This is a genomic window from Pseudomonas sp. JL2, assembly GCF_031570495.1.
In the GTDB taxonomy this organism is placed as follows: Bacteria; Pseudomonadota; Gammaproteobacteria; order Pseudomonadales; family Pseudomonadaceae; genus Aquipseudomonas; species Aquipseudomonas rhizophila.
In genome coordinates this window covers 1-57,671 of the sequence record NZ_JAKUDH010000020.1, presented here as the reverse complement: position 1 = coordinate 57,671, position 57,671 = coordinate 1, and the positions used below count along the sequence as shown (strand labels likewise).

Genomic DNA, 57,671 nt, shown 5'->3' with positions numbered 1-57,671 from the left:
ATTCTTTTCCTGACGTTTGGCTTCGCCCCATAAGGCGTCCAACTCTTCGAGGGTGCAATCTTCCATGGGACGGTGGGTGTCGCGCAATGCCTGTTCGATAAATCGGAAACGTCGCTCGAATTTCCCATTGGCGTCACGCAGGGCCGTTTCCGGGTCGATTTTCAGGTGCCGGGCCAGGTTCACTACGCTGAACAGCAGGTCGCCGATCTCATCGCTGATGGCCACCGAATCGTTGTCAGCCATCGCTTCGAGGACTTCGTCCAGCTCCTCCCGGACCTTGTCGAGCACCGGCAACGGGCCTGGCCAGTCGAAACCGACCTGAGCCGCACGTTTTTGCAACTTCGCCGAGCGGGACAACGCCGGCAAGGCAACGGGTACATCGTCAAGCAACGACAGTTGCTCCGGTGCCGAGGCCTTCTCGGCCCGCTCCTCGGCCTTGATTTCTTCCCAGCGCTGCTTGACCTGTTCTTCGCTCAGGCGCGGGATGTCCACGGGCGCGTAGAGGTCACCGGTAGGAAATACATGGGGATGGCGGCGGATCAGCTTGCGGGTGATGCTATCGACCACGCCGGCGAATTCGAAGCGGTTTTCCTCCCGCGCCAACTGGCTGTAATACACCACCTGAAACAACAGGTCGCCCAGCTCACCCTGCAAGTGATCGAAGTCGCCACGCTCAATGGCATCGGCCACTTCGTAGGCTTCTTCCAGGGTATGGGGGACGATGGTCGCGTAGGTCTGCTTGATGTCCCACGGGCACCCGTACTGCGGGTCGCGCAGACGGTTCATCAGATGGAGCAGGTCTTCAAGGCTGTACATCAATCCAACTCATCACAAATCACCCTGTGGGAAATAATCCAATGGGAGTATGCCTGTGGGAGCAAAGCTTGCTCGCGATTGAGGTGGTGGCCCCAACGTATGTCGGAACTGATCCACCGCTATCGCGAGCAAGCTTGCTCCCACAGGCTCGCTCCCACATTTGGACCGCGCTTAACCCGGCGTGCGATTACGCCGGGTCTCGATGATGTTCGGCAGTTGGGAAATCCGCCCCAGCAACCGCCCCAGCGCATCCAATCCCGGAATCTCGATGGTCAGGGACATCAGCGCCGTGTTGTCTTCCTTGTTCGAACGGGTGTTGACTGCCAACACGTTGATCCGCTCGTTCAGCAACACCTGGGACACGTCACGCAGCAGGCCGGAACGGTCGTAGGCGCGAATGATGATGTCCACCGGGTAGGTGAGCACCGGCACCGGGCCCCAACTGACCTGGATGATCCGCTCCGGCTCACGGCCGGCCAGTTGCAGCACCGAAGCACAGTCCTGGCGGTGAATGCTCACCCCACGGCCCTGGGTGATGTAGCCGACGATCGCATCCCCAGGCAACGGCTGGCAGCAGCCGGCCATCTGGGTCATCAGGTTGCCCACGCCCTGGATCTGGATGTCGCCGCGCTTGCCGGGCTTGTAGCCGGTGGCCTTGCGCGGGATCAGTTCCAACTGCTCGTTGCCGCGTTCCGGCTCCACCAGTTGCTGGGCCAGGTTGACCAGTTGCGCCAGGCGCAAGTCGCCGGCACCGAGGGCGGCGAACATGTCTTCGGCGGTCTTCATGTTGGCCTTTTCGGCCAGCTTGTCGAAATCCACCTGCGGCAGGCCCAGGCGACTGAGTTCGCGCTCGAGCAAAGTCTTGCCGGCGGCGACGTTCTGGTCGCGGGCCTGCAATTTGAACCAGTGAACGATTTTCGCCCGCGCTCGCGATGTGGTGATGTAGCCCAGGTTCGGGTTCAGCCAGTCGCGGCTCGGCGTGCCGTGTTTACTGGTGATGATCTCGACCTGCTCACCGGTTTGCAGGCTGTAGTTGAGCGGCACGATCCGCCCGTTGATCTTGGCGCCACGGCAGTTGTGGCCGATCTCGGTGTGGACGCGATAGGCAAAGTCCAGCGGCGTGGCGCCCTTGGGCAGGTCGATGGCGTGGCCGTCGGGGGTGAAGATGTAGACCCGATCCGGCTCGATATCGACCCGCAATTGTTCGGCCAGACCGCCGATATCACCGAGCTCTTCATGCCACTCGAGCACCTGACGCAGCCAGGAGATTTTCTCTTCGTAGTGGTTGGAGCCCGACTTGACGTCGGTGCCCTTGTATTTCCAATGGGCGCAAACACCCAGCTCGGCTTCCTCGTGCATGGCGTGGGTGCGAATCTGCACCTCCAGCACCTTGCCCTCCGGGCCGATCACCGCCGTGTGCAGCGAGCGGTAGCCGTTTTCCTTCGGGTTGGCGATGTAGTCGTCGAACTCCTTGGGAATGTGCCGCCACAAGGTGTGCACGATACCCAGCGCGGTGTAGCAGTCGCGCATTTCCGGGACCAGTACGCGAACGGCGCGAACGTCGTAGATCTGGCTGAATTCCAGGCCTTTGCGCTGCATTTTGCGCCAGATCGAATAGATGTGCTTGGCTCGGCCGCTGATATCGGCCTCCACGCCCGTGGCCTGCAATTCTTCCCTCAGCTGGGTCATCACATCCGTGATGAAGCGCTCGCGATCCAGGCGCCGCTCATGTAGCAACTTGGCGATCTGCTTGTACTGGTCGGGCTCCAGGTAGCGGAAGGACAGGTCCTCCAGCTCCCACTTGATATGGCCGATGCCAAGGCGATGGGCCAGGGGGGCGTAGATGTCGAACACTTCCCGGGCGACGCGGTTGCGCTTTTCGTCGTCGGCGGATTTCACCGCGCGGATCGCGCAGGTGCGTTCGGCCAGTTTGATCAGTGCGACGCGCACGTCGTCGACCATGGCCACCAGCATCTTGCGCAGGTTCTCCACCTGGCCCTGAGTGCCCAGGACCATGGACTGGCGCGGACTGAGACTGGCACTGATCGCCGCCATGCGCAGCACGCCGTCAATCAGCTTGGCGACCACCGTGCCAAAACGCTGGCTGACCACCGGCAATTGGATCTGCCCTTCGCGCACACCGCGGTATAGCACCGCAGCCACCAGGGAGTCCTGGTCGAGCTTGAGGTCGGCAAGGATTTCGGCGATCTCAAGGCCCGTCTGAAAACTCGAGGTGCCTTCGGACCAGAGGTTCTTCGCCGCGTTGTGCTGCTGTTCCGCTTCACGCGCGAACTCGCAGGCTTCTTTCAAGGCTTCGCGATCCAGTGCCGTGTCGATACTGACCGCGTGATCGAGCCAAGCCTCGAGATTGATACTGCCGTCAGTGTTGATCGGCTGGTGTGCTCTCACCTGTACCATCTTTACATACCTTCCCTATGACGCAGATTCAATGCGTCAATAACGCTGACCTTCGTTGCCCGTGTCCCCGCCCAGGGCTGTGGCGGTTGGCACGAACGGGTCAGTCGGACAAGCCATCCTGGCTCGCTTCAAATAACGCCATGGCCTCGACATGTGCCGTCTGAGGAAACATATCGAGAATCCCGGCACGTTTTAACCGGTAGCCCTGCTTGATCAATTCGACCGTGTCCCGGGCCAAAGTTGCCGGGTTGCACGATACATATACCAACCGCCTGGCGCCCAGGGATGCCAGTTTGCGCACCACCTCGAAAGCACCGTCGCGGGGTGGGTCCAAGAGTACCGCAGAAAAGCCTTCGCCGACCCACTCGGCACCCGACAACGGCTGGGATAAATCGGCCTGAAAAAAGGCAGTGTTATTCAAATTGTTGCTGACGGCATTGGCCGCCGCGCGGTCAACCATGGCCTGTACACCTTCCACCGCCACCACTTGGCGCACCGCCTTGGCCAGGGGCAAGGCAAAGTTGCCCAGGCCGCAAAACAAGTCCAGCACCCGCTCCTCGGCTCGGGGCGCGAGCCACTCCAGGGCTTGGGCCACCATCGCCTCGTTGACCCCGGCATTGACCTGGATGAAATCCCCCGGCCGGTAAGCCAGCTCCAGGTCCCAGGCCTCAAGGCGATAACCCAGCGTCTGTCCCGGTTCGACCGGTTGCGGCTCGCCCTCACCCTGCAGCCACAACTGGGCTTGGTGGGCGGCGCAGAAATCCTTGAGAATCGTCAGGTCAGGCGCCGACAGTGGCGACACGTGCCGCAGCAACACCGCCAGGGACGAGCCAGCGAACAATTCCACATGTCCCAGCGCCTGGGGCTTGCTCAGGCGACGGAGCATGTCCGGCAAGCGACTCATGATCGGCTGCAAGGGCTGTACCAGTACCGGGCAATCGCCGATGGCCACGATGTCCTGGCTGCCGACGGCACGAAAACCCACTTCGAGTTTTTTTGCCTTCTGATCCCAGCGCACCGCCACGCGGGCACGACGCCGATAACCCAGTTCCGGCCCGCTCAATGGCGCAGCCCATTCATCCGGCTGCACGCCGGCGACCCGCGACAACTGCTCGGCGAGCATGCGCTGTTTCAGGGCGAGCTGTTCGTTGTGGGGCAAATGCTGGACGCTGCAACCGCCGCAGCGACCGGCATGCACGCACGGCGCCGCACGGCGCAGTTCACTGGACAGGAACACTCGCTCAGTGCGGGCATCGACCACTTTGCCATGGGCCCCCAGCACCCGCGCCTCGACCTCTTCGCCGGCCAGGGCGCCGATCACGAACCAGGTGCGCCCGTCCAGAAAGGCAATGCCCCGGCCATCGTTGGCCAAGCGTTCGATGGTCAAGCGCTGCTTCTTTCCGGTGGGCACCTGCGGGGCCCGGCTTCCGCCGCTGGGCTGGAAGCGCAGACCTCTTTCTTGCTTGGCCATCAGTTGGGCGCGTCGAAAATGCCGGTCGACAAGTAGCGGTCGCCGCGGTCGCAGATGATCGCGACAATGACCGCGTTTTCGACTTCCTGGGACAAGCGCAGCATGCCCGCCACGGCACCGCCCGAAGACACGCCGCAAAAGATGCCTTCTTCACGGGCCAGACGACGGGTAATGTCCTCCGCCTCGCTCTGGGCCATGTCGATAATGCGGTCCACGCGGTCGGCCTGGTAGATTTTCGGCAGATACTCCTCGGGCCAGCGACGGATGCCGGGGATGGCCGAGCCTTCCATCGGTTGCAGGCCGATGATCTGCACGTTCGGGTTCTGTTCTTTCAAATAGCGCGAGGTGCCCATGATGGTGCCGGTGGTGCCCATCGAGCTGACGAAATGGGTGATGGTGCCATCGGTCTGGCGCCAGATCTCAGGGCCAGTGGTGGTGTAGTGGGCTTCGGGATTGTCACCGTTGGCGAACTGGTCGAGCACCTTGCCGCGACCCTCGGCCTGCATCCGCTCGGCCAGGTCCCGGGCGCCCTCCATGCCTTCGTCTTTGCTCACCAGGATCAATTCGGCGCCATAGGCGGTCATTGCGGCCTTGCGCTCGGCACTGGAGTTGTCGGGCATGATCAGGATCATCTTGTAGCCCTTGATCGCCGCCGCCATGGCCAAGGCAATACCGGTGTTGCCAGAGGTCGCCTCGATCAGCGTATCGCCGGGGCGGATCTGCCCACGCAATTCGCCACGGATGAGCATCGACAGCGCCGGCCGGTCCTTGACCGAACCCGCCGGGTTATTCCCTTCGAGCTTGAGCAAAAGCGTATTGCTGGTCACGCCGGGCAGGCGCTGCAAACGAACCAGCGGAGTGTTGCCGACGCAATCGGCGATAGTGGGGTACTGCACGGTCATGGCGTATTCGCAATCCGGACTGCGGGGGCGCCTATCATACCGGCAAACCTTGCCCGGCCATATCACGCAAAGTGTGGTGGTTATGGCTTATGGGAATAAGCAACGAAAGTGGGCTGCAAGCTGCCACTCAGAAATCCTGATTGAAGGGATCGCCGAGGCACGGCAACCGGCGAGACCGATGCACGGCGACATCAATTTTACGAAGATTGCCTGCCCGCAAGTCGCTACACTGCGCAGGTATTGCGTGCCGGATGCGCGCAAAGCTCAAACAGACCGCTGGATGCAGGAGAAAAGTGTGCTCAAGAAACTGGGAATCAAAGGCCGCGTGCTGTTGCTGACCCTGTTGCCGACCAGCCTGATGGCGCTGGTCCTGGGCGGCTACTTCACCTGGATGCAGCAATCGGACTTGCATGCCCAGTTGCTGCAGCGTGGCGAGATGATCGCCGAACAGCTGGCGCCGCTGGTCGCCCCGGCCATGAGCCACCAGGACACCGATCTGCTGGAGCGGATCGCCACCCAGTCCCTCGAGCAAGCGGATGTGCGCGCCGTGACCTTCCTGGCTCCCGATCGCACATCGCTGGCCCACGCCGGCCCGACCATGCTCAACCGAGCCCCGGAGGGCAACAGTGCCCAATTGCTGCAACGCACCGGCAACGATGCCACGCGTTACCTGCTGCCAGTATTCGGCAAGCACCGCAACCTGGCCGGCGAGCTGATTCCCGAAGAAGCCGATCGGCTGCTGGGTTGGGTCGAACTGGAGTTGTCCCACAGTGGCATGTTGCTGCGCGGCTATCGCAGCCTGTTCGCCAGCCTGCTGTTGATCAGCGCCGGCCTGTGCCTGACCGCACTGCTGGCGTTGCGCATGGGTCGCACGATCAACCGGCCCCTGAGCCAGATCAAGCAAGCCGTGGCGCAACTCAAGGACGGTCACCTGGAAACCCGTCTGCCGCCTCTGGGCAGCCAGGAACTGGATGAGCTGGCGTCGGGCATCAATCGCATGGCCAGCACCTTGCAGAATGCCCAGGAAGAGTTGCAGCACAGCATCGACCAGGCCACTGAAGACGTGCGCCAGAATCTGGAAACCATCGAGATCCAGAACATCGAGCTGGACCTGGCCCGTAAGGAAGCCCTGGAAGCGAGCCGGATCAAGTCCGAATTCCTGGCGAACATGAGCCATGAAATCCGTACGCCGCTCAACGGCATCCTCGGCTTCACCCATCTGCTGCAGAAAAGCGAATTGACCCCGCGTCAGCTCGATTACCTGGGCACCATTGAAAAATCCGCCGACAGCCTGCTGGGCATCATCAACGAGATCCTCGACTTCTCGAAGATCGAGGCCGGCAAACTGGTGCTGGACAACATTCCGTTCAACCTGCGGGACTTGTTGCAGGACACCCTGACCATCCTCGCCCCCGCCGCCCACGCCAAACAACTGGAGCTGGTGAGCCTGGTCTACAGGGACACGCCCCTGTCGTTGGTGGGCGATCCGCTGCGCCTCAAGCAGATCCTGACCAACCTGGTGAGCAATGCCATCAAGTTCACCCGCGAAGGCACCATCATCGCCCGCGCCATGATGGAAGACGAACACGAAGACAGCGTGCAACTGCGCATCAGCATTCAGGACACCGGTATCGGCCTGTCGAACCAGGACGTACGGGCCCTGTTCCAGGCGTTCAGCCAGGCCGACAATTCCTTGTCCCGGCAACCGGGTGGCACCGGCTTGGGCCTGGTGATTTCCAAGCGCCTGGTGGAGCAGATGGGTGGCGAAATCGGCGTGGACAGCACGCCGGGCGAAGGCTCGGAGTTCTGGATCAGCCTGCGCCTGCCCAAGACCCGTGACGACGCCGAAGATTTGCCTGGCCCGCCGCTACTGGGTCGGCGCGTAGCGGTGCTGGAAAACCATGAACTGGCCCGTCAGGCCCTGCAACACCAGCTCGAGGACTGCGGTCTGGTGGTGACACCGTTCAACACCCTGGAAAACCTGACCAACGGTGTGACCGTCGCCCACCAGACCGATCAGGCGATCGACCTGGCGGTGCTGGGCATCACCAGCAACGACATGCCGCCGGAACGCCTCAGCCAACACATCTGGGATCTTGAGCATCTGGGCTGCAAGGTACTGGTGCTGTGCCCCACCACTGAACAGACGCTGTACCACCTCTCCGTGCCCAACCCCCACAGCCAATTGCAGGCCAAGCCGGCCTGCACGCGCAAGTTGCGCCGCTCGCTTTCCGACCTGGTCAACCCGCGCCCGCCCCGCAACGAACCCAACGAACCGGTGGGCAGCCGCGCACCCAAAGTGCTGTGCGTGGACGACAACCCGGCCAACCTGCTGTTGGTGCAAACGCTGCTCGAAGACATGGGCGCCAAGGTGCTGGCGGTGGAAAGCGGTTATGCGGCGGTCAAGGCCGTGCAAAAGGAAACCTTCGACCTGGTGCTGATGGATGTCCAGATGCCCGGCATGGACGGTCGCCAGAGCACCGAGGCGATCCGCCAATGGGAAAGCGAGCGTCATTGCACGCCGCTGCCAATCGTCGCCCTCACCGCCCACGCCATGGCCAACGAAAAACGCGCCCTGCTGCAAAGTGGCATGGATGACTACCTGACCAAGCCCATCAGCGAACGGCAACTGGCCCAGGTGGTGCTTAAATGGACCGGCCTGGCCCTGCGTAACCAGGCGCCGGACCGGAGCACCGACGCTCAGGGCGGCAGCGAACTGCTGGTGCTCGATCATGAAGAAGGCCTGCGCCTGGCCGCCGGCAAGGCCGATCTGGCGGCGGACATGCTGGCAATGCTGCTGGCGTCCCTGGAAGCCGACCGCGAAGCGATTCGCCAGGCCAGCGAGGCCAATGATCACAACGCCCTGATCGAACGGGTCCACCGCCTGCATGGCGCCACTCGCTACTGCGGCGTACCGCAATTGCGCGCCGCCTGCCAGCGCAGCGAGACCCTGCTCAAACAACAGGACCCCAAGGCCGAGGCCGCTCTGCAGGAACTGGAACGTGCCATCGACCGCTTGGCCAACGAGGCACGCATCAGCGCCTGATCCAGGGCAATAGCCCAAAACCCGGGATCAAGGAAAATCTAAACGCCTAGAGGCTTATCTTTTGTGCCAGGAGGCCGCCATGCGCGCGATTCTTTTCAGCAGCCAGACCTACGACCGCGACAGTTTCAGCAAAACCCCGGCGCCCGCTGGCCTTGAACTGCAGTATCAGCCGGCACGCCTGAACCTCGACACCGTGGCCCTGGCCGAACACCATGAAGTGGTGTGCGCCTTCATCAACGACGACCTGAGCGCCCCGGTGCTGGAGCGGCTGGCACAGGGCGGCACGCGGCTGATCGCCCTGCGCTCGGCCGGCTATAACCATGTCGACCTGAACGCTGCCAAACGGCTGGGGTTGAGCATCGTCCGGGTGCCGGCGTATTCGCCCCATGCCGTGGCCGAGCATGCCGTGGCGCTGATCATGGCCCTCAATCGCTGCTTGCATCGCGCTTACAACCGCACCCGGGACGGCAATTTCAGCCTCCATGGGCTGACCGGTTTCGATCTGGTGGGCAAGACGGTCGGCGTGATCGGCACCGGGCAGATCGGCGCGACGTTCGCGCGGATCATGGCCGGCTTCGGCTGCCGGTTATTGGCCTACGATCCGTCCCCCAACCCGCAGGTCCAAGCCCTGGGCGCTCGTTACCTGCCCTTGGCCGATCTGCTGGCGCAAGCACAGATCATCAGCCTGCATTGCCCGCTCAACGAGCAGAGCCGACATTTGATCAACGCCGATTCATTGGCTGCCATGCAACGTGGCGCGATGCTGATCAACACCGGACGCGGCGGCCTGGTGGACACACCCGCCTTGATCGAGGCGTTGAAAAGCGGTCAGTTGGGCTATTTGGGGCTGGATGTCTATGAGGAAGAAGCGCAACTGTTCTTCGAGGACCGCTCCGACCTGCCCTTGCAGGATGATGTGCTGGCTCGGTTGCTGACGTTCCCCAACGTGGTGGTCACCGCGCATCAGGCCTTCCTGACCCATGAAGCGTTGGCCGCCATCGCCGCGACGACCCTGGACAACATCGGCGCCTGGGCCGCCGGCACCCCACAAAACCTGGTGGACAGCTGAGCATTACCCTTGTGGGAGCGAGCCTGCTCGCGATTACGATGGGCCTGTCAGCATGGCGTCGACTGACGCCCCGCTATCGCGAGCAGGCTCGCTCCCACAGGGGATTTCGTCGCCTGGATCATCCCAACCCATGGCCCGTGCTAGCATATCGCGCCTATCTGGAGGACCCATGGCCGAACACGATTTCCGCTACACCCTGATGAACCCGCAACACACCCTGACCGAGGTCCGCGCCCTGGCGCCGGGCCGTTATCAGGTCACCGGCAACGGCGGTTCGATTCAGGCCAACGATGTGCTGCTCGTCACCCTCAAAGGCAGCAAGGATTTGTCCATGCGCCTGACCGTGGACACCGTTCGGCACTTGCTCAAGCCCATGGGTCAATGGACCGCCATGACCACCGGCCCGGTGTTCGGGGAGCTGGCGATCCACACCTGGCAGGTCAACTGCGACCGCTGCGCCAAGCAACTGAGCTTTGAATTTGCCGTCGACGCCAAGCTCGGCGTCAAGGCGCAGAAGCCGGCCGCCACCGCGCGCATTGCCGAGCTGGGCTGGACCACCGTCGGTGAAAAACACCTGTGCCCGACCTGCCAGGAAGCCGCCTGATGAAACGCCTGGCCCTGACCGCGCTGATCGGCGCCGGCCTGATGGGTTGCGCCGCCGAGCCGGTGCAATTGCAGCAAAACCGCAGCTACATCCTGGAATGGATTGGCGAACGGCCCTTGATGGACTACAGCAACCTGACCATCACCCTCGGGGACGACGGTCGGGCCTACGGCAACGGCGGCTGTAACCACTGGTTCGCGCCCTACACCCTGGAAGGCCACCGATTGAGCTTCGGCAAGATCGGCAGCACCCGCAAACTCTGCGCCCCGGCGCTGATGGAGCAGGAGACGCGCTTTTTGCAGGCCCTGGAAAAGGTCGAACGCTGGGACATCTCGCCCATCGAGCAAATGCGCTTCTGGCCGGCCCAGGGCAAGCCCCTGCGGTGGTGGCTGGAGGAAGGTTGAGACCCGTTAAAACACGGACATAGGTTGCACCCGTGGCGAGGGAGCTTGCTCCCGCTGGGCTGCGCAGCGGCCCCCTCTGTTCTATCTGAGATTGCGCGGGTGGCAGGTCACTTTTGGGGCTGCTTCGCAGCCCAGCGGGAGCAAGCTCCCTCGCCACAAAAGCCTCCTTGCCTCCTTGCTCATTGCCACAAAGAGGGGTTATTTGAACGCCTGCAACGCCTCAAGCTTGGCCATCACCGCCGCCGCCGTCTGTTCCCCCAGCATCTGCTCGCGCACCTTGCCCTGGTTGTCGATGATGTAAGTCACCGGTAACCCTTCGCTGCGCGGGATATCAAAAAAGTCGGCCGGGTCCCGGGCCAGCACGGTGAAGCCGATGCCCATTTTCTCGCTGGCGCTCTTGAGCTCCTCACCTTGCACCTGATCAAAATTGACCCCGAAAACCCCCACGTTACGGCCCTTGAGCTGTTCGGCCAGGGCATTGAACTCGGGGATTTCGGTACGGCACGGTGCGCACCACTCGGCCCAGTAGTTGAGCACCACCCACTGTTTATCCAGCCGTTTTGAGGCGATAGCCTGACCGTTCTGGTCAACTCCATAGTCATTCCCGCAGCCGGCGAGCAACAAAATCCCCATGAATGCCAGTGCCTTCGTCAATCGCCTTGCCATGTGCCAATCCTTGTATTGAATGTGAACGTCGGCGCGGCCCACCGTTTTCGAACGCGCCCGTCTCAGGTGCCTGGTACCTCGCGACACAGTAGAATAGCCGCCACCTTACGCAAGATGCGACCCGCTCATGACCGATCTGACGCTATATCACAACCCGCGCTGCTCCAAATCCCGCGGTGCGCTGGAACTGTTGGAGGCCCGTGGCCTGACGCCCACCGTGGTCCGCTACCTGGAAACCCCGCTCGACGAAGCGCAGTTGGAACGCCTGTTGGCCAAGCTCGGCATCACTGCCCGGCAACTGCTGCGCACCGGTGAGGACGAATACAAGACCCTGAACCTGGCCGATGAAAACCTGAGCCAGTCCCAACTGATCGCCGCCATCGCCGCTCACCCCAAACTCATGGAACGACCGATTCTGGAAACCGCTGACAAGGCCGTGATCGGCCGCCCGCCAGAGAAGATCCTGGAGATCCTGCCGTGAGCACACCGTACATTCTGGTGTTGTATTACAGCCGCAGTGGCTCGACCAACGAAATGGCCCGGCAGATCGCCCGGGGCATCGAGCAGGCCGGGCTGGAAGCGCGGTTGCGCACGGTGCCGGCGATTTCCGCCGAGTGCGAAGCGGTATCGCCGGACATTCCCGAACAAGGCCCGCTGTATGCCAGCCTCGATGACCTGAAAAACTGCGCCGGCCTGGCCCTGGGCAGTCCGACCCGTTTCGGCAACATGGCCGCGCCGCTAAAATACTTTCTCGATGGCACCAGCAACCTGTGGCTGACCGGCGCCCTCGTGGGCAAGCCGGCCGGTGTGTTCACTTCCACCGCGAGCCTGCATGGCGGCCAGGAAACCACTTTGCTGTCGATGATGCTGCCGCTGTTGCACCACGGCATGCTGATCACCGGCCTGCCCTACAGCGAGTCAGCCTTGATCGAAACCGAGGGCGGAGGCACGCCGTACGGCCCGAGCCATCATGCCGGGGCCGACGGTAAAAGCGGCTTGAACGAACATGAAGTGGCGCTGTGCCGGGCACTGGGCTTGCGCCTGGCAAAAACCGCCCTACTGCTGGAGAACGGCCGTGGCTAAGAAGCCGAAAATCCTGCCGCCCATTCAGTGGCTGGAACCGCGGGTACGCATCGCCCGGGTCCTGAGCCTGCTGTGCTTTTTCGGGCTGGTGGGGTTGCTCTGTGTGTATTACCTGCTGATCGCCGACCTGCACGGCGCGCGCCCCTGGGTGATTCTGCTGATCGAGCTGGTGCCGCTGCTGATACTGGCGCCAGGCATGATCAGCGGCAGCCCCCGCGGGCATTCGTGGATGTGCTTTGTGGTAAACCTGTACTTCATCAAAGGCGCGCTGGCGGCCTATGACCCGAACCGACAGGTGTTCGGCTTGCTGGAAATGACGGCGAGCGTGGCGGTGTTCTGCTCGGCGCTGCTGTATGTGCGTTGGCGGTTTCAGTTGAACCGGCGGTTGGCTGGAGAAGGCGAGATTTCCGTCGCCTGATAGATGGCTATCGCGAGCAGGCTCGCTCCCACAGGGAATCTGTGAACGCCACAAATCTCATGTGGGAGCGAGCCTGCTCGCGATGCGGCCTCAATGATTGACGGTATACGCCAGCATCATCGAAATCTGGCTCATGGGCCTTCCACCACTCTCTTCATGCCACTGGTTGAAGGCCTGCTGCACCGTCGCCAGATCCCGCAGGCTGGTGGGAACCTTGTCGATGATGTCCTGCGCATTGAGCGCCGCCACCACGTCATAACTGGGCACAAAAGTGTCCTTGCCCATCATCCGCAGGAAACGCGGAGCCGACAGACCGCCCAGTTGATGGCCGTGCTTTTTCAGGTAGGTCCACAGGCCTACGATGTCGGTCACCGGCCAGTCGGCGATCAGCGCGCCAAAGCTGCCTTTTTCATGGGCCACGTCCAGTATCAATTGCGCGTTGCGCGGCACGCTCTTGAGCTTGCCCAAGTGACGGATGATCCGCGCGTCCTGCATCAGCCGCTCCAGGTGCTCGGCGCTCATCAGCACGACTTTTTCCGGGTCGAACTTGAAAAACACTTCCTCGAACGCCGGCCACTTGGCGTCCACCAGGCTGTGCTTGAGCCCGGCGCGAAACACCCGCAGCGCCATGGTCGAGAGGTAGCGGTCGTCGCTGATCTTGCGCAGTTGGGCCGGGGTCTTGGGAACAGGCAGGTGGGCTTCCAGTTCAGCCGCCGAACCGAAGCGGTTCAGACAATACTCGTGCAGCCACTTGTAATCGCGCATGCCCTCTCCTGGGGTCGGAAATGAAAACGGCGCTCTAAGTGACCTGGCCACGAGCGCCGTGAATAGGAGCCGCTGAGTTCGTCAGAGGTTCACCACGTTGACGAATCGCGGCGTGGCGCTTTCGTCGATGCGCAGGTTGGTGAAGTCGAACAGGTTACGGTCCGCCAGTTGCGACGGAACGACGTTCTGCAAGCCGCGGAAAATGCTCTCGGTGCGGCCCGGGGTCTTGCGCTCCCACTCCTGCAGCATCTCCTTGACCACCTGGCGTTGCAGGTTTTCCTGGGAGCCGCACAGGTTGCAAGGGATGATCGGGAACTGCTTGAAGTCTGAATAGGCCTGGATGTCTTTCTCGCTGCAGTAGGCCAGCGGGCGGATCACCACGTTGCGCCCGTCATCGGCGCGCAGCTTGGGCGGCATGGCTTTGAGCGAGCCGTTGTAGAACATGTTGAGGAAAAAGGTCTCGACGATGTCGTCGCGGTGGTGCCCCAGGGCCATCTTTGTCGCGCCGATCTGGTCGGCAAAGGTGTAGAGCGTGCCACGACGCAGGCGTGAGCACAGCGAGCAAGTGGTCTTGCCTTCCGGGATCAGCTCCTTGACCACCGAATAGGTGTCCTTCTCGACGATGTGATATTCCACGCCCAGCGATTGAAGGTAGGCCGGCAACACATCCTCGGGGAAACCGGGCTGCTTCTGGTCCATGTTCACCGCGACAATGTCGAACTTGATCGGCGCAACCTTCTGCAAATGCATCAGCACATCGAGCAAGGTGTAGCTGTCCTTGCCGCCGGACAGGCAGACCATGACCTTGTCGCCGTCTTCAATCATATTGAAATCAGCGACCGCCTCACCGGCCTGGCGGCGCAGGCGCTTTTGCAGTTTGTTCTGGTTGACCGTAAGAGTGCCCATGACGCGAAATCCGTGAGGTGTGACGAAAGGCCGGCATTTTACGCAAAAAATCCCGAATATGGCACCGCCCCTGTGGCGAGGGAGCTTGCTCCCGCTGGGTTGCGAAGCAGCCCTCTGGGCTCGTCTGTTGGCGTCTGCTTCGCAGCCGAGCGGGAGCAAGCTCCCTCGCCACAGGAAATCTCTTGGCCATGGGAAGCGCTCACAGATCACGCCGCGATTAGCCTGCTCCTTTACAGCGCGATTTGCTCTAAGCCCCCCATCCCCCTGGCGAGAACTCCTTTCTATACTGCGACATAAGGTCGCACACACTTACAGACCTGTACTTACTCGGCCGTTTGGCCCGTAGGCGCTCCGTTGGGGGGCGATGGCAATAACAAAGGAGTGACTGACTATGATCCATCATGTCGTGGGGCTCTTTACCCACCCTGATCAAGAATGGAAAGAAATCCGTGGCGATCAGGAGGAAAGCATCAGCCACATGTACCTCACCCACACGCTGATCCTGGCGGCCATTCCCGCGGTATCGGCGTTTATCGGCACCACGCAGGTAGGATGGGTCATCGGCAACCGGCCTCCGGTGATGCTCACCCAGGAAAGTGCGCTGTGGATGACCATCATGTCGTACCTCGCCATGTTGGGCGGTGTGGCGGTGATGGGCGCCTTCGTGCACTGGATGGCTCGCACCTATGACGCCAACCCGAGCCTGGCGCGCTGCGTCGCATTCGCCACCTACACCGCGACCCCCTTGTTCATCGGCGGCCTGGCGGCGCTCTATCCGCACATGTGGCTGGGGATGATCGTCGGTACGGCAGCGATCTGCTACACCGTCTACCTGCTGTATGTGGGCCTGCCCACTTTCATGAATATTCCTCAGGACGAGGGTTTTCTGTTTTCCAGTTCGGTGCTTGCCGTGGGTCTGGTGGTGCTGGTGGCTATCATGGCGTTTACGGTGATTGTCTGGGGGCTGGGCGTCGGTCCGGTGTATACCAACTGAAGCGTTCGAACCCGCTCAGGGTTCCCTTCTGAAAACAAAGCAATATCTGCCAATACAGGCCGCCGCAAGGCGGCCTTCCTGTGTTTGGCGCTGGCGAAACGACCACTGGGCGTCTGGGCGATTCGCAACGGCCGGCGCTTGCGGCATACTCAAGCCTCTGGAGACCCGTACAGCATGCTTGAGCAACTCAATACCCGCGTCGAAGAGTGTTACCAACAAGCCGAAACCTTTTTCAAACGTCCTTTCAAACGTCCCGTGGTCAGCTTCAAATTGCGTGGCCAGAAGGCCGGTGTCGCGCACCTGCATGAGAATCTGCTGCGCTTCAATCCACAGTTGTACCGGGAAAACGCCGAAGACTTTCTCAAGCAGACCGTCGCCCACGAGGTTGCGCACCTGATTGCCCATCAGCTATTCGGCGAACGCATTCAGCCTCATGGTGAAGAGTGGCAACTGATCATGCGCGGCGTGTACGAACTGCCGCCCAACCGCTGCCATACCTACGAGATCAAGCGCCGCAGCGTGACCCGCTACATCTACAAATGCCCCTGCGACGGCAGCGACTTCCCCTTCTCGGCCCAGCGTCACAGCCTGGTACGTCAGGGGCGCCGCTATTTGTGCCGCAGTTGCCGCAATACCTTGGTGTTCAGTGGGGAGACGCGGGTGGAGTAGCAGGTTTTTGTTGCGTCTGGGCTGGCCCCATCGCGAGCAGGCTCGCTCCCACAGGGATTCTGTGAGTGCTATAGATCCAGTGTGGGAGCGAGCTTGCTCGCGATGAGGCCCGAAAGAACGCTACAAAACCACCCCGGCATCGCGCAGTTGCGCAATCCGCTCAACACTAAACCCCAACTCCCCCAACACCTGATCCGTGTGCGCTCCCAGCCCCGCGCCAATATGCCGAGGCTCGGGCAAGCCGTGCGAGAACTTCAACGGACAGGCCATCTGCGCCTGGCTCGAACCATCGCCACGAGGCACCTGGGTCACGACGTCCCGGGCCGCCAACTGGGGATGCCTGAGTGTTTCTTCCAGGCTCAGCACCGGTTCGACGCAAGCATCAACCCCCGCAAACAACCGGCACAGCTCAGCGAAATCATGCTTCTGGAATTCAGCCTGCAATTGCTGCTTTAGCTGCCGTTGCTGATCTGGATGGGGCGACAGCCCCTGGGCCGCCAGCTCCGGCCGTCCCAGGGTCTCGCACAACGCCTGCATGAAGACCGGCTCCAGGCTGCCCACCGACATCCAACGGCCATCCCGGGTGCGGTAATAGTCATAGAAGCTGCCACCGTTGAGCATCTGGTTTTCCCACTCAGGTGCCACGCCGCAGGCCAGATAACCGGCACCGGCCAAAGCGTTGAGGCTGAACACACAGTCGGTCATGCTCACGTCCAGATGCTGGCCCTGCCCGGTCTGCTGACGGGCGATCACCGCCGCCAACAGCCCGATCACCCCGTGCAGGGAACCACCGGCGATGTCCGCCGCCTGAATGCCCAGCGGTAATGGCCCGGCGTCGGCACGCCCGGTGTGGCTGGCGAGCCCCGCCAGGGCCAGGTAGTTGATGTCGTGGCCGGCGCGATCCTTGTAGGGCCCGGTCTGGCCGTAGCCGGTGATGGACACGTAGATCAATCGGGGATTGATCGCCTTCAAGGCTTCGTACCCCAGGCCCAGCCGCTCCATCACACCGGGGCGGAACTGTTCCAGCAGGATGTCGTGGTCGCCCAGCAACTGCTTGATCACCTCCAGCGCCGCCGGCTGCTTGAGGTCCAGGGCCAGGCTGCGCTTGTTGCGGTTGAGGTAGGCATGACTGGCCGAGACGCCCTGATCATGGGGCGGCAGTATCCGTAACAGATCCGGGCGGGTCGGCGACTCGATGCGCAACACCTCGGCCCCCATGTCCGCCAGCAACAACGAGGCGAACGGGCCGGGCAGCAGGGTCGAGAAGTCCAGAACCTTGAGCGATGCCAGTGGGCCTTGCATGGGCGATCTCCGCGTGATGATGCCCTCAAGACTAGGCAGGGGTTGGCGGTGGAGCAATTACCGCAGGTGTCAGTCTGGCTGACCATTGCGCTCAGCAACAGCATCCTCGACTGAAAAATCCCTCCAATAAAAAAACCCGCCGAAGCGGGTTTTTTATTGCAGCGAAAAGTTACTTCACAGCAGCAGGGGTTGGGCCTTCGGCCACGCCCAGGTCGTCTTCTTCACGGGTGTCGGAGATGCCGCGACCGCCGGAAGCCAGTTCGCTCTGCAACTGGTCTACGTCCAGTTCCTTGACCCACTTGGCAACCACGATGGTGGCCACAGCATTGCCCACCAGGTTGGTCAGGGCGCGGGCTTCGGACATGAAGCGGTCGATACCCAGAATCAGCGCCAGGCCGGCTACCGGCAGATGACCCACAGCCGACAGGGTGGCCGCCAGCACGATGAAGCCGCTACCGGTCACGCCGGCAGCACCTTTGGACGACAGCAGCAGCACCAGCAGCAGGGTGATCTGGTGAGTCAGGTCCATCGGCGTGTCGGTGGCCTGGGCGATGAACACCGCAGCCATGGTCAGGTAGATCGAAGTGCCGTCGAGGTTGAACGAGTAGCCGGTCGGGATCACCAGACCCACTACGGATTTCTGTGCGCCCAGACGCTCCATCTTGATCAGCATGCGTGGCAGGGCCGATTCCGACGAGGAAGTGCCCAGCACGATCAGCAGTTCTTCACGGATGTAACGGATCAGCTTGACGACACTGAAGCCGTGGGCCCGGCAGATGGCGCCCAGCACCACCAGGACGAACACCACACAGGTGATGTAGAAGCAGATCATCAACTGGCCCAATTGCACCAGCGAACCGACACCGTAGGCGCCGATGGTGAACGCCATGGCACCGAACGCACCGACCGGCGCCAGTTTCATGATCATGTTGATGATGTTGAACATCACGTGGGCGAAGCGATCGATGAAGTCCAGCACCGGCTTGCCGTAGGCACCCAGGCGATGCAGGGCGAAACCGAAGATCACCGAGAACATCAGCACTTGCAGGATATCGCCATTGGCGAACGCGCCGACGATGGTGTTCGGGATCACGTTGAGGATGAAGGCCACGATGCTCTGGTCTTTACCAGCCGAGATGTAACCGGCGATCTTGCTGGTGTCCAGGGTCGTCACATCGATGTGCATGCCGGCGCCCGGTTGCACGACGTTGACCACGACCAGACCGATCAACAGGGCGATCGTGGAGACGATTTCGAAGTACAGCAGCGCGTAGCCACCGGTCTTGCCCACCGACTTCATGTTCTGCATGCCGGCAATACCGCTGACAACGGTACAGAAGATGATGGGGGCGATGACCATTTTGATCAGTTTGATGAATCCGTCACCCAGCGGTTTGAGGGCAACGCCGGTCTGCGGATAGAAGTGGCCGAGCAAAATGCCGATGGCAATGGCTACGATCACCTGGAAATACAGGGATTTGTACAGTGGCTGACGAGTCGTCATGGCAAACCTTCCTCAAGCGTCCCGTGTGACAACATCCACCTGTCGTCCACGAAACCTCAATTGCGAACCCTCCTGCACTGGAGGGATTTGTTTTGGCGGCTGCACGGCGGCAGACCTGCGGATGCCTATCGCAAGGCCCATGCCATTTTCCGGAAAATGCCTACAACCCCTGAGCTACAAGGGCTACACGCGGGTAAACAGACCTGAACAGCCAGACGCAGATGGCGGATTCCCGCCCACAAGGCCGTTCTCGCTCCGGGATTTGGCGGATATCCGCCTTGTCGAGCGCAAGGCCCCTGCTACCATCGGCAGCTCAATAAACGGATTCCTGCCATGCGCCAACGCACCATCGCCAGCCACTTCGCCCGCGCCGCCCTGGGTGGTGCGCGCCGGCAAGGTTTCGATTACGTTCCCTTGTTGCAACAGCTGGGCATCAGCCCCGAGCTGTTGGACGAGCCGCGAGCACGCATAGCACCAGCGCAGTTCGCCAGCCTGTTGCAGGCCCTGCGGCTGGCACTGGGGGACGAGTATCTGGGATTTGGTCTGGCCCCCAGTAAACCCGGGACGTTTGCCATGATGTGTCACGCGTTGATCCACTGCCGGACCCTGGGCAAGGCACTTCAGCGCGGGTTGTTGTTCTACAGCCTCTTCCCCGCCGCCCCGAGCCTGACGCTTGAGGCCGAAGGGGAACGGGTGCGTTTGAACCTGGATGAAACGACACTGCGCGACCCCGACCATTTCCTGGCCGAAAGCCTGCTGGTGATCTGGCATCGCCTCGGCAGTTGGCTGATCGGCCAGCGGATCGGTCTGGAACAGGCGACATTCAGCTATGCCAAGCCCGCCCATGGGGCTGAGTACGATCTGTTGTTCCCCTGCCCGCTGGTGTTCCAGGCGCAACGTTGCAGCCTGTTGTTCCACAGTCGCTACCTGGATATGCCGTTGCTGCAGGACGAACGAACCCTCAAGCACTTTCTTGAACACTCTCCCGCCGACCTGCTGTCACGCCCTGACGATGGCAACAGCCTGAGCAGCCAGCTACGCCGCCTGCTCAGCCGCGACGCCGCACGCTGGCCGGATCTGGACACCGTCGCCGCCCATCTGCACATCAGTCCGCAGACGTTGCGCCGGCATCTGCGGGAGGAAGGCACCAGCTTCCAGGAACTCAAGGATCAGCTGCGGCGGGATATCGCCATCTACCATCTGGGACGCGCGGACCTGTCGTTGCAGCAGATTGCCGAACAGCTGGGATTCTCTGAACCGTCGGCGTTTCACCGGGCATTCAAGAAATGGACGGGGGTGACGCCGGGGGCTTATCGGGAGCAGGAGAGTTGATGGAGGGGCTGCAGATTTTCAGTGGACACACAACCCGCGCGCCCCTCAGATCAAAATGTGGGAGCTTGGCTTGCCCGCGATGGCGCCCTTGAGACCGCCATCGCGGGCAAGTCATGCTCCCACAGGTCTGATCCCAGCAGGTATCCGTTAGCAGTCAAAGCACCGGAAAATGAATCCGAAATGCCGCCCCGCCCAACTCTGAATCCCCCAGGGTCAACCGGGCGCCGTAGCTTTCGATGATGTCTTTGACCACCGCCAGCCCAATGCCCTGCCCCGGATGCTGGCGATCCAGCCGCTCACCACGCTGCAGAATCCGCGCGCGTTGATCCGGCGGCACACCTGGCCCGTCATCCTCGACACACAATTCAATACCGCCGAGGGTCTGATGCACGCTGATGCGCACCTCGCCCAGGCACAGCCGATAGGCGTTTTCCAACAGATTGCCGAGCATTTCCAGCAAGGCGCCCTGCTCGATCGGCACATGGCACTGCTCCGGCAGATCGAAGCTGACGTGGACGCGCTTGTCGCGATAGACCTTGTCCAGCGTATCGCACAGGCTTTGCAGCACCGGGCGCAAGCGCACCTGATGGCGCACCAGGCCACTTTTGCGCAGGCTGGCGCGCTGCAACTGATAGCCGATCTGCTGGCTCATGCGCTCGATCTGGCTTTGCAGCACCCAGGCCTGTCCACGATCATCGGCGCGCCGGGCCATGTCTTCACTCACGCCTTGCAGCACCGCCAGCGGGGTTTTCAGGCTATGAGCCAAATCATCGAGGGAGTCACGATAGCGGCTGCGCTGCTCCCGCTCGCCATGCAACAGGCGGTTGAGGGAACCGGTCAAGCGCAGCAGCTCCCGAGGGTGCTCGGTGCTGAGACTTTCCCGGCTGCCGCTTTCGATTTCGTCCAGTTCCTGGCTCAGGCGCCTCAACGCGCGAAGTCCCCAGCTCAGGCCAATCCACAACAGGGCCAACAACACTGCCAGCGCAGCACCGAAGCCCAGGTAGAGATTTTCCCGCAGGCCGTCGAGCGTCACTTCGTAATCGCGCACCGGTTGCAGGGTGACGAAACTGAACGCCGCACTCTGGCCACCGAGCAGTTTGACTTCGACGTCGTAGACGAAAAACTCCTGGCCGTTGTCTTCGCGGATACGCGCGAACTGATTGCCCTGGCCGTCGTAGCGCGGCGTGTAATTGATGTTCTCTTCCCGAGTGGCCTTGGACCGCCACACCAAGCGCCCGTCGCGATCATAGATGTAGCCCAGCAGACGGGCATCGGCGAGGTTAAAGCGCTCATCGGGCAATTGCGCCGGCATCTTCAAGCGGTTGTTTTCCACACGGGCAGCGGAAATGAGCGTGGTCACGTCCGACGCCAGGCGTTGTTCGATGGACTCCTGCAGGGCCAGGCTGAACGCGCCTTGCATGGCCGGCAGCAGTGCCAGCATGAACAACACCGCCAGGGTCATGGCGGCCAGCATCAACCGCAACCGTAGCGAACGAATCACTGGCAACGCTCGTTGAACAGGTAACCCAGGCCACGCACGGTTTCGATCGGTTTGAAGCCGGCCGGGGCTTCCAGTTTGCGCCGCAGACGCCCCACCAGCACTTCGATGACATTGGGGTCACGCTCGTCGTCATCCGGGTAAAGCTGCTCCATCAAGCGGTCCTTGGCGACCACCTGCTGATGATGGCGCATCAGGTATTCAAGGATGCGGTATTCATAGGCCGTCAGCGCCAACGCTTCCTCACCCAGGGACGCTTGCTTGCGATTGAGGTCCAATAGCAACGGACCGGCCACGATGGTCGACTGGGTGAAACCACTGGAACGGCGCAACAACGCGTTCAGGCGGGCCTCCAGCTCTTCGAACTGAAACGGCTTGACCACGTAGTCATCGGCACCGGCGGCCAGACCTTCGACCTTGTCCTGCCAGTTGCCGCGGGCAGTAAGGATCAGGATCGGGAAGGTCTTGTCCTGGGAGCGCAACCGGCGGATCAGCTCCAGCCCGCTGATGCCCGGCAAGCCCAGGTCGATCACCGCCAGGTCGTGATTGAATTGCGCGACCTGATACAAGGCCTCCTCGGCATTGGCCACGGCCTGCACCACATGGCCGCTGTCGGTCAGACGGGTCTGCAGGTGATGGCGCAGCAAGGCTTCGTCTTCGACGACCAGTAATTTCATGGGGCTCTCCCAGGCAAATCGAACAGTCCAGTCATGCACATCGGTTTACGAGAAGCGGCGCCGGATCGTCTTGGGCCGATCCGGCTGACCACGCTCACCTTCCAGCCTTAGAACGTGTAGTTGGCCGAAAGATAAGTCTGGGCACTGCTGGTCAGGTCCAGCGATCCCACCTTGCCACCTGCGTGGGGGCTCATCTCGGTGCTGGCGTTGCTGCGCAGGTAACGGTAACCCAGTTCCAGCGAGGTGTTTTGTGAAACCTTCTGCAGGATGCCGGCCTGCAAGCCCACCGCGTAGCCGATATCGCTGTCACGGCTATAGCCGGGGGAGTCCTGGGTCAGTTTGGTCAGGCCCGCCGTACCGCCGCCGAACAGCTTGGTGCTGCCGGTGACCGGATAGAACATATCGTAACTGCCCAGCAGGTTTTCCTGGCGCAATTTAATGCCATTGTGAGTGCCCGAAACGTTGTCGTACGTGGCGTAGTAGCGACCCTGGTCGTTTTGCCGGCCCAGTCGGACGCCATAGGTGGTGTCCTTGCCGATGATACCGTCGGCGTTCGGGTGATTGAGGTTAGCGTTCAGCGCGTCGGACTTCTTGACCTTGTCGCTGGTCTGGCCGAGGGTCAGGCTGGCGAAGTTGTCATCGGCGTGGGCCATGGCGCTGGCGCCCAGCACCGTGAAAGCCAACAGCAGAGTTTTCATGTGAGTCATGTTCAAGCTCCTGTGCAACGTGGGTGGTTTGTGAAGTCACAGCCACGTTAACCAACCGTCCCTGAATGGCCCTTGAACGTTCTCTGAACCTGCGCTGAATGAATCGGCTAAAGTGTTCTGTCTCACCCCCTGCACTTATCAAGGAGATCCGTCATGCACAGGTTGCTTGCTGTTGTACTTCTGGCCTTTAGCGCTGCGAGCCACGCCGCCATCCAGACCCAGGAGATCCCCTACACCAGTGCCGACGGCACCAAACTGATGGGTTACTACGCTTACGACGACGCGGTCAAAGGCCCGCGCCCGGGCGTGGTGGTGGTACATGAATGGTGGGGGCTGAACGATTATTCCAAGCGCCGCGCCCGTGACCTCGCGGGCCTGGGCTACAGCGCGCTGGCCATCGACATGTACGGCGACGGCAAGAACACCGAGCACCCCAAGGACGCCATGGCGTTCATGCAGGCGGCTCTCAAGGACGGCAAGGCGGCCAGTGCGCGGTTCCAGGCCGGCCTCGACCTGCTGAAGAAACAACCCCATACCGACCCGGACAAAATCGCCGCCATCGGTTACTGCTTCGGCGGCAAAGTGGTGCTGGATGCGGCGCGCCAGGGTGTTCCACTGGCCGGCGTGGTGAGTTTCCACGGCGCCCTGGTCACCAATACCCCGGCAACACCGGGCAGCGTCAAGGCCAAGGTCCTGGTCGAACATGGCGCGCTGGACAGCATGGTCACCCCGGACAACGTCACCGCGTTCAAGAGCGAAATGGACAAGGCCGGTGCCGACTACACCTTCGTCAACCTTGAAGGCGCCAAGCACGGCTTCAGCAACCCCGACGCCGACCGCCTGGGTCACGGCGAACATGGCGGGCCGGATATTGGCTACAACAAACAAGCCGATGAAAAGTCCTGGGCGGACATGCAGAAGTTCTTCAAGAAGATTTTTGGCTGAACCCCATCCTTCAGCTGAAACAACCCCTGTGGCGAGGGAGCAAGCTCCCTCGCCACAAAGCTTCACCCGCTCACAATCTTTATGCCCCACTACCCAGCCTCAAGCCAACCCGGCAAAATGCCGGGCATGAACGCTCTCCCCGCCCTGCCCGCCTGCTGCACGCCCCTGGACGATCAATGGCTGTTGCCTCAAGTCCTGCCCGATACCCTGCTGCTGAGCACCCGCTTCGATCCGTTGTTGCTAAGCGCTGATGATTTTCCGAACAGTGCCATCGAGCCGCCCGCGAGCATCCAGCGTTCGGTGGCCAAGCGTCAGGCGGAATTTCTTGCCGGGCGGATCTGCGCCCGAGCGGCCCTTCATCAGTTGGACGGCCAGACGTGCGTGCCGGCCATCGGTGACGACCGCGCCCCGGTATGGCCGGCCCATGTCAGTGGCTCGATCACCCACAGCACCGGCCGGGCCGCGGCCATCGTCGCCAGAAAACAACACTGGCAAGGGCTGGGCATGGACCTGGAAAACCTGCTCGATCCCGAGCGCGCCGAGCGCCTGGCCGGTGAAATCCTCACCCCGCCAGAACTGCTGCGCATGGCCGCGACCGCGCAAGATGACCGAGCATTGCTGGTGACCCTGACCTTTTCCGTGAAGGAAAGCCTGTTCAAGGCGCTGTACCCGATCGTCAGGCAGCGCTTTTATTTCGAACATGCCCAAGTGCTGGAATGGACCCACAGCGGACAGGTTCGGCTGCAGTTGCTCACCGACCTGTCGGCCGAGTGGCGTCATGGCAGTGAACTGTCGGCGCAGTTTGGTGTGAAGGATGGGCAGTTGTTGAGTCTGGTGGGGATCAAGGCCTGAGATTTGTCGCGTTTTTCAGGCCCTTATCGCGAGCAGGCTCGCTCCCACAGGAGACTGCATTTCAATGTGGGAGCGAGCCTGCTCGCGATAAAGCCCGCACAGGCGCCACACCTTCAAGACCTGTCCTGATGCCGCGGCCAGCTCAAGCTGAAGCAGGCCCCACCCAGACTCTTGCTCTTGCCGATCAACGCCCGGCCATCGTGCCAGTGGATGATCCGCCGCACGATCGACAACCCCAACCCATGACCACCTGAAGCACGGGCACGGCTGTCGTCCAGGCGCAGGAAGGGCTTGAAGATCCGCTCCCACGCCGCCTCCGGCACGCCGGGCCCGTCGTCCTCGACGTCCACCCGACAACGCAACTGACCCACCTGGTAACTGACCGTCACCCGGGAGCTGGCGTGACGCATCGCATTGCTCACCAGGTTCTGCAGGGCCCGATGCAAGAAGCGCGGCTCGGCCTCGACCCAGGCGCCATCGCAATCAGCGGCAGACAGGCACAGGCCGCGCTCGACCGTAATCCCGGCCCGAAGCGGTCCCAACTCTTCAATGACCTGATTGACCAGCGCATCCAGATCCACGCGCTGGAAGTTCAGGGCCGGCGATCCCTGCTCCAGTCGCGCATAGGTCAGCATCTCGTCCACCAGCCGATCCAGGTCTTCGATGTCGTGATCCATGCCCGCCAGGTATTTGTCCCGGGCCTGGGGCGTGGTAGCGCTGCCGATCATCTCCAGGCCAAAACGCAGGCGCGCCACCGGGGTGCGCAACTCATGGGACACTGCACGCACCAGCTCCCGCTGAATCGCCAACAACTGCTGCAAGTGTTCGGCCATGCCGTTGAACGCGGCGGCCAATCGCCCTACCGAGTCAGCACCGCGAGCCGGCACCCGGGTTTCCAGGCTGCCCTGGGCGATCTGGGTGGCGGCCGATTCCAGACCACGCAGGCGCCGCTCCAACTGGCGCACCAACAGGTAAACGATCAGCCCGATCAGGCTCAACCCCAGCGCCGCGATCAGCACCAGCCACTCAGGCGGATAAGGGTTCATCTGGTACAACGGGCCGATTTCCAGCACCCACGGCGTACCGACCATGCCGGCGAACACCCGGATCGAGTCACCGCCCTTGCCCAGCGCCATGACCGTGTCGCCCTCGGCCACGCGCCGACGCTGGTCTTCGTCCATGTCCGCCTGCGTAATGGGCATCAGCCGCAGGTCAAACCCGAAGCCTTTTTCCTGCTTGAGTTGCGCCAGGCGTTCAGGCTGCTCGGCCACCGGGTAACGCACCAACTCATCGGCCAGCAGGTAGATAGTTGCCCGGGCCAGTTGCTCGCTGATCTGACGGACCTCCCCGACCAGCATCAGTTTTTCAGCGTCGCTGACCAGCCGATAAACTTTCGCCGCATGGGGCCCGGTCTGCTCCACCAGGGCCTGGCCGCGCATGACACGGGTGCGCTGGCCGAGATCCAGATCGGTCTGGGCGTAAGTCTGCAACGCCAGGGGAATGCCCAGCAGGCGTTCCCACACCGCCAGGGCCCGGCGTCGCTCGGTGTCGTTCATGGGCCGCAGATTATCGGCCATCAAGGAAAACGTGCCGTGGGCCAGACGCTCGCGGTACTGCTCACTGCGAGTCTGGTTGAGCAAATGCAGGGCCAGCACGCCGAGCACCGCCACCAGCACCAGGGCCGCGCACATGCCGCCGTAAATGCGCAGGAAGATCGAGTTCACGACGTCGGGTCTACGCAAGCTTCAGGAACGAACAGATAACCCTTGCTGCGGATGGTCTTGATCAGCCGTGGATGGTCCGGGTCGTCGCCGATCTTGGGACGGATGCGCGAGATGCGCACGTCGATGGAGCGGTCCTGGCCGTCATAACCGATGCCACGCAGGGCGGTGAAGATCTCTTCCCGGGACAGGATGCGCCCGGCGTTGGACACCAGCAGCCACAACAGATCGAACTCGGCACTGGTCAGCTCAATGCCGTGGTCTTGCAGCCAGGCTTCGCGCAAGGCGTTGTCCACTACCAGCGGGCCGAATTGCAAGCGCCGTGGCTTTTGCGACGTGGCCGGTTCCGGTTCGCTGCGTCGCAACAGGGCCTGGACGCGGGCCAAGAGCAAGCGTGGCCGCACCGGCTTGCAGACGTAATCGTCGGCGCCCAGGTCCAGGCCCTGGATCTGATCGGTGTCGTCGGTGCGGGCGGTGAGCATCAGGATCGGCCCGTCGTAATGCTCGCGTACCTTGCGGCAGATGCTCAGGCCGTCCTCGCCGGGCAGCATCAGGTCGAGGATCACCAGGTCCGGCTGCTCGGCAATGATCCGCGCCGCCGCCACCGCACCGTTGCCTTCAATGGCCACGCGCAGGCCGTTGCTTTCCAGGTACTCGCGAGTCAGCTCGGCCAGCCGCTGGTCATCCTCGACGATCAATACCTGCCAGGCTTCTTGTTCCACGGGGGGGCCTCGTCTTGTTGTGTATATAGAAGAAAGGATAGGCACCTGACTTGTGGCGAGGGAGCTTGCTCCCTCGCCACAAGACGTCCGCTCCAAATATAGAATCCAGATCCTCCCGTCTTTTTGTCATGTTAAAGGAGGATAAGCATGCCCATGCACGGGCCGATTGTATAAACGCCGGCCCTGCATAAAACAAGCGGACAAATGCGTTCGGTCGCGCGGGACTTGTGTGGTAACGTCCGCGCCCGCAAAAACCATCGGGCTGTTTTCGGATCGTTAAAACGATGAAAAAAGGTCCACTCCAGCAAGGTCGCGGCCTACAGAGCTGTTCCACGTTTCGCACACAAATTACGCACAGGCTTATCCACAGGTAGCACGTTGCATTCATCCCCCAAAACGCATTATCTTGTAGCCCGTCGCGTAAAAAACCCTACATGTAGGGTTTTCGACCAAAAACCAAACACAAGTCGGACAGATAATTCAAGCGCTTTTCTTGCCTTTGTCCGACTGAAACACCGCATTCCCCCAAGACCAGACCGCCCCCTGCGGATGGCCATCGTTTCAAGGTCAAAACGACCGGAACGGTACGGGTGTTGCAGTCCATTGCAGGCACCTCTGCAATCCGGTTTCGAGCCCAGGCTCGAAGCCCAGAACTTCGGAAGGAAGCGGTATTCAGGCCTGCTTCCTACTGTCCCGAAGTTGTTATACCCGGCGCCAGTCGGTTGTAGTGCTTCAGGACGGAACGGTGGGCACCGTGATGGTGCCCAAACAAACATAGAGAATGTGGAGACACCCATGCACACCGACACAACTCGCGAGAACCCGCAGGGCACCGCGCCGCTGGCCGCTGATTCGAACTCGGATCTGGCCGCTACCGCGCCTGGCCAACTGCGTGTGATCAAGCGTAACGGCACTGTCGTTCCTTACACCGATGACAAGATCACCGTCGCCATCACCAAAGCGTTTCTCGCAGTTGAGGGCGGCACCGCCGCCGCTTCGTCGCGCATCCACGACACCGTGGCCCGCCTGACCGAGCAAGTCACCGCAACCTTCAAGCGTCGCATGCCGTCGGGTGGCACCATCCACATCGAAGAAATCCAGGATCAGGTCGAACTGGCCCTGATGCGTGCCGGCGAGCAGAAAGTGGCGCGTGACTATGTGATCTATCGTGATTCGCGCGCCAAGGAACGCGCCATCCGCACCCCGGCCGACGCCCCGGTACTGGCTCACCCTTCGATCCGCATCGCACGCGCCGACGGCAGCCTCGCGCCGCTGGACATGGGTCGCCTGAACACCATCGTCACCGAAGCCTGCGAAGGCCTGGAAGAAGTCGACGGCGACCTGATCCAGCGCGAAACCCTGAAAAACCTCTATGACGGCGTCGCACTCAAGGATGTCAACACTGCACTGGTGATGACCGCGCGGACCCTGGTGGAACGCGAGCCGAACTACTCCTTCGTGACCGCCCGCCTGCTGATGGACACCCTGCGTGCCGAAGGCCTGAGCTTCCTGGAAGTCGCCGAGAGCGCGACCCACCACGAGATGGTCGACCTGTACGCCAAGGCCTTGCCGGCCTACGTCGCCAAGGGTATCGAATTCGAATTGCTGAACCCGGTACTGGCCGAGTTCGACCTGGAAAAGCTCGGCAAGGCGATCAACCACGAGCGCGACCAGCAGTTCACTTACCTGGGCTTGCAAACCCTGTACGACCGTTACTTCATCCACAAGGACGGTATCCGTTTCGAACTGCCGCAGATTTTCTTCATGCGCGTGGCCATGGGCCTGGCGATCGAAGAGAAGCAGCGTGAAGACCGTGCCATCGAGTTCTACAACCTGTTGTCGTCCTTCGACTACATGGCCTCGACCCCGACGCTGTTCAACGCCGGCACCCTGCGTCCACAACTGTCGAGCTGCTACCTGACCACCGTACCGGACGACCTGTCGGGCATCTACGGCGCCATCCACGACAACGCCATGCTGTCCAAATTTGCCGGCGGCCTGGGCAACGACTGGACTCCGGTTCGCGCATTGGGCTCGTACATCAAGGGCACCAACGGCAAATCCCAGGGCGTCGTGCCGTTCCTCAAAGTGGTCAACGACACCGCGGTCGCGGTCAACCAGGGCGGCAAGCGCAAGGGCGCGGTGTGTGCCTACCTGGAAACCTGGCACATGGACATCGAAGAGTTCATCGAGCTGCGCAAGAACACCGGTGATGACCGTCGTCGTACCCACGACATGAACACCGCCAACTGGATCCCTGACCTGTTCATGAAGCGCGTCTTCGACGACGGCAAGTGGACCCTGTTCTCGCCATCCGAAGTTCCAGACCTGCATGACCTGACCGGCAAGGCTTTCGAAGAGCGCTACGAGTACTACGAAGCCCTGACCGAGTACAACAAGATCAAGCTGTTCAAAGTCGTCCAGGCCAAAGACCTGTGGCGCAAGATGCTGTCGATGCTGTTCGAAACCGGCCACCCATGGCTGACCTTCAAGGACCCGTGCAACCTGCGCAGCCCGCAGCAGCACGTGGGCGTGGTCCACAGCTCGAACCTGTGCACCGAGATCACCTTGAACACCAACAAGGACGAGATCGCCGTCTGCAACCTGGGCTCGATCAACCTGCCGAACCACATCGTCGATGGCAAGCTGGACACCGCCAAGCTGCAACGCACCGTGAACACCGCCGTGCGCATGCTCGACAACGTGATCGACATCAATTACTACTCGGTGCCGCAGGCGAAGAACTCCAACTTCAAGCACCGTCCGGTCGGCCTGGGCATCATGGGCTTCCAGGACGCCTTGTACCTGCAGCACATCCCGTACGGTTCGGACGCTGCGGTCGAGTTCGCCGACAAGTCCATGGAAGCGGTCAGCTACTACGCGATCCAGGCTTCCTGCGACCTGGCCGACGAGCGCGGCTCGTACGAGACGTTCCAGGGTTCGCTGTGGTCCAAGGGCGTGCTGCCACTGGACTCGCAACAGATCCTGATCGAGCAGCGTGGCCAGAAGTACATCGACGTTGACCTGAACGAATCCCTGGACTGGGCACCGGTTCGCGCCCGTGTACAGAAAGGCATCCGTAACTCCAACATCATGGCCATCGCACCGACCGCCACCATCGCCAACATCACCGGCGTGTCGCAGTCGATCGAACCGACCTACCAGAACCTGTATGTGAAATCGAACCTGTCGGGCGAATTCACCGTGATCAACCCGTACCTGGTTCGCGACCTCAAGGCCCGCGGCCTGTGGGACTCGGTCATGATCAACGACCTGAAGTACTACGATGGTTCGGTGCAGCAGATCGAGCGCATCCCGCAAGAGCTCAAAGAGCTCTACGCCACCGCGTTCGAAGTGGACACCAAGTGGATCGTCGACGCGGCCAGCCGTCGCCAGAAGTGGATCGACCAGGCTCAGTCGCTGAACCTGTACATCGCTGGCGCCTCGGGCAAGAAGCTGGACGTGACCTACCGCATGGCTTGGTACCGTGGCCTGAAAACCACCTACTACCTCCGTGCCCTGGCCGCCACCAGCACCGAGAAGTCGACCATCAACACCGGCAAGCTGAACGCTGTTTCCAGCGGCGGCAACCACGGTGACGATTCGGTCCTGGCCGCTCCAGCCGGCCCGGCCCCCGTGCCAAAGGCCTGCGCCATCGATGAGCCGGATTGCGAAGCTTGCCAATAAGCTGAGTAGGTGGGCGCTGCAAGGCGCTTGCTAAAGAAGCCCCCGATAGACCGCTGGTTTATCGGGGGTTTTCTTTTGCCTTGAGAAAAGTAGCGACTGGGCGCGCCCCATCGCGAGCAGGCTCGCTCCCACATATGTTCCGGTTCGTTCGCAAGATTTGCGCTCACTGAAAATCCCTGTGGGAGCGGCTTTGGTTCAGCCAGTGACCACATTGGAATGCGTCCACCTGTGGGAGCGAGCCTGCTCGCGATGAGGCCGGGACAGCCCCCCCGAAAACACCCACCCACAAAAAAGCCCCTCTTGCGAGGGGCTTCTTGTGCAGCGTTCAAGCGACCTTCGATATCAAGCCATCTGAATGATGGTCTGCATGATGGTGCTCTGGGTGGAGATGGTCTTGGCGTTCGCCTGGTAGTTGCTCTGGGCCTTGATCAGCTCGACCAGTTCGTTGGTCAGGTTGACGTTGGACTCTTCCAGGGAGTTGGAGACGATCGAACCCAGGGTGCCGGTTTCCGGGGCATCGTAGCCCGGGATGCCCGACGCGAAGGTTTCTTTCCAGCTGCTGCCGCCTACCGGCTGCAAACCTTGCTCGTTGGTGAAGCTGGCGAGGGCGAGCTGACCGATCGGCTTGGTCTGGTTGTTGCTGAAGTTGGCCAGCAGTACACCACTACCATCGATGGTCAGGTTGGTGATCTGGCCGGTGGCGTAGCCGTTCTGGGCAGGGATTGACCGAGCGGTGTCAGCGTTGAATTGGGTGGTGTTGGCCATGGAGACCGTAATCGTCGACGAACCGGCACCGTTGGCGGTCCACACGCCGTTGGTCACGGTACCCGGCACCCAACCGTCCAGTTCCAAATCGTTACTGATGGTCGGCGCGGTCGGCGGAACTGTGACCGGTCCTGGAGTACTGACCTGAACCAACTTACCACTCGAATCAAAGGTCATCGTCGAAGGAACGGGAGCGTTCGGCGCAACCGGCGCACTGCCATTGAGGTTACGGCCATCGATCAGGGTGTAGACATCCCACGTGTTGGCGCCAGTCTTGACCATGTACTGGTCCATCGAGTGCTGGTTGCCCTGGGTATCGTAGACAGGTGTGGTGAATTGCTTGGTGAACGTGGCGGTATCGGTTGGATCGAATACGTAGGGAGCCGCCTGGGAAATCGGCGTCGCCGTCGAATTCAGGTTAATCGTCGACGAAACCAGGCTGGTCGCTTGCGGCGGCAGGTTGGAAGTGTCGATACGCAGGTCGGTCAGAATACCGTTGAGGATGTTGCCATTGGCATCCACGCCATAGCCCTGCAAACGCGCAGTGCCATCGCTGTTGGTGATGAAACCTTCCTTGTCGGTCTTGAACGTACCGGCACGGGTGTAGCTCAGGGAACCGTCGTTGCTCAGGACAAAGAAGCCCGAACCCTGGATGCCCATGTCCAGCACGTTGCCGGTGTTGTTGACGTCACCCTGGCTGAACTGCTGGGAGACGTTGGCCAGGCGCACGCCGTTACCGACGGTCTTGGTGCCGCTGCCCAGCCTGGTGGCCGAGTAGACGTCTTCGAATTCCGCACGGGACGATTTGAAACCGGTGGTCGCCACGTTGGCGATGTTGTTGCCGGTCACGTCCAGGTGCTTGTTGGCTGCATAGAGACCGCTAAGGCCGATGTTGAAAGACATGTTGCACTCCTTTTGCCGGTTTAGTCGGCTCTACATACCAATAGTTTGTACTTTGGACAGGGCGATGCTGCCCAGCCCGGCCAGGTTGAGCATCAGCTCACCGCCCGTCTGGCTGATCGTCACGCTGCTGACGGTCGCCGGCAGGTTGGTGATCAGCGACACGGGCTTGTCGTCGATAGTGGTCGAAGCGGTGAAGGTGTAAGTACCCGACTCAAGGGTGGTGCCCGCATCGTTCTTGCCATCCCATATGAAGGCCGAATTACCGGCATTCTGGCTACCCAGCTCGATCGTACGAACGGTCTTGCCGTCCTTGTCCGCGATCTTGATCGCGAGCGAGGACACCGAGGCTGGTACCACCACCGTGCCGTTGAGGCTCTTGGAGGTATCGACCACAGCCTTGTTACCCGGGGCTATGACCGAACGGCCCACCAGTGACGAGGCTTGCAGGGCCTGGGACGAGTTGTAGTTGCCGGCAATACCGCTCACGGTTTCGTTGAGTGTGGTGATGCCTTCCAGGCTGCTGAATTGCGCCAACTGGGCAACGAACTCGCCGTTATCCTGCGGCTCCAGCGGGTTCTGGTTTTTCAGCTGGGTGACCAGCAATTGCAGGAACGCATCCTTGCCCAGTTCCTTGGAACCGGTAGCCGCATTCGTCGCCGAGGCCAGGCCATCGGTGGTGGTGTTGGTCTTGACCGAGGAGTTGGCCAGAATCTCGTTGAGGCTCAAACCACTGGTGGTGTTGGTGACGCTCATGTGACTCGCCCCTTATCACTGACCGAGGGTCAGGACCTTCTGCATCATGGTTTTGGCGGTGTTCATCATTTCGACGTTGGTCTGGAACGAACGACTGGCGGAAATCATGTCGGCCATTTCTTCAACGACGTTCACGTTCGGGTAATAGACGTAGCCCTTGGCGTCGGCGGCCGGGTGGTTCGGCTCGTAGCGTGCGTCGAGGTTGCTCTGGTCTTCGACCACGCCGAGCACCTGCACACCCTGCCCTGCGGCGTCCTGCTCCTGGAACAGCGAGTCGCTGCCGCCGGATTGGCCGCCCTGGAACATGGTGGCGAACACCGGGTGACGGGCACGGTAGGTCTGGTCGATGCTCGACGACACGGTCTCGGCGTTGGCGATGTTACTGGCGACGGTGTTCAGACGTGTGGTCTGGGCACTCATGGCGCTGCCGGCAATGTTGAATACGCTCGCAATCGACATGACTTACTCTCCGCGCAGGGCCGATACCAGCCCTTTGAATTTGCTATTGAGCAGGGTGAAGCTGGCCTGGAAGTTCACGGAGTTTTCCGTGTAGTTGGACTGTTCCAGTTGAGCGTCCACGGTGTTCTGGTCGATCGAAGGCTGCATCGGCGTGCGGTACATCAGCGACTCATCGGCATTGCCCAGGCCTTCGGCTTCGATGTGACGGCTGTTGGTCATGTTCAGGGCGAAGTGGCCGTTCTTGGCTTTCTCGTTCTGCTCGGCGAGCACTTTGGAGAAGTCCAGGTCCCGAGCCTTGAAGTTCGGGGTGTCGGCGTTGGCGATGTTGTTGGCCAGGACTTCGGCACGCTGGGCTCGGAAGCTCAGGGCCTTTTCGTGGATGCCGAGCGCTTTATCGAAACTGATGCTCATGTTGGAAACCTTCGGGTGACCAGAATTTACGTACGATGGACATAGCAAGCGTCGTGCCACTTTCAAAAAGCCCATAAACCGGGGCTTTTGCGGGCATCGGCAAAGCGGCAATGCCAGAAAAGCGGCAATCGGTTTCCGCTGGCTGCCGCTTTTCTGCCGCTTCCACCCAGGCAATGGGGATCAAATGTGGGAGCGAGCTTGCTCGCGATAGCGGTGTGTCAGTCAACATTGATGGCGTCTGCAATACCGCTATCGCGAGCAAGCTCGCTCCCACAGGAGGCTGTGGTGCATTGGAAAAAACCGGCAGGCAAAAAAAAACGGGAGCCTTTGCGGACTCCCGTTTTTTTTGACAACCCAAGCAATCACTTCGCCTGATAGATGATCCCTGGACTGCACTGCACCATCTGGTAGTGGTCCGGCAAACCGTTCAATGCCTCGGAGGCGCCGAGGAACAGGTAGCCGCCCGGTTTGAGCGTGCTGTGGATGCGCAGCAGGATGTCTTTTTTCACTTCGGCAGAGAAGTAGATCAGCACGTTGCGGCAGAACACGATGTCGAACTTGCCCAGACTGGCGTAGCTGTCCAGCAGGTTGAACGAGCGGAATTCCACGCGGTTCTTGATCGGCGCCTTGACCACCCATTTACCCGGCCCTTTGGGGTCGAAGTAGCGTTGCAGGCGATCAGGCGACAGGCCGCGGCCGATGGCCAGGCTGTCGTATTCGCCGGTCTTGCAGTTGTTGAGCATCGTTCCGGACAAATCGGTGGCGACGATTTGCACGCCCATTTTCAGCTGGCCGATATTGGTCCGCTCGAACTCATCGATGGACATCGACAGCGAATAGGGTTCCTGTCCCGACGAACAGGCCGCCGACCAGATCCGCAAGCGTTGCCCCGGACTGGCCTTGATGGCCGCCGGCAGCACCCTGTTCTTCAACACCTCGAACGGATAGGTGTCGCGAAACCACAGGGTTTCGTTGGTGGTCATGGCATCCACCACCATCTCGCGCAACCCACTGCGCGGCTGGGTCTGGATGCGCTGGACCAGTTCGCCCAACGATTTCAGGCCCTGTTGCTCCATCAACTTATTGAGACGGCTCGACACCAGGTATTGCTTGTTTTCACCAAGCAAAATGCCACAGGCTTTTTCCAGGAAGACCCGGAACTGTTCGAAATCCAAATTACCCGTAGACAAAATACCGCCTCTTTCATCGTATTGACTTGCCGGGCGCACAACGCGCCCAACCTTTATTCTGCAGCCTTGATGCGCTCGACTACCCGGGAAGCCAGGTCATCGGGCCGGAACTTGGCCAGAAAATCATCGGCCCCCACCTTCTTGACCATCGCCTGGTTGAAAACACCGGACAACGAGGTGTGCAAGACAATATGCAGCTTTTGCATGCGCGGGTCGTTGCGGATTTCCGACGTCAGGGTGTACCCGTCCATCTCCGGCATTTCAATGTCGGAGATCATCATCAGAAACTCCTCTTCCGGCTTCTTGCCCTCTTCCACCAGCTTGCGCAGGTAATCCAGGGCCTGGCGTCCGTCGTTCAACGCTACCACTTCGACACCGACCGTTTGTAGACAACGGGTCACCTGCTTACGTGCCACCGAAGAATCATCAACCGTCAGGACCCGCAGCGAAATCGCCTTGTGCTGGGTTTCGGCGTCGACCACCCCCACGGAAATCGTTTCCGGGGTCGGTGCCACTTCGGCGAGGATTTTCTCCACGTCGATGATTTCCACCAACTGGTTATCGACCCGGGTCACCGCCGTGAGGTAGTGATCGCGACCGGTGCCCTTGGGCGGCGGATGGATCTCTTCCCAGTTCATGTTGACGATGCGCTCCACCGAGCGCACCAGGAAGCCCTGGGTCTTGGTGTTGTACTCGGTGATGATCACGAACGGATTGCTCTGATCCAGAAGCCGTCCCGAACCGGTCGCCATCGCCAGATCGAGAATCGGGATGGTCGCTCCGCGGATATTGGCCACACCGCACACGACGGGGCTGGACTTGGGCATCAGGGTCAGCTTCGGGCACTGGAGCACCTCGCGAACCTTGAATACGTTGATCCCGTACATCTGTTGGCCGTCGAGACGGAACAACAACAGCTCCAGGCGATTCTGACCGACCAGCTGAGTGCGCTGGTTTACCGAATCCATTACTCCCGCCATGCCCTGACTCCTACCTAACGCTAATGTGTCCGACGCGCATTCATCACTAAACGGCACGGGGCTTGCTATTGAACCGGCATGAACGCACAAACGACATTTTTTCGACGCCTGACCACTCACTGCCGCCACTGGCTCGGTGCACTGTTGGCTGCCTGCCTGCTCGCTTTGGGCGGCCCTGCCTTTGGTGCTGTTCCGGTTACCTTGCCTGATCTCCTTATCGGCGTCACTCAGGGCTTTCTTGAATTCACCGTAGAAGACTACCTGGCAACCAGTCAAACCGAAGGTCGCTACGAAATCGAAGTCAACCAGCTCGACCCGCGCCTGCGCATGCCCATGTGTGACAAGGAATTGACTGCGTCTCTGGAGAGCCCGGCCAGACCACTGGGCCGGGTCACGGTGAAGCTGCGGTGCGACAGCGCCGCGCCCTGGACGGTGTTCGTGCCCGCTCAAGTGCGCCTGTTTCGCGAAATCGTCACCACCACCCGTCCGCTCAAGCGGACCGGGATCGTCGAGCCTCAGGACGTGACACTGCGTGAACGGGATGTCAGCCAGATCAACCAGGGTTTCCTCACCTCCGTCGATCAGGCCATCGGTCAGAAACTTGTCCGACCAATGGTCGCCGACCAGGTCATTACCCTGGTCCACCTGGAACAAGCCGAAGTGGTGCGCAAGGGCGATCAGGTGGTCATCACCGCCCGCAGCGGGACCCTGGCCGTGCGGATGCCGGGCGAGGCTTTGTCCAACGGCGGCATGCGAGAACAGATTCGGGTAAAAAACCTTAATTCCCAACGTGTTATCAAGGCGCAGGTAATGGCCCCAGGCCATGTGGAAGTGGCTATGTAGAGATCGGGTGGAAATGGGTAGAGAGCTGGCGCTTGCCCACGGTGTTCCCTAGACTGTGCCTTACGCAAAGGCAAGCGCAGACGTGCGCACGTTCATTGAATAAATGAGCCTAAAGTTTTTTTGGGGATGGCCGAAAACATGGCAAGCGTCCAAATACCCAGAGGTTTTTTACCATGGTCATCGATTTCAATCGTTTAAACAGCTCTTCACCGCTAACAGGCACTACGCGCCCTAACGCCAGCAAGGAAACCGTCGAAACCGACAAATCCGCGCCGGCCGAACAAGCCGCCACTGTCAGCAACGGGGAGTCGGTACACCTCAGCAATGAGGCTCAGCAGTTGCAGAAGGTCACTGACAAGCTGCGCGATCAACCTGTCGTCGACAACGCCCGCGTGGCCGAGTTGAAAGCAGCAATCGCCGATGGCAGCTATAAAGTCGACAGCAACCGTGTAGCCAGCAAACTGCTCAACTTCGAAGCCCAGCGCTAGGCCAACGCCTGCGCCAGGCTTTTGGACGCTTAAGACCTAAGGCCAGCCATGCACGACACTAATTTGTTGCAACTGATCACCGACGACTTTGCCCCGGCGCAACAATTGCTGGAGCTATTGCAGGCCGAGTCCCTGGCATTGCACGGTCGCGACATGCCGTCGCTGGAGAATATCCTGGCGCAGAAACAGGCATTGATCATTCTGCTCGATCAGCATGGCCGCAAGCGCAGCGAGATCCTCGCCAGCCTCAACCTGCCCGCCAATCGCGATGGCCTTGAGCAGCTGGCCAGCCAGTCGTCGGTGGGCGATCAACTGTTGTCCCAAAGTGAAGTCCTCAACGACCTGCTCGCTCAATGCCAGGCCGCCAACATTCGCAACGGACAGTCGATCCAGGTTCAGCAAGCCGCCACCGCCAACCAGTTGCGCATTCTCAACGGCGGTGAAATCCCGACGCTCTATGACGCTCGCGGTTCGACCGCCAAGATGGTCAAGCACCGCCCGCTCAGCCAGGCATGAAACGAACAGTGCCGGCGCTCTATCAACGCGCGACACATGCTGGCAAAATGCTGGCTACTCGTCGTATTTTGCCTGGAGATTGACCCACCGTGTTCAATGCCTCAAACGCGGATGATGCTCCGCAGCCGCCCAAGGTCCTCGCCACGCCCCTGGAAATTTCCGGCAACCTGCGGATGCTGCAAGATAGCCATGACCCGCTGATCATCACCTTCCACGAACGCAGCCAGCGCTTCCAGAGCTATCTGGTCGATGTCGACCGGGAGCGTAACGCCCTCGCCCTGGACGAAATGATCCCCCGGGACGGTGAACGCTTCCTGTTGGCGGGCGAGCCGTTTCGTGTCGAGGGTTTCCATGATGGCGTGCGCATCGCGTGGGAAAGCAACGGCCCTTTGACCATCGATGAGTCCAGCGACGGCCGCTGCTATCGCGGCGCCTTGCCTGATGAAGTGGTTTACCACCAACGCCGCAACGCCTTCCGCGCCGCCCTCAAGCTGGCGCAACTGGTAAGCGTCGAGCTGGGCGGTGACAAACTCAAGTCACCGGTTGACGGCAAGCTGCTGGACATTTCCGCCACAGGCTGCAAGTTGCGTTTCGAAGGTGACATTACCGCACGCCTGCAATTGGGCCAGGTCTACGAGCGCTTTATCGCGGCATTGCCCTTCGGCAACATGACCGCACCGGTCGAACTGCGCTATCTGCATTTCGAAGAAAGGATCAACACCACCTTCGCCGGCGTACGTTTCCACAACATCAGCGGCCTGGTGCAACGGCAAGTTGAGCGTTTCGTGTATCAGCTACAGCGCGAAGCCCGTCGTTTCGACAAAGACGACCTCTGATTTTCGACACGTAAAAAAACGGGCAGTCCCTTGCGGTGACTGCCCGTTTTTTTATGACTGGCTCAAGGCCTGGCCTGAGTGAAATCGGGGCTCGACGGCTCGTCGCTGGCCTCTCCGGCGACAACCTCCTCCATGACGGGTTCTTCGTCGGCCGGTTCTTCCGTCGGCACAGGATCGACGTGCATCTGCTCCTGCACCACTTGTTCGTCCACCCGGGGATCGAGGCACGCCACCAGAGGCGAACTCGACATACTGTCCGGCATCGCCACGTGATGCAGCGGTGCGTCGTCGACCTGATGCAGGTTGGTCACCGCCTTCGGCCGGATTCGCCACACCAGCACCAGGGCGAAGAAGGCAAAAAAGGCATAGAGCATCTGGCTGCCGAACATCTTCATCAGCACCCCCGCTACCAGCGGCCCGATACTGGCGCCAACCCCATAGGTCACCAGCAGCATGGCCGTCAGGGATACCCTTCGATCAGCTTCGACGTGGTCGTTGGAAAACGCCACCGCCAACGGATACAGGCAGAACTGCACCAGCGAACAGAAGAACCCCGCGACGAACAGCACCTCCAACGGCACCGTCGGCAATATCGCCAAGGGCAGCGCACAGACCGTCAGCACCAGCGCAAAGCAGCGGATCAGCAGCGCCCGGTCATATCGATCGGAGAGCCAGCCCAGGGGCCACTGAACCAGCAATCCGGCAAAGATGCAGCTACCCATGAACAGACCAACCTGCTCGGTCGACAGCCCCTGCTGAGAAGCGTACAGCGGCGCCAGGCCATAGAACGAACCGACGATCAGCCCCGAGCCCAGCACCGTACTCAATGACTGCGGCACTCGCTTGATGAAAAAGCGCGGCTCCATGGGCGCCGGGTGCAGCGCCGCCGGGTGAATCCGCCGGGTGAGTGTCACCGGCACCAGACACAAGGCGAAGCACAGCGCCACCAGCATCAGCAACTCAAGCCCCAAGGCCGGGTGCATGACCAGAATCAACTGACCCAGCACCAGGCCCAGGTAGGAAGCGATCATGTAACCACTGAATACCACGCCACGCTGCTTGGCATCGGCCTGCTCGTTGAGCCAGCTCTCGATCACCATGTACTGGCACATCATGCCCAGGCCGACAATTACCCGCAGCACGATCCAGGCCGGCAGCCAATCCACCAGGCCATGGCCCAGCACCGCCGCACCGACAATCCCGGCGCAGGCCGAATAAGCCCGGATGTGCCCGACGCGGGCGATCAGCCGGTGGCCGATCTTGCCCCCCAGCACCAGGCCGAAATAGTTGGCGGCCATCAGCGCACCGACCCACAGGCTGTCGACATTGTCGGCAGCCAGGCGCAAGGCCAGGTAGGTACTCAGCAGGCCCGAGCCGATCAACATCATCAGCGAGGCGAAATACAGCGCTCGAAAAGGTTTCCAGATTTGGCGCATCGGCGTTCCGAGCGGCTCCTTGAGATGAGTACGGGCTATTTAGAAGATAGCCCGAATGCGACGTTTGGTTATGCCTGGGCCGCTAGAACACGCCGCTCCCAGGGAGTAATTTCATCAAAGAAGCTGGTCAGCTCCATGGTCTTCGAAGCGATGTAGCCTTCGATGAACTCCGTACCGAACAGTTCCTTCGCCAGATGACTACGCTTCAGACGTTCCAGGGCAGCATGCAAGGTACATGGCAGCGAAAGATTGTCCGGCACTTGGAATTCGCCCTGGATCGCGGCGCTCGGCTCCAGGCGATTTTCGATGCCATAAAGCCCCGCAGCCAGACTGGCGGCAATCGCCAGATAGGGGTTGGCATCGGCACCCGGCAGGCGATTCTCGACCCGACGGGCCGCTGGCGAACTGGCGGGAATCCGCAACCCGGCCGAACGATTGTCATGGGACCAACAGGCATTGTTCGGTGACGCAAACGGGTGACACAGGCGCTGGTAGGAATTCACGTTCGGCGCGAACAGCGCAGTGAAATCCGCCATGCCGGCCTGTTGCCCACCGATGAAATGCCGGAACGCCGCCGTCGGCTCGCCCGCTTCATCGCTGAACACATTGCGGCCGCTGTCCAGCTCGACGACGCTCTGATGAATATGCATCGAACTGCCCGGCGTATGAGCCAGGGGCTTGGCCATGCAGACTACGGTCAGGCCGTGTTTGAGGGCAACTTCCTTGAGCAGGTGCTTGAACAGGAACGTCTGGTCGGCCAGCAACAGAGGATCGCCGTGAAGCAGATTGATCTCGAACTGGCTCACGCCCATTTCATGCATGAAGGTATCGCGAGGCAAGCCCAGCGCCGCCATGCATGCATAGACCTCTTTAAAGAACGGTCGCAGGCCATTATTGGAACTGATGCTGAACGCCGAGTGACCGTCTTCACGCCGTCCGTCCAGGCCCACAGGGGGCTGGAACGGCTGGGTCGGGTCCGGGTTGGGGGCGAACACGAAAAATTCCAGCTCGGTCGCCACCACGGGCGCCAGGCCGAGGGCGGCATAACGAGCAATAACCTGTTTGAGCTGACCGCGCGTGGAGAGCCGGGAGCTTTCACCAGTCAGCTCATCAGCGTCGCAAATCGCCAAGGCTCGCGGCTGTTCGCTCCAGGGCAAGCGGTGAATGTGTATCGGGTCGGCCACCAGCGCCAGGTCGCCGTCGTCGCTGCCATAAAAACGCGACGGCGGATAACCGCCCATGATGCATTGCAACAGCACACCCCGCGCCATCTGCAACCGTCGACCCTCGAGGAAGCCCTCGGCAGTCATCACCTTGCCTCGTGGCACGCCATTCAAATCCGGGGTGACACACTCAATCTCATCAATGCCCGTCAGTCGCTGCGCGAGTGAACATTGGCCATCCGTCGTCATGACGCAATCCTTGTTATGTGCGAGCCGCTAACGGCAACCCGTACAAAATAGGCTTCGGGTGTTCGGAATATCAAGCGGCCCAAGACAATAAACAACAAGCCCTGGAATACTGGGTGGGGTTGTGTCGACTGATTTATGAGTGCCGGGCAGGCTCAGGGCAGATAAATCCGGAACACGCCCCCGCCCAACGCGCCGCCATTGGCAATTTCGGTACGCCCGCACAGGCCGCCACGCTGATGCAACCCGGCAATCCGCGCGGCGAAGTACAAGCCCAGTCCGGTGCTGCCGCTGCTGTGATTGATGCCCTGCACATACTCGGCCTGACGCTCGATCATCTCGGCCGGGTAGCCTTCGCCGTCGTCATTGATGGTCAGCACCAGTTGCCCGGCCTCGTCGCTCGCACTGATCAGCAACGCCTGGCGCGCGTGGCGGATGGCATTGTTGATGCTGTTATCGAGCACCGACGCAATCAGCTCACGATCGAAAAAACCCAGGGGGCTCAGCGGGTCGACCTCGTAGGTGACCATGATCCCGCGACTGCGGAACACATCCTGATGACCGGCCAGTTGCGCCTCGATAAAGTCATCCAGCTCGTGATAGGCCGGATGCAGCGGCAACTGGTTGACCCCCAGCTTGTACAACCCCAGCAACTGCACCAGCAGGCCATTGAGGTGGGCGAACTCGAACTCCATGACGCCCTGCTCCGAGGTCTGCCGCTCGGATTCGGGCAAACGCTCAAGCCACTGGGTATGAGCCTGCATGAGCAAGGTCAGGGAGTTTTTCATGTCGTGCACGGTAGACGCGATCACCGTGGAAAAATCGAGAGCCTGTTCGCTGTCATTCATCGCCAAATGCCTTGCTTCGCAGTTTCTGATAACGCGCAAAACGCGCATCGGTGTCGGGCATCATGCCCACCAGTTTCAGGCAGGCGCGGCACTCCTGCAGCAGCTCCGATTCCACGCTGGTATCGGTGCCATGCAACAGTGACTGCGCCATGTTCAAAGCAATACTGATGTTCTTCGGTTGCATCTTCAGGGCTCGACGGAACAGCTCTCGCGCCTCGGGCAACGCGCCGGTCTTGTAGACGCGCACACCTTCACGGTTCAGCTCGGCGGCGGCATTGCCTTGATTGAGGATATTCGGATCGTCGGTCAGCTTGGCGATGCCTTGCATCACCGTCGGATCATCGCCATAGATCTCCGCGCAGTTCTTGAGCATCGACTCGCCGGCGCTGGTCTGACCGAGCATTTGCAACTGCTTGGCCACCAGCAACGCGGCCTCGGCGCTCATGAACTGCTCCATGCCGTCGAGGCGCTGCAAGGCCTGCTCGGTGAGCTTTTCGGCGGTTTCGGCATCGTTGAGCAACAGGCTCGTGGCCTTCATCAACCGCGCACGCACCTGCAACCCAGGATCGTTGAGATTTTCCTTGGCCACGGCGCTGAGGGTGGTGTTGATTTCCAGCCGGGTGCGGGTATCCAGGCCTTTTTCGCTGCCCTTGCTGATCAGTGCATGAGCCAGGCCCAGGTTGCTTTCCGGGTCCTTGAAGCGCGACTGTGCGCCCTGCCCCACCGCTTGGCGATAGGCCTTGGACGCGGTCTCGAAATCTTCGTTGGTCATTGCCAGCTTGCCCAGCAGCGACTGCCGTCGCACCGCCAGTGGCGATAGACGAACCGCCTCTTCCAGCACGTGTTGCGCCTGCTTCGTATCGCCTTCGGCCACCAACACTTCAGCCATGCCGTCATACAACGCCGGCATCATCGGGAATACTTTCAAGGCCTTCTCATAAACATCCTTGGCCTGCCCCACCAGACCACGCTTGAACAACAACTTCCCCAGCCCCGCATAGGCCCACGGCAAAGGACGGTCAGCCAGGATGGTGTTGTACAGACGCTCAAGGGCTTCATTCTGATTCAGGTCCCGCAGCGCATCAGCCCGATAACGCAGACACAACGGCCCGTAGCGCGGATCCTGCTTGCACAGGGCGATACAGGCATTGAGCACTTCCATCGGCTTGCCACGATCCAAGGCTTGCAGGATCGGCTTGAGCAGGGTCTTGCGCTGCTCGAGCCGTTCCAGCCGCTGGGCCAGACCGGAGCGGTTGAACGGTTTGGTCAGGTACGCATCCGGCTCATGCTCCAAGGCACTGAGCACCATCGCCTGGCTGCTTTCAGCCGTCACCATGAGAAACACACTTTCATGGCTGATCAGCTTCTCGACCATCAGGTCTTCCAGCACCTGCTGACCGTTCTTGCGACCGTCGCCCAGGTGATAATCCTGCAAAATAAAGTCATAGCGCTTCTGTGAGCACATGCGCAGCGCCACTTCACCGGTGTCAGCGGTGTCCACGTCCTTGACGCCCAGCTCACGCAACATGGACCGGACGGAACTGCGGAAATCCGAGAAATCATCGACGATCAAAAAACTTTTTTGGTGGTACGCCAGCATCGAGGATGTCCAGGCAAGTAAAAAGATGCACCCAATGGCAAATCAACGAAACGCCGTGTCACCGCCCGGTGTGGCGCGCATTGCTAGCCGTTTTCGCGCGCCGAAACGCGATAGAAAACAGGGCTCGTCAGGGTATCGGCAGGAAATGGCGTTCCGTTAAGAGATTGTGTGAGGTGGTTCCGGGACCCATCGGCTACCTGCCGGGCATGGAACAGGTGGACCGGGGACATGGTTAACCTCTGCCTGGCCGTGACCTTGAACAGCTTGGTTGGGCGGTTCAGCCCTTAACAAAAGGCCAGCTCTTGGGTTAGGGACTGTAGGCTCTCAGCATCAATGCCCTCCACGACAGTGAATAGCTGGTCGGGGGATGGCTTCTTGTCAGGCTGGGCGGGCTTGGGGTTCAGATAGGAATCGATGACACGCTCGGCGTTGGCGTCGGCTGCGATGTCCAGATGCAGCGGGGGAACGGGAGGGTCTGGTATGAGTTTGTCCATGGAATACCCCTAACGTAAGTGGGAGCCGCCACGTCCGCTGCTAAACGAGTGGGTGGCAGCCGTGCGCAGGTTAGCAGACCGGTACGTTAGGAAACCGGCGCACCCGAGGATGCCCTGCGCATAGCTGCCATAAGAATTCGGGCAACAAAAATGCCCGCATTGAAGGCAGTTGCCATGCGCCTAACGTGATTCCGAGCTGCTAAACCCGACCGCTAATTGGCAGCGGTGGACAAAGACTAGGCACCGGAATCAGCAGGCGCAAGGGACTGGAATTTTCTAGGAAATGTCCTACAAGTCAATGGGGAATATTCTTTCCGTCGGTTCCTACGGCGAGCTGGTTTAGTCGTTCCAGGCCGAAAAAATTGCGTATAGTCCCGCCCGCCGCCTTGCCGCAATCCGCTTTGGTAAACCGCCGTTTCTAGAAGGAGCTTGAATTTGTACAAGGGATTTACAGGAGTCGTTTTTCTGTTACTGGGCGGCTGCTCGCTGCATCCATATTCCAAGGATGAGCTGTTGAACACCGGCACAACCAGCCCCGAGTATTGCCTGACGCAAGAGCGGGCGGTGGTGGAAGAACGCGTGCAAGGCTACCTGAACCACTGCTTCCACCCCCAAGTAACCGAGCTCAACACCGGCGCAAGACTCGTCAACACCATTCAATTGAAAGTCGACCGGAACGCCGAAAGAAGTGACATGGTGCTGTGGGCGCCAACAATTTACGGAAGCCAGTTCTATATGAACCTGATCGTCTCGGAAAAGAACCCCGCCTGCAAAACCACCATGACCGCCGTGGCTTCAGGCTGGGGATTCGCGCGAAACTTTCCGAAGATCCTGGAAAGCGCAAACGGGGAAGACCCGTGGTGCCCGCTATAACCTCCACCAATTGATTAATCAACTGGCTCTCGTGGCAAGGGAGCTTGCTCCCGCAGGGCTGCGCAAGCAGTCCTCGCGCCGCTATAGGTATGTCACGCCCCCCTTCGCTTATCAAACAAGCTGCCCCCTCTACTGCCATCAACGCCTCGCTTAAATCAGCTACGTTGCCGCGGCATAAAATCTTCGATGCTCTTGTTTCTCAGTTGCAGCAGAGACATAACGAATTCTGGCTCGACCCCCATCAGAAACTCCATAGCGTCGTAGATTTTCCATTGATGTATTTCGGGGCGATCTATTATCGAGCTGAGGTGCTGTTTAACAAACGGGATGTACTCCGGATACCGCTCACGCTTTAAGAAGGCGAAAGCGTCAGATATTTCAAAGGGTTCCGTTCCTGCCAACTCGATGATAGTAGACAGTGGTAAAAAAACTTGAGCCCTAGCGACTTCCCTTTGTCCCCTGTCGACCATATTTGCGAAGTACATGGTTACAGCCATGAGGATCTGGCGATAAGTATCATCGTATCCATGCAACCTGTGGGGGTAGGTATTTTTGATAAGTTCCGGCTTTTCCATGCTTTCGCTTAATGCAACCAACCCCTCGAAAATCCCCCAGCTAGTCAACAATTTTGCAGCTTCGAAGCGCACAACATCATCATCTGAATTGCGAAGCAAATCCAACACTGCAGTCATTCTTTCCTGCGGTATATCTTCGGCATCCAGCTCACCTGCCTCGGCGGCATAATCAGCATGATCCGGTATGCCGTGGAGTAGGTCGTAGGTTTTCCGATCCACAATGAACCCTATTTCTGAATGAATTTAATATAGCCGGCCGGTACACAACCCTTGATCAAGCACTCACCATCACGCATCACGTTCACCAGGTCTGACTCCGCCCTGCTCAATGAAGTCTCATTTTTTGGGCTGGGGTTGCTTGTGTATTTATTCCGCGCGGCATTTACCCTAGCCTGAAGCTCAGCAACGACCTCACGATTGCTCAAAAACTTTGTGTCTGGTAATACACCAGAATCTATATCCTGCTGCAATCGCTTGACGTCGATTTCTATTTTTTGAGAGCCGTAATCTTTAGGATTGGATGACACTCTCGGGTCGGTCACAGAAATGTACGGAGAATTTTCAGAACCGCCTCCGCGCACATGTGTCTGAATGCTGCCTGTCCCCTCAAGATTAGGGGGTACCAAATCGCCATTCTCTTTAATGTAGGCCTTTGGCTTTCCATTTCCCCCCACAGATAAAGAAAAATCATTGTCGCTGCGCACTACTACAGGGTCGGCTGGAACTTTAGGCACACTGGAACTGCCAGAGTCTTTAGCACCTTGACTCGCACTACCCCGTCCAGATGCCCCAATCCTCGGCACCCCAAGACTCGCCGCATTCATAGCGCCGACCACAATGTTGCCGATGCCATTCCACGTATCACCATCGTAGACCTGGCCCGCACCGTGTCCTGCTTGGAGTGCACCATTCGCCGCAGCTGCGACCCGAATCGTAGTGCCGAGATTTCCGGTCAGGAAATACAGAGCAGGTGACCCCACGTCACTCATCGCCTGCATTTCACGATTGATGCGCAGGTAACCCTCAGCATCGCGGTACAGCATTTCGCTAGCGCTCTGGTCCCTGGACCAAAAGATGTTGGCCACCGACACGCCGTCCCGAGCTCTCAGGTCGTCGGCGTAGGCAATTCGCTCCTGGGTAGTACCGCCCGCATACGGGTAGTCTCGGTATGGATCCGGTCCGTTTTTAAGCAGATTATTGATGCTCGTGCGAGCAGCCTCCACCCCGTATTCCTGGCTTTGCTCGTAGCCGTAGACCTGAAGATAAGCGCCCAGCTCTGTTTTCTCTGCCGGAGAAAGCGACGCGGGATCGGTGTGAAAACGCTCCAACAACGCATCGCTACGCTGGTCCGAGCCTTGGAGCACCATCATCTTTTTGGCGGCGTCCAGGCTCTTGGTTTCTTCATACTCCTTGAGAGCTCTGTCTCGCTCCGCTTGGGAGTGGTCTCCGAGGAAGTTGTAACGCGTGCCGTTTTCCGCCACTTGCGCGGCAACGTCCAGATCTCCATTGGATGCCGCAGCGCCTAGTACGCCGACAACTTTTGAAAGTGCGACCAGATTCTCTTGGGCCCGAGTGTATTCAGGTGTACCGGGCTCCAGATGCGAGGGCAGGAGCGTATCCCCCAGCAAACCGATAAGAACCTCGTTTGCCCCGCCCGCTATTGCTCCTGTACGGAAGTCTCCTCCCATGACTTCCGCCATCAATCCGCCCAAGGCCGAATGAAGCAGAATCGCTTCCAAGCTGCCTTCGGCCAGACCGAAGTCGCCGATTTTTCCGGCGCCATACGCTCCACCAATGCTGGCCGCCGTTCCAGCCAACGAAGTTGCTAAGTTGTCTTGGTAACTGCCTCCGTACACCGCTGTTTTAATCGCAGCATCCGCAGCCACTTTCATAGCGACTGTCTTTACGCTCTCGGCATTGAAGCCAACCGTGCTGGCGTCATAGCCAAGCCCTTGGGCAACCCCTGCCGTAGCTATCGAGACGGCATACCCTTTCAGGCTCTCCTTGGAAGTAACGTCCTTGGCAATCGCGCCGAGGTTTCCTCGGTTGTCGATGGTACTGACCGTCGCCTTGGTCGCGACGCTGATTGCTCCGGCCTGAACCATGGTATTCATGCCAGCCATCATCGGCCCCATAACGGCCGCGAGGGCAATGGCGATGATCAGTTGTGAAGCCGGCCCCAAGCCCGACGTGTTGTATTTGAAGGACTCATGGATCTCCTTTACTTGCCGCCAGTCCACGTCACCGCGCTGCTCGGCTTCCTTGATCCAGGCCAGTTGCGGATCGGCTTTTATCATCGCATCAATGGTCTGGCTGACCGTTTTCTGATCGACATGCTTGATGTCGATCTTCAGACCTTCGACTGCCTTGATGGTGATATTGCCCGCCGCCGCCATCTGCGTCTGGCGCAGGGTTTCGTCAGTATTACCCTTGCCCTTAGCGGAGTTCCAGAACGCATTGTTATTGGTCTTCGTATGGCTTTCGTCGTGCAGATCCTTCACGCCTTCGAAGACGATGGCGCCGCCACTTTCCAGTATCAGGTCCTTCCCGCTTTGCAGCTTGGCGACTTGGTAGCGCTGGTCATCGCCACTCTTGAGCGTCAGGTCGCCTCCCGTCTGGATCTGGCTGCCGATATGGGTGATTTGTGTCACCTCATCGCGCCGCATCTTCAAGCTGCCCCAACCGCCTTTTTTCTTCATGTCATACAGCGAGTAATCACGATTCTGCTCAGCCAACAGACTCAGCTGCTTCCCCGCCACCAAATAGGCCGCGTTACCCGCCGCAATCTTGCTCGCGACCATCAACAGATCATTGTGCGCAGCAACCCTTACATCCCCCCCAGCATCGAGGGTGGTCGCCTGCTGCGAGACATGGTCCTCTTCCTTGTTGATCTTCTTGCCGCTGCGCTTGTAGCGGTATTCGCTGGACTCCTCGTTCGCCGCCGAGATCAGGGCGACATCGTTGCCGCTCAGGTTGATATCGCCTTTGGCTTGGAGATGGCTGGCGACAACAGTGAGGTTGTTGCCGGCGGTGACGTTCAGGTTGCCACCCGCCTTGACCTCACTGGCGTGCTGAACGGTCTGGCTTTGCTCCCAGAAGTGGCGTTTGTCCTGGCGCATCGAGCCGCTTTCTTCGCGAGCCGCGGAGATGACAACGTCGTTGCCCGCGCTCAAGTCCGCGTTGTTGCCCGCGGTAATCGCGCCGCCCACGTTGAGCAAATCGCCCGCTGCACGCATGGTGAGATTGTTACCGGCCTCGATACGCGCAGCATTGTCGACAACGGAGGTTTTCGAACTGAAGCCCTTGCCGCTGTTTTCGATGGTGCTAATGGTCCGGTCGTTGCGGATGTCGCCGGTCAAGGTCGACAGCTCGACGTCCTTGCCCTTGAGGATGCCGCCTTGCATGTTGACCAGGTCTTTGCCCGCGACCAACTTGAGCCGCTCACCAGCCTCGGCCAGGCGCGTGTTGACCAGATTGTTCCCGGCCGCCGCCGAGAGGTTCTCGCTGGCACGCAGCGTCCCGGCGTTCTTCAGGTCGGTGCCTGCAATCAGGGTGAGGTTCTTGCCTTGGATCAACGCGCCATCGGCCATCAGCCGGTTGTTGGCCTGGGCCAGGTAAAGCACCGGCACCAGCACATGTTGACCATTGACGACCTGATCTTCCATCCAGACGATGTCGTGGGTCAGCGCGGCGACTTGTTGCGACGTCAGGGTCACACCAACGGCCAGGTTCAGTTGCTCCTTGCTGGCGATGGCATTGTTCATCAGGTACTTGAACATACCGTCGTCGGAGGTCTGGCCATCGAGAAAGCGTTGGCCGGTGCGGGCGATCACGGCTTGCTGGATCAGGCGTTGCTCGTACAAGCCATCGCCCAGGCGCTTCCAACTGGTGTCGGGGTCATAACCCAGGTTGCCCAACAGGTAGTCCGAGCTCATGAACTGCTTGAGGTCGGTCAGCGCGGGGTTGGTTTCAATCAGGTATTTCGGGCCGATGATGACCCGGCTGGCGGCCGAACCCTGGACAGTGGCCTGGCTTTGGTCATGACTGTTTTGCGCTGCGGCCGCGCTGTCGACGACACGGAACAAGCCATTTTCGCCCGTCGGCAAGGTGAACCCGGGCATGGTGGTGGGGTTGACTTGTTGTTGGGCCAGGTCAGGCGGCAGCTGCGGGTTGAGCACCACGACCGCTGGCTGTGCGGCGTCGGCAACATCGGTGGCCGCTGACTTGGTCGCGCCAGCCAGCGGCGCCTGGAACTGCACGATGCTGCTGTTCTCCAGCCGCTGCGTAGCCTGGATGCTGATGTCGCCGCCCGATTGAACAACCGCGGGCGCCAGCGATTCCCCTGGCGTCACTGTGGTGATGTCGCCTACCTGACGGAAGGAGTTGAGCGCATCTACCGGCACCTGTTTCGGATTAGCCTGGGCGTTGTAGGGGACAATGTATCTGTCGCGGAAACGCTCGTCGGTTCCATCCGTGACCCTGCCGGTGTTCCAGGTCCGCGTCCTGACGCTGGTCCCGGCGGCGGCGCCAGCGTTGGCGAAGTTGTCTGCGGTGATCAGCAGGTTGCCAGCCGAGGCCATCACGCTGTATTGGTTGGTCACCGCAGAGCCATCAACGGTCAGTTTCGCCCCACTCATCAGGGTGGCACTGGCCGAGTCTTCAAGCACTGCGCTTTGGTAGGTCTCCCGGGCTATATAGTCGACGTTGTGGTGGTCACCACCGCAGTCATAACATTTGACACTGATGGAGCCCGACACCAGCTCATCGGTGGTGGAGAAAACGTCCTTGCGATTGATCAAGGTGTCGCTGCGCAGCGACATGTCCTTGGCCGATTCAAGGGTGCCGGAGATGTTCTCCAGCAACGTGCTGCGAGCGACGCCATCTCGTGCCGCGACATTCAACGCCCCCAGGCTGTAGACGTCCGCACGATAGTTGGTGAAGCGGTTGAAACGCAGGGCCATGTCCGCGCCACTGAAGATCAGACCGCGATCGTTGAGCGCCTCGTTGGCAACCAGTTCGACGGTGTCGGCGCCGCCCAGCGTGCCTGTATTGACCAGGCTCGTGGCGGCCAGGGAGAACTTGCCGCCGCCGGTGATCCGTCCGGCATTGTTCAATGCACCGAGACTGGTGACGGTGGTGGTGCCACCGCCAGCCAGGCGCGCGCCGCTGGAGAGATCGATACTGGCGGCGCTCAGATCGAATTGATCGACACTGCTGAGGCGGCTGTTTTCGGTACCGACATAAGCGCCGGTCAGCTTCAGATCCAAATCAACGTCGCTGCTGATGGTGCCCGCGTTATTCCAGGTGCCGCCCGTGGCCAGCAGGCTTTGCACGGCGATCAACTTGCCGGTGCTGATCTGATTGAGCTGGCCCACCTTCAGGTTCAGGACATTGGCCTGGATATCCGAGCTGTTGTCCCAACGTGCCGCGTCGACGGTCAGGGTGCCTGAGGTCATCAGGCTGCCGCCGATGTTGCTGAACCTGGCCAGGTCCACACCTAACGTGCCGGTGCCCACATGACGAACATTGCCGTCAGCATTCTTGAAGCCTGCCATCTGCAAGGACAGGTCCTGGGTAGCCGCTTCAATGACGCCGCCCTGGTTGTCCAGCAGTTGATCAACCGTTAGCGTCGCGGTCCCCAGCTTGCCCACCGAGCGCAACTTGCCGCCCTGATTATCAATCGATACGGCCGTGATCAGCAGGCCGTTGGAACCTTCGACCAGACCGCGCTGGTTGTTCAGCGCCCCGGTCAAACCAAAATCAACGGTGTTTGCCGCGGCGCGTCCGTCGCTGTTGTCCAGATCCTGGGCACGCACCGTCAGGGCCTGTTTGGCGAGCACTGCACCGTTGCGGTTCTCGAACGTAGCGGTAGTGAGCTCGGCGCTCCCGGACAAGGCCGAGATTTGCCCACCATTGTTGAGCACCGCTTGTTTCGCATCGAGATTGACGGACTGCGCCTGGATCAACCCGGCCTCGCCAGCGGAGGTGAGCGACTCGCCGTTATCCAACACCTTGTTCAACTCAGCTTTCAGCCAACCGCCAACACTGGCAAGAACACCGCCACGGTTATCGAGACTGTTCGCCTCGACATCCACGTTCCCGGCCTGGGTAATGGCGCTGCCATCCCGGTTGACGAAATCCCCGGTGATATCGACCTTCAGGTCACTCTGGCTGAGCAGGCTACCTTTGGTGTTATCGAGACCACCGCCGTTGATCGTCAGCCCCTGTTCGGTGCTGATGATCGCCTCATTGTTATTGAACAGTTGCTGGTGAGCGGTCAGGCTCATGGCCTTGACCGAGGCGATATAGCCATCGTCGCTGTTGTTGATGCGGTCTGCGGTCAGGGTCAGTTTCCCCTGGCTGACCACCTTGCCGTCCTGCTGGTTGAAGCTTTTCAGCGTGGCAACGAGATCACCCTGGCTGGTGATTTGTCCTGCGCTATTTTCAGCGCTACCACCCCCAAGGGTCAGTGCGGCGTCGGACGCAATTTTGCCGCCGCTGTTATCCAGCGTTTGCGCTTCGAGCTTCAGGAAGTTGTTGCTGCTGATAACGCCTGCGCTGTTCTTTAGCGTCCCGGCGATCAGAGTCTGCTCGCCGTCGCTGGCGATGATCCCTTTATCGCGGTTATCCAAGGCTCCAGTGGCCACTGCTTGAATGTTGCCTTGGCTGACCAGCGTGCCGGCGCGGTTGTCGATGTCCTTGCTGTCGAGCGTCAGGCTCTTGCCGGCGGAAAAAGTGCCGCCGCGATTGTCGAGGGTCTGCGTCGTCGTGGCTTTCAAGTCGCGACTGGCGATCACGCTCTGCCCGCGATTGTCGATGTTCGCCGCGGTCAGCACGACATCGCCAATCTGGTTGCGGGTGTTATCGACGTTGACGCCTGCTTCGATGATGCCAAGGTTGTTGAGCTGGTCGTCGGTGGTCAGCGTGACCTTCTCGCGCGCCGCGATAGCGCGCTGGTTGCTGAGAGCGCCCTTGGTTGTCACCTGAACATGGCTGCCGGCATACATCGTCCCTTGGGCGTCCAGGCTTTGAGCCTTGATCTCGACGGCGCCTGCCGCCGTGGTTTGCGCCAAGCTCAAATGACCATTGGCATCAAGCTGGATATCACCGCCACTGGCGACCATCTTGCCGTCGAGCTTGACCCCGACCCCGGCCTCGGTGCCCACCAGTTTGATGGTGCCAGCGTACATGCCACCCAAGGCCGAGGAGTCGATGGCCAGTTGCGGTTTGGCGCTGCCGTCGTCGGCACGGACGGTGGCATTGAGGGTATCGGCGTTGACGTCGTTACGACCGGCAATAATTGTCAGATTCTTTGCCTGGATCTCGGCATTGATCTTCGCGCTGCGGGTGATGATTTCGAAACGGTCGACGTTGTTGGCGTTGAGGCCTGCGCCTTCGATCGCAACGCTGCCCTGGTCGACCTGATAGCGACTCAACTGACCGTTTTCGATAATCGGTTTGCCGGTGGTCAGGGTCGCCTTCGGGGTATTGATAAACCCGCAACCATTACAGGTGATGCCATAAGGGTTGGCGACAATGACATGGGCCGACTGCCCCGCCACTTCGGTGTAGCCACGCAGCTGGCTCGGGTTGCCGCCGTTGACTTCGTTGAGGATGACTTTGGCGGCCGTGCCCTTGAGGTTCGGGTTGCCGAGGATGATCCCGCCCAGTTGCGTGGACTGGGCGGCGTTGGTGGCGTTGTTGAGGATCACGCCGTTGCTGCCGACGTTGTAGTCCTTGAACTGGTTGTGAGACAGGCCACTGCCGTTGGGCTTGGCGATGTTGACCACCGGCACGCCATTACCGGCCTGGCCGAGGCTGGTGCCCGGGGCGCTGACCACGATGCCGCCCGCCTGGGCCCACATCGGCTGCCAGAACATGACGTTGGCCAACAGGAACGCCAGGCCGCGCTTGGGCATGCCCCAGAAGTGCTCGCGGGTTTGCACGGCAGCAGAAGGCTGGCGGGCCAGGAAGGCGTATTGACGGTCGTCCATGATCAAGTCTCGTTGCAGCAGTTTTTAAAAAGGCTGTATTTAGAAAAAGGAATCCACGCGGAAATAGATCGGCGCTTCGCGCTCGGCCAGGGCATCCGGACGTTCCAAGGAGTGGGCAAAGGTCACGCTGGCCGTCAGGTGCTCACCGCGGGCGAACAACTCCACCGAATTGCTCGACATGCGCCCGTGCTGGTCGCCGTTGTAGCGATTACCGCGAATCACCCCCACGTCATAACCAAGGCTGGTGCCGTACTCGGCGAACACCGGGCGCAGCCACTCCAGCGTCACCGGGCGGCTCCAGCGCAGGTCGTTGCGCCAGTAGCCACCACTGTCGCCGGACAGCGTCTGGTCCTTGTAGCCGCGGATCGACGCCAGACCGCCCAGGCTCATGCGCTGCGGACTGAACAGCGCATCTTCACTGCGCTGACCGGTCATCAAGCTGCTGAAACTGAAGGATTCACCGCCCAGCATGAAGGGCTGCAGGTAACTGACGGTGGCGGTGTATTTGCGATAGCGGGCGTCGGCCTGCCCGGGGCCCGGATCGTCGTCGCCCTGGGCATCGAAAGCGCCGATGCCTTGCTGTACACCCAAGTCCAGATTGACGAATGCATTGCCGACCCGTCGTCCATGGTTGATGCCGAACTGCGCCTCGCTGATGCGATTGCTGCTGTTACCGAGCTTGCTGTCGTTGACGAAGTTGTTAGTGCGCAGGTACGCCAAGCCGGTGTTGAGCGAAGTCTTGCTCACCGCGTCGCGATGGACCACCCGCTCCAGGCGCACCTGATGGCTCTGACTGTCGCCACTCTGCTTGAATTTGAAGCCATTGGCCTGGCCCAGGGCGCGGTACTCGCTCTGACTGTAGCTGTAGCTCAGGTTCCACCAACCAAACGGCAGGTTGTAATAGAGCATGGCATTGCGCGAGGTTTTCTGATGATCGCTGACGGCATCGTGGCCGCCGCGCAAGGCCAGTTGATCGGCCAGGCCCAAGGGGCTGTCCCAGTCGAAGGAGGTGCCCCATTGCTGTTCACCGGTGCTCTTCTGGCCATCGTTATGCCGCGCCAGACCAATGCGCCAAGGCTTTTGCGGGGTGTTTTTGACCAGCACATTACTGCCACCGAGATCTTGCCCCGGCGCCAGCTCCATCTGCACGCGATTGGACGGCAAACGGTTCAGTTGATCGACCATCTGTTCGATGTCCCGCAGATTGAGCAAATCGCCCGCCTTGCCGGGAAAGCTCATGGCCAGTTCCCGCTCGGACAGGCCACTGCCCTCGGCCCCCTTCAGCCCTTCCAGCCGGCCCTCAACGACCAGCACTTGCAAGTGACCGCTGGACAGGTCCTGTTGCGGCAAATAGGCACGACTGGTGACCAGGCCTTTTTCCAGGTAGTAATCGGTGATGACCTTGAGCAGCTCGTTAAGCTGTGGCACGCCCAGGCATTGGTTGATATAGGGCTTGAGCAGTTGTTCGCGCTCACTGGCCGAAAGACTGTCGGCGCCCTTGATTTCGATGGTCTTGATGGGGAAGCAACGGGTGTCCACAGGCGCAGTTGGCTGAGTCGGCTTCGCCGCCTTGCCAGGCAATTCCTTGAGTTCTTCCAGGCGTCGACGCTGCTCTTCGAGCAAGCGATCCTGGCGTTCGCGGATCAGGTCCGTGTCGCCGGGTGTTGGCGCAGCGTAGGCAAGTGTTAGCGGAGAAAGGCACAGCAAAGCCAGGCACGACCTCGCCCAATGGGCGGGTGAGAACATGTTCGATCCCTCGATACGGAAATGGCAGCAAACTGGCGAGCAGACAAAGCACCGGATATCGGTCTTCTCATTTCGGGGAACGCCGGAAAGTCCAGGCTGACTCCGAAAATACTCACGCTACTAATGCGCAAAACTACGCGCACACCAGACCCGGCATATCGCCTTCGGTTCAAAGGAGGGGAAACTTTCTGCTCAAAAAAGAGACGTGTCTCACAGGACGCATTAGAAACCACCGACATAAAGCGTCTTGTCGGACCTGTACGGGGTGGATTTTTTCGCGATGAGGGAACCGACGCCCGTACCGACCAAGGGGATTTGGCGCAAGAGAGGCAAACCAGTGGGGGGCTGGAGAATGATGGTGTCCCAGGGCAGGTTCGAACTGCCAACCTTCCCCTTAGGAGGGGGATGCTCTATCCAATTGAGCTACTGAGACACAAGTCGACCACGAGAAACGCGGTGCGTTGGACGGCGTGCATGTTAACGGTCAGCCTGGCGTTTGTCATGTCGTCCATGGCTTTTTAAGTGTAGGCAAATGTACCGTTCGCCAAGTCTCCCATCGAAGAGCCTGGACCGGACCGCCGCTCATCTGGCCCACCCTGCTCATTCTAGTAAATCGGCAAATCGCCACTATCCTATACAATACAAGGACAGCACCGCGCCGGCGCCTACGTCACGGTTATCCGCCAGACGGTATGGCACATCGACACGATGCAGTGGTCACAAGATGCGGACCTGGAAATTTTTCCAACCAGTCCGCATTTTTGACGAAGGGTACTGGCATAACGCCTTTACGCGGATCAATATTTGTCACAGAATTGGCGCCAATGATCTGGCAATTTTGAGGCATGATGCGGGCCTCTTAACAATTCAGGTTGAACATTTGGCTAAGGGGCTTGTCCTATCGACATCCTGCGGCCAATCCCGAGAACCGCTCCCCTGAACTAACCGGTTAAATATATGCGCCCAATGAAACAGGCAATTTATTCCAGCCGTACGGCTGACAAGTTCGTCGTACGTCTGCCAGACGGAATGCGGGAACGCATTGCCGAGGTGGCTCGCAATCATCACCGCAGCATGAACTCCGAAATCATCGCGCGCCTTGAGCAAAGCCTTATTCAGGAAGGTGCGTTGGGTGAAGAGCTCAGCATGCGACTGGACAGCCCAGAGCTGTCACTGCATGAACGCGAGCTGCTTCAACGATTCCGACAACTCTCTCATCGCCAGCAAAACGCTCTCGTTTCGCTGATTGCTCATGACGTAGAAATGACCGCAGACGCGTCCTGATAGCATCCAAGATATTGAAGCCAGCCTTGTGCTGGCTTTTTTTTGCCTGGTGTCTCGTCCTGAATAAGGTTTACACCTTCTGACCTATCC

General features: G+C 60.3%; 47 protein-coding genes and 1 tRNA gene (1 of these 48 running past the window's edge). 19 read left to right on the top strand and 29 right to left on the bottom strand.

Annotation, left to right across the window (positions count from 1 at the left end):
* From mazG to cysM, 4 genes are all read right to left on the bottom strand, one after another.
* Positions 1–816, bottom strand: partial view of a nucleoside triphosphate pyrophosphohydrolase gene (gene mazG / locus MKS85_RS22075; protein ID WP_047228730.1) — the 5' portion only. The gene continues 18 nt to the left of window position 1, outside the view; the window shows 816 of its 834 coding nt (coding positions 1–816); its start codon is at positions 814–816; its stop codon lies beyond the left edge, outside the window.
* Between the two features lie 171 nt (positions 817–987).
* Positions 988–3,234, bottom strand: a complete 2,247-nt coding sequence (gene relA, locus MKS85_RS22070) for a GTP diphosphokinase (protein ID WP_047228731.1) — start codon at positions 3,232–3,234, stop codon at positions 988–990.
* A 100-nt stretch (positions 3,235–3,334) separates the two neighbouring features.
* Entirely contained in the window at positions 3,335–4,705 is a 1,371-nt protein-coding gene (rlmD, locus tag MKS85_RS22065; protein WP_139049367.1) for a 23S rRNA (uracil(1939)-C(5))-methyltransferase RlmD, read from the bottom strand.
* Positions 4,705–5,607, bottom strand: a complete 903-nt coding sequence (gene cysM, locus MKS85_RS22060) for a cysteine synthase CysM (RefSeq protein WP_188252297.1) — start codon at positions 5,605–5,607, stop codon at positions 4,705–4,707. Before cysM ends, rlmD begins: the two co-directional genes overlap by 1 nt.
* 295 nt (positions 5,608–5,902) lie before the next feature.
* Here cysM and MKS85_RS22055 point away from each other — a divergent pair, with 295 nt between their 5' ends.
* The 4 genes from MKS85_RS22055 to MKS85_RS22040 all read left to right on the top strand — a co-directional run bounded on the left by MKS85_RS22055 (position 5,903) and on the right by MKS85_RS22040 (position 10,730).
* Positions 5,903–8,653, top strand: a complete 2,751-nt coding sequence (locus MKS85_RS22055) for a response regulator (protein ID WP_076386570.1) — start codon at positions 5,903–5,905, stop codon at positions 8,651–8,653.
* Between the two features lie 79 nt (positions 8,654–8,732).
* The gene (locus MKS85_RS22050) at positions 8,733–9,722 is read left to right on the top strand and encodes a 2-hydroxyacid dehydrogenase (protein WP_188252298.1); all 990 of its coding nucleotides are present in this window, start codon (positions 8,733–8,735) and stop codon (positions 9,720–9,722) included.
* Between the two features lie 169 nt (positions 9,723–9,891).
* Positions 9,892–10,326 (top strand): hypothetical protein, encoded by a 435-nt coding sequence (locus MKS85_RS22045; protein WP_047228735.1) that lies wholly within the window; start codon positions 9,892–9,894, stop codon positions 10,324–10,326.
* Positions 10,326–10,730: an META domain-containing protein gene (locus tag MKS85_RS22040; RefSeq protein WP_047228736.1), complete on the top strand. Its 405-nt coding sequence runs from the start codon at positions 10,326–10,328 to the stop codon at positions 10,728–10,730. Before MKS85_RS22045 ends, MKS85_RS22040 begins: the two co-directional genes overlap by 1 nt.
* A 198-nt stretch (positions 10,731–10,928) precedes the next feature.
* On the opposite strand, the gene MKS85_RS22035 is transcribed toward MKS85_RS22040, so the two are convergent.
* Positions 10,929–11,396, bottom strand: a complete 468-nt coding sequence (locus MKS85_RS22035; protein WP_188252299.1) for a TlpA disulfide reductase family protein — start codon at positions 11,394–11,396, stop codon at positions 10,929–10,931.
* 127 nt (positions 11,397–11,523) lie between these two features.
* Between MKS85_RS22035 and arsC the strand changes: the two genes are divergently transcribed.
* From arsC to MKS85_RS22020, 3 genes are read left to right on the top strand one after another with little or no spacing between them, the layout of a single operon-like run.
* A complete protein-coding gene (gene arsC, locus MKS85_RS22030; RefSeq protein WP_107321733.1) occupies positions 11,524–11,877 on the top strand; it encodes an arsenate reductase (glutaredoxin) in 354 nt (117 codons plus the stop codon).
* Positions 11,874–12,479 carry an NAD(P)H:quinone oxidoreductase gene (gene wrbA, locus MKS85_RS22025; RefSeq protein ID WP_047228739.1) on the top strand — a complete coding sequence of 202 codons (606 nt, stop codon included), beginning with the start codon at positions 11,874–11,876 and terminating at the stop codon, positions 12,477–12,479. The genes arsC and wrbA overlap by 4 nt, the downstream gene beginning before the upstream one ends.
* On the top strand, positions 12,472–12,897 hold the full coding sequence (locus tag MKS85_RS22020; RefSeq protein WP_047228740.1) for a DUF2069 domain-containing protein: 426 nt from the start codon (positions 12,472–12,474) through the stop codon (positions 12,895–12,897). Before wrbA ends, MKS85_RS22020 begins: the two co-directional genes overlap by 8 nt.
* Positions 12,898–12,987: 90 nt before the next feature.
* Here MKS85_RS22020 and MKS85_RS22015 read toward each other — a convergent pair whose 3' ends face one another.
* A complete protein-coding gene (locus MKS85_RS22015) occupies positions 12,988–13,662 on the bottom strand; it encodes a DNA-3-methyladenine glycosylase I (protein ID WP_076383753.1) in 675 nt (224 codons plus the stop codon).
* A gap of 81 nt (positions 13,663–13,743) precedes the next feature.
* Complete coding sequence (gene ttcA, locus MKS85_RS22010; RefSeq protein WP_047228742.1) at positions 13,744–14,568, bottom strand: tRNA 2-thiocytidine(32) synthetase TtcA; 825 nt, start codon at positions 14,566–14,568, stop codon at positions 13,744–13,746.
* Between the two features lie 391 nt (positions 14,569–14,959).
* Between ttcA and MKS85_RS22005 the strand changes: the two genes are divergently transcribed.
* A complete protein-coding gene (locus MKS85_RS22005) occupies positions 14,960–15,562 on the top strand; it encodes a Yip1 family protein (protein ID WP_047228743.1) in 603 nt (200 codons plus the stop codon).
* A gap of 174 nt (positions 15,563–15,736) precedes the next feature.
* A complete protein-coding gene (locus MKS85_RS22000; protein ID WP_047228744.1) occupies positions 15,737–16,231 on the top strand; it encodes a SprT family zinc-dependent metalloprotease in 495 nt (164 codons plus the stop codon).
* Positions 16,232–16,351: 120 nt separating this feature from the next.
* Here MKS85_RS22000 and MKS85_RS21995 read toward each other — a convergent pair whose 3' ends face one another.
* A complete protein-coding gene (locus MKS85_RS21995; protein WP_139049362.1) occupies positions 16,352–17,533 on the bottom strand; it encodes a CaiB/BaiF CoA-transferase family protein in 1,182 nt (393 codons plus the stop codon).
* Positions 17,534–17,702: 169 nt separating this feature from the next.
* Positions 17,703–19,037, bottom strand: coding sequence for a dicarboxylate/amino acid:cation symporter (locus MKS85_RS21990; RefSeq protein ID WP_047228746.1), 1,335 nt, complete (start codon positions 19,035–19,037; stop codon positions 17,703–17,705).
* Between the two features lie 333 nt (positions 19,038–19,370).
* Between MKS85_RS21990 and MKS85_RS21985 the strand changes: the two genes are divergently transcribed.
* On the top strand, positions 19,371–20,369 hold the full coding sequence (locus MKS85_RS21985) for an AraC family transcriptional regulator (protein ID WP_310663135.1): 999 nt from the start codon (positions 19,371–19,373) through the stop codon (positions 20,367–20,369).
* Between the two features lie 154 nt (positions 20,370–20,523).
* Here the strand turns inward: MKS85_RS21985 and MKS85_RS21980 are convergent, their stop codons facing one another.
* The 3 genes from MKS85_RS21980 to MKS85_RS21970 all read right to left on the bottom strand — a co-directional run bounded on the left by MKS85_RS21980 (position 20,524) and on the right by MKS85_RS21970 (position 23,251).
* Complete coding sequence (locus tag MKS85_RS21980; RefSeq protein WP_188252300.1) at positions 20,524–21,870, bottom strand: ATP-binding protein; 1,347 nt, start codon at positions 21,868–21,870, stop codon at positions 20,524–20,526.
* Complete coding sequence (locus MKS85_RS21975; protein WP_047228749.1) at positions 21,867–22,544, bottom strand: response regulator; 678 nt, start codon at positions 22,542–22,544, stop codon at positions 21,867–21,869. Before MKS85_RS21975 ends, MKS85_RS21980 begins: the two co-directional genes overlap by 4 nt.
* A gap of 107 nt (positions 22,545–22,651) precedes the next feature.
* Positions 22,652–23,251 carry a hypothetical protein gene (locus MKS85_RS21970; RefSeq protein WP_107321731.1) on the bottom strand — a complete coding sequence of 200 codons (600 nt, stop codon included), beginning with the start codon at positions 23,249–23,251 and terminating at the stop codon, positions 22,652–22,654.
* Between the two features lie 153 nt (positions 23,252–23,404).
* Between MKS85_RS21970 and MKS85_RS21965 the strand changes: the two genes are divergently transcribed.
* Together MKS85_RS21965 and MKS85_RS21960 are read left to right on the top strand one after the other, a co-directional pair.
* Positions 23,405–24,196, top strand: coding sequence for a dienelactone hydrolase family protein (locus tag MKS85_RS21965; protein ID WP_047228751.1), 792 nt, complete (start codon positions 23,405–23,407; stop codon positions 24,194–24,196).
* A 126-nt stretch (positions 24,197–24,322) separates the two neighbouring features.
* Positions 24,323–25,048, top strand: a complete 726-nt coding sequence (locus MKS85_RS21960) for a 4'-phosphopantetheinyl transferase (protein WP_197685215.1) — start codon at positions 24,323–24,325, stop codon at positions 25,046–25,048.
* A gap of 113 nt (positions 25,049–25,161) precedes the next feature.
* On the opposite strand, the gene MKS85_RS21955 is transcribed toward MKS85_RS21960, so the two are convergent.
* The gene (locus MKS85_RS21955; protein WP_047228753.1) at positions 25,162–26,772 is read right to left on the bottom strand and encodes an ATP-binding protein; all 1,611 of its coding nucleotides are present in this window, start codon (positions 26,770–26,772) and stop codon (positions 25,162–25,164) included.
* A complete protein-coding gene (locus tag MKS85_RS21950; RefSeq protein WP_047228754.1) occupies positions 26,769–27,491 on the bottom strand; it encodes a response regulator in 723 nt (240 codons plus the stop codon). Before MKS85_RS21950 ends, MKS85_RS21955 begins: the two co-directional genes overlap by 4 nt.
* A 795-nt stretch (positions 27,492–28,286) precedes the next feature.
* Between MKS85_RS21950 and MKS85_RS21945 the strand changes: the two genes are divergently transcribed.
* Entirely contained in the window at positions 28,287–31,178 is a 2,892-nt protein-coding gene (locus MKS85_RS21945) for a ribonucleoside-diphosphate reductase subunit alpha (RefSeq protein ID WP_139049360.1), read from the top strand.
* Positions 31,179–31,520: 342 nt separating this feature from the next.
* Here the strand turns inward: MKS85_RS21945 and flgE are convergent, their stop codons facing one another.
* The 6 genes from flgE to MKS85_RS21915 all read right to left on the bottom strand — a co-directional run bounded on the left by flgE (position 31,521) and on the right by MKS85_RS21915 (position 36,639).
* Positions 31,521–32,846 carry a flagellar hook protein FlgE gene (gene flgE / locus MKS85_RS21940; RefSeq protein WP_139049359.1) on the bottom strand — a complete coding sequence of 442 codons (1,326 nt, stop codon included), beginning with the start codon at positions 32,844–32,846 and terminating at the stop codon, positions 31,521–31,523.
* 30 nt (positions 32,847–32,876) lie between these two features.
* Positions 32,877–33,599 (bottom strand): flagellar hook assembly protein FlgD, encoded by a 723-nt coding sequence (gene flgD / locus MKS85_RS21935; protein ID WP_047228757.1) that lies wholly within the window; start codon positions 33,597–33,599, stop codon positions 32,877–32,879.
* Between the two features lie 15 nt (positions 33,600–33,614).
* Positions 33,615–34,058 (bottom strand): flagellar basal body rod protein FlgC, encoded by a 444-nt coding sequence (gene flgC, locus MKS85_RS21930; protein ID WP_014339780.1) that lies wholly within the window; start codon positions 34,056–34,058, stop codon positions 33,615–33,617.
* 3 nt (positions 34,059–34,061) lie between these two features.
* Complete coding sequence (gene flgB / locus MKS85_RS21925; protein WP_047228758.1) at positions 34,062–34,469, bottom strand: flagellar basal body rod protein FlgB; 408 nt, start codon at positions 34,467–34,469, stop codon at positions 34,062–34,064.
* A 362-nt stretch (positions 34,470–34,831) separates the two neighbouring features.
* On the bottom strand, positions 34,832–35,659 hold the full coding sequence (gene cheR / locus MKS85_RS21920; RefSeq protein ID WP_139049357.1) for a protein-glutamate O-methyltransferase CheR: 828 nt from the start codon (positions 35,657–35,659) through the stop codon (positions 34,832–34,834).
* A gap of 53 nt (positions 35,660–35,712) precedes the next feature.
* Positions 35,713–36,639 carry a chemotaxis protein CheV gene (locus MKS85_RS21915; protein WP_047228760.1) on the bottom strand — a complete coding sequence of 309 codons (927 nt, stop codon included), beginning with the start codon at positions 36,637–36,639 and terminating at the stop codon, positions 35,713–35,715.
* 78 nt (positions 36,640–36,717) lie between these two features.
* Between MKS85_RS21915 and flgA the strand changes: the two genes are divergently transcribed.
* From flgA to MKS85_RS21895, 4 genes are all read left to right on the top strand, one after another.
* Positions 36,718–37,482, top strand: coding sequence for a flagellar basal body P-ring formation chaperone FlgA (gene flgA, locus MKS85_RS21910; protein WP_188252301.1), 765 nt, complete (start codon positions 36,718–36,720; stop codon positions 37,480–37,482).
* Between the two features lie 173 nt (positions 37,483–37,655).
* Positions 37,656–37,970, top strand: coding sequence for a flagellar biosynthesis anti-sigma factor FlgM (gene flgM / locus MKS85_RS21905; protein ID WP_047228762.1), 315 nt, complete (start codon positions 37,656–37,658; stop codon positions 37,968–37,970).
* A 48-nt stretch (positions 37,971–38,018) separates the two neighbouring features.
* On the top strand, positions 38,019–38,486 hold the full coding sequence (locus MKS85_RS21900) for a flagella synthesis protein FlgN (protein ID WP_047228763.1): 468 nt from the start codon (positions 38,019–38,021) through the stop codon (positions 38,484–38,486).
* Positions 38,487–38,575: 89 nt separating this feature from the next.
* The gene (locus MKS85_RS21895) at positions 38,576–39,322 is read left to right on the top strand and encodes a flagellar brake protein (RefSeq protein ID WP_047228764.1); all 747 of its coding nucleotides are present in this window, start codon (positions 38,576–38,578) and stop codon (positions 39,320–39,322) included.
* A 62-nt stretch (positions 39,323–39,384) separates the two neighbouring features.
* Here the strand turns inward: MKS85_RS21895 and MKS85_RS21890 are convergent, their stop codons facing one another.
* The 5 genes from MKS85_RS21890 to MKS85_RS21870 all read right to left on the bottom strand — a co-directional run bounded on the left by MKS85_RS21890 (position 39,385) and on the right by MKS85_RS21870 (position 45,109).
* Positions 39,385–40,758, bottom strand: coding sequence for an MFS transporter (locus MKS85_RS21890; protein WP_310663134.1), 1,374 nt, complete (start codon positions 40,756–40,758; stop codon positions 39,385–39,387).
* A 68-nt stretch (positions 40,759–40,826) separates the two neighbouring features.
* Entirely contained in the window at positions 40,827–42,068 is a 1,242-nt protein-coding gene (locus MKS85_RS21885; RefSeq protein ID WP_188252305.1) for a glutamine synthetase family protein, read from the bottom strand.
* Between the two features lie 254 nt (positions 42,069–42,322).
* On the bottom strand, positions 42,323–43,015 hold the full coding sequence (locus MKS85_RS21880; protein WP_047228767.1) for a sensor histidine kinase KdpD: 693 nt from the start codon (positions 43,013–43,015) through the stop codon (positions 42,323–42,325).
* On the bottom strand, positions 43,008–44,615 hold the full coding sequence (locus MKS85_RS21875) for a tetratricopeptide repeat-containing response regulator (protein ID WP_139049353.1): 1,608 nt from the start codon (positions 44,613–44,615) through the stop codon (positions 43,008–43,010). Before MKS85_RS21875 ends, MKS85_RS21880 begins: the two co-directional genes overlap by 8 nt.
* A 284-nt stretch (positions 44,616–44,899) precedes the next feature.
* Complete coding sequence (locus MKS85_RS21870) at positions 44,900–45,109, bottom strand: hypothetical protein (protein ID WP_223194580.1); 210 nt, start codon at positions 45,107–45,109, stop codon at positions 44,900–44,902.
* Between the two features lie 435 nt (positions 45,110–45,544).
* On the opposite strand from MKS85_RS21870, the gene MKS85_RS21865 reads away from it, so the two are divergent.
* Positions 45,545–45,982, top strand: coding sequence for a hypothetical protein (locus MKS85_RS21865; RefSeq protein ID WP_047228769.1), 438 nt, complete (start codon positions 45,545–45,547; stop codon positions 45,980–45,982).
* Between the two features lie 155 nt (positions 45,983–46,137).
* Here the strand turns inward: MKS85_RS21865 and MKS85_RS21860 are convergent, their stop codons facing one another.
* From MKS85_RS21860 to MKS85_RS21845, 4 genes are all read right to left on the bottom strand, one after another.
* Positions 46,138–46,776, bottom strand: a complete 639-nt coding sequence (locus tag MKS85_RS21860; RefSeq protein WP_047228770.1) for a hypothetical protein — start codon at positions 46,774–46,776, stop codon at positions 46,138–46,140.
* Between the two features lie 8 nt (positions 46,777–46,784).
* The gene (locus MKS85_RS21855) at positions 46,785–54,551 is read right to left on the bottom strand and encodes a DUF637 domain-containing protein (protein ID WP_188252303.1); all 7,767 of its coding nucleotides are present in this window, start codon (positions 54,549–54,551) and stop codon (positions 46,785–46,787) included.
* Positions 54,552–54,590: 39 nt separating this feature from the next.
* Entirely contained in the window at positions 54,591–56,297 is a 1,707-nt protein-coding gene (locus MKS85_RS21850; RefSeq protein ID WP_188252304.1) for a ShlB/FhaC/HecB family hemolysin secretion/activation protein, read from the bottom strand.
* A 356-nt stretch (positions 56,298–56,653) separates the two neighbouring features.
* A tRNA-Arg gene (locus tag MKS85_RS21845) sits at positions 56,654–56,730 on the bottom strand.
* A gap of 524 nt (positions 56,731–57,254) precedes the next feature.
* On the opposite strand from MKS85_RS21845, the gene MKS85_RS21840 reads away from it, so the two are divergent.
* Positions 57,255–57,581, top strand: coding sequence for an Arc family DNA-binding protein (locus MKS85_RS21840; RefSeq protein WP_047228772.1), 327 nt, complete (start codon positions 57,255–57,257; stop codon positions 57,579–57,581).
* Positions 57,582–57,671: the final 90 nt, after the last annotated feature.

Coding starts and splice junctions, on each gene's coding strand:
- relA (WP_047228731.1), bottom strand. CDS start 3,234: ATGGTACAGGTGAGAGCACACCAGCCGATCAACACTGACGGCAGTATC.
- rlmD (WP_139049367.1), bottom strand. CDS start 4,705: ATGGCCAAGCAAGAAAGAGGTCTGCGCTTCCAGCCCAGCGGCGGAAGC.
- cysM (WP_188252297.1), bottom strand. CDS start 5,607: ATGACCGTGCAGTACCCCACTATCGCCGATTGCGTCGGCAACACTCCG.
- MKS85_RS22050 (WP_188252298.1), top strand. CDS start 8,733: ATGCGCGCGATTCTTTTCAGCAGCCAGACCTACGACCGCGACAGTTTC.
- MKS85_RS22045 (WP_047228735.1), top strand. CDS start 9,892: ATGGCCGAACACGATTTCCGCTACACCCTGATGAACCCGCAACACACC.
- MKS85_RS22040 (WP_047228736.1), top strand. CDS start 10,326: ATGAAACGCCTGGCCCTGACCGCGCTGATCGGCGCCGGCCTGATGGGT.
- MKS85_RS22035 (WP_188252299.1), bottom strand. CDS start 11,396: ATGGCAAGGCGATTGACGAAGGCACTGGCATTCATGGGGATTTTGTTG.
- arsC (WP_107321733.1), top strand. CDS start 11,524: ATGACCGATCTGACGCTATATCACAACCCGCGCTGCTCCAAATCCCGC.
- MKS85_RS22015 (WP_076383753.1), bottom strand. CDS start 13,662: ATGCGCGATTACAAGTGGCTGCACGAGTATTGTCTGAACCGCTTCGGT.
- ttcA (WP_047228742.1), bottom strand. CDS start 14,568: ATGGGCACTCTTACGGTCAACCAGAACAAACTGCAAAAGCGCCTGCGC.
- MKS85_RS22005 (WP_047228743.1), top strand. CDS start 14,960: ATGATCCATCATGTCGTGGGGCTCTTTACCCACCCTGATCAAGAATGG.
- MKS85_RS22000 (WP_047228744.1), top strand. CDS start 15,737: ATGCTTGAGCAACTCAATACCCGCGTCGAAGAGTGTTACCAACAAGCC.
- MKS85_RS21995 (WP_139049362.1), bottom strand. CDS start 17,533: ATGCAAGGCCCACTGGCATCGCTCAAGGTTCTGGACTTCTCGACCCTG.
- MKS85_RS21990 (WP_047228746.1), bottom strand. CDS start 19,037: ATGACGACTCGTCAGCCACTGTACAAATCCCTGTATTTCCAGGTGATC.
- MKS85_RS21985 (WP_310663135.1), top strand. CDS start 19,371: ATGCGCCAACGCACCATCGCCAGCCACTTCGCCCGCGCCGCCCTGGGT.
- MKS85_RS21975 (WP_047228749.1), bottom strand. CDS start 22,544: ATGAAATTACTGGTCGTCGAAGACGAAGCCTTGCTGCGCCATCACCTG.
- MKS85_RS21970 (WP_107321731.1), bottom strand. CDS start 23,251: ATGACTCACATGAAAACTCTGCTGTTGGCTTTCACGGTGCTGGGCGCC.
- MKS85_RS21965 (WP_047228751.1), top strand. CDS start 23,405: ATGCACAGGTTGCTTGCTGTTGTACTTCTGGCCTTTAGCGCTGCGAGC.
- MKS85_RS21960 (WP_197685215.1), top strand. CDS start 24,323: ATGAACGCTCTCCCCGCCCTGCCCGCCTGCTGCACGCCCCTGGACGAT.
- MKS85_RS21945 (WP_139049360.1), top strand. CDS start 28,287: ATGCACACCGACACAACTCGCGAGAACCCGCAGGGCACCGCGCCGCTG.
- flgE (WP_139049359.1), bottom strand. CDS start 32,846: ATGTCTTTCAACATCGGCCTTAGCGGTCTCTATGCAGCCAACAAGCAC.
- flgD (WP_047228757.1), bottom strand. CDS start 33,599: ATGAGCGTCACCAACACCACCAGTGGTTTGAGCCTCAACGAGATTCTG.
- flgC (WP_014339780.1), bottom strand. CDS start 34,058: ATGTCGATTGCGAGCGTATTCAACATTGCCGGCAGCGCCATGAGTGCC.
- flgB (WP_047228758.1), bottom strand. CDS start 34,469: ATGAGCATCAGTTTCGATAAAGCGCTCGGCATCCACGAAAAGGCCCTG.
- MKS85_RS21915 (WP_047228760.1), bottom strand. CDS start 36,639: ATGGCGGGAGTAATGGATTCGGTAAACCAGCGCACTCAGCTGGTCGGT.
- flgA (WP_188252301.1), top strand. CDS start 36,718: ATGAACGCACAAACGACATTTTTTCGACGCCTGACCACTCACTGCCGC.
- flgM (WP_047228762.1), top strand. CDS start 37,656: ATGGTCATCGATTTCAATCGTTTAAACAGCTCTTCACCGCTAACAGGC.
- MKS85_RS21900 (WP_047228763.1), top strand. CDS start 38,019: ATGCACGACACTAATTTGTTGCAACTGATCACCGACGACTTTGCCCCG.
- MKS85_RS21890 (WP_310663134.1), bottom strand. CDS start 40,758: ATGCGCCAAATCTGGAAACCTTTTCGAGCGCTGTATTTCGCCTCGCTG.
- MKS85_RS21885 (WP_188252305.1), bottom strand. CDS start 42,068: ATGACTGCCGAGGGCTTCCTCGAGGGTCGACGGTTGCAGATGGCGCGG.
- MKS85_RS21880 (WP_047228767.1), bottom strand. CDS start 43,015: ATGAATGACAGCGAACAGGCTCTCGATTTTTCCACGGTGATCGCGTCT.
- MKS85_RS21875 (WP_139049353.1), bottom strand. CDS start 44,615: ATGCTGGCGTACCACCAAAAAAGTTTTTTGATCGTCGATGATTTCTCG.
- MKS85_RS21870 (WP_223194580.1), bottom strand. CDS start 45,109: ATGGACAAACTCATACCAGACCCTCCCGTTCCCCCGCTGCATCTGGAC.
- MKS85_RS21855 (WP_188252303.1), bottom strand. CDS start 54,551: ATGGACGACCGTCAATACGCCTTCCTGGCCCGCCAGCCTTCTGCTGCC.
- MKS85_RS21850 (WP_188252304.1), bottom strand. CDS start 56,297: ATGTTCTCACCCGCCCATTGGGCGAGGTCGTGCCTGGCTTTGCTGTGC.
- MKS85_RS21840 (WP_047228772.1), top strand. CDS start 57,255: ATGCGCCCAATGAAACAGGCAATTTATTCCAGCCGTACGGCTGACAAG.